General features: G+C 64.6%; 40 protein-coding genes, 2 tRNA genes and 1 pseudogene. 20 read left to right on the top strand and 23 right to left on the bottom strand.

Annotated features, from left to right (window positions below):
- Window positions 1-175: 175 nt before the first annotated feature.
- Window positions 176-1,729, bottom strand: coding sequence for a site-specific integrase (locus DM995_RS17000; protein ID WP_116970183.1), 1,554 nt, complete (start codon window positions 1,727-1,729; stop codon window positions 176-178).
- A gap of 90 nt (window positions 1,730-1,819) precedes the next feature.
- Window positions 1,820-1,906, bottom strand: a tRNA-Leu gene (locus tag DM995_RS16995).
- A 234-nt stretch (window positions 1,907-2,140) separates the two neighbouring features.
- Here DM995_RS16995 and DM995_RS16990 point away from each other — a divergent pair.
- Window positions 2,141-3,085, top strand: a complete 945-nt coding sequence (locus DM995_RS16990; protein ID WP_116970182.1) for a complex I NDUFA9 subunit family protein — start codon at window positions 2,141-2,143, stop codon at window positions 3,083-3,085.
- A 19-nt stretch (window positions 3,086-3,104) separates the two neighbouring features.
- On the opposite strand, the gene DM995_RS16985 is transcribed toward DM995_RS16990, so the two are convergent.
- The gene (locus tag DM995_RS16985; RefSeq protein ID WP_023836522.1) at window positions 3,105-3,701 is read right to left on the bottom strand and encodes a TetR/AcrR family transcriptional regulator; all 597 of its coding nucleotides are present in this window, start codon (window positions 3,699-3,701) and stop codon (window positions 3,105-3,107) included.
- A gap of 60 nt (window positions 3,702-3,761) precedes the next feature.
- Here DM995_RS16985 and DM995_RS16980 point away from each other — a divergent pair, with 60 nt between their 5' ends.
- On the top strand, window positions 3,762-4,685 hold the full coding sequence (locus DM995_RS16980; protein ID WP_116970530.1) for a metal-dependent hydrolase: 924 nt from the start codon (window positions 3,762-3,764) through the stop codon (window positions 4,683-4,685).
- Between the two features lie 126 nt (window positions 4,686-4,811).
- Here the strand turns inward: DM995_RS16980 and recR are convergent, their stop codons facing one another.
- On the bottom strand, window positions 4,812-5,408 hold the full coding sequence (recR, locus tag DM995_RS16975) for a recombination mediator RecR (protein WP_023836520.1): 597 nt from the start codon (window positions 5,406-5,408) through the stop codon (window positions 4,812-4,814).
- Window positions 5,409-5,458: 50 nt separating this feature from the next.
- Here recR and fmt point away from each other — a divergent pair, with 50 nt between their 5' ends.
- Both fmt and truA read left to right on the top strand, forming a co-directional pair.
- Window positions 5,459-6,454 carry a methionyl-tRNA formyltransferase gene (fmt, locus tag DM995_RS16970; RefSeq protein ID WP_116970181.1) on the top strand — a complete coding sequence of 332 codons (996 nt, stop codon included), beginning with the start codon at window positions 5,459-5,461 and terminating at the stop codon, window positions 6,452-6,454.
- The gene (gene truA / locus DM995_RS16965; RefSeq protein WP_116970180.1) at window positions 6,451-7,191 is read left to right on the top strand and encodes a tRNA pseudouridine(38-40) synthase TruA; all 741 of its coding nucleotides are present in this window, start codon (window positions 6,451-6,453) and stop codon (window positions 7,189-7,191) included. Before fmt ends, truA begins: the two co-directional genes overlap by 4 nt.
- Here truA and DM995_RS16960 read toward each other — a convergent pair.
- The 5 genes from DM995_RS16960 to DM995_RS16940 form a co-directional block, all read right to left on the bottom strand.
- Window positions 7,188-8,507 carry a sensor histidine kinase gene (locus DM995_RS16960; RefSeq protein WP_116970179.1) on the bottom strand — a complete coding sequence of 440 codons (1,320 nt, stop codon included), beginning with the start codon at window positions 8,505-8,507 and terminating at the stop codon, window positions 7,188-7,190. The genes truA and DM995_RS16960 overlap by 4 nt on opposite strands.
- Window positions 8,508-8,583: 76 nt before the next feature.
- A complete protein-coding gene (locus DM995_RS16955; protein ID WP_023836516.1) occupies window positions 8,584-9,261 on the bottom strand; it encodes a response regulator transcription factor in 678 nt (225 codons plus the stop codon).
- A 117-nt stretch (window positions 9,262-9,378) separates the two neighbouring features.
- Window positions 9,379-9,699 (bottom strand): PepSY domain-containing protein, encoded by a 321-nt coding sequence (locus DM995_RS16950; protein ID WP_116970178.1) that lies wholly within the window; start codon window positions 9,697-9,699, stop codon window positions 9,379-9,381.
- 209 nt (window positions 9,700-9,908) lie between these two features.
- A complete protein-coding gene (locus tag DM995_RS16945) occupies window positions 9,909-10,640 on the bottom strand; it encodes an SIMPL domain-containing protein (RefSeq protein ID WP_116970177.1) in 732 nt (243 codons plus the stop codon).
- Between the two features lie 243 nt (window positions 10,641-10,883).
- Window positions 10,884-11,735: a D-amino-acid transaminase gene (locus DM995_RS16940; RefSeq protein ID WP_116970176.1), complete on the bottom strand. Its 852-nt coding sequence runs from the start codon at window positions 11,733-11,735 to the stop codon at window positions 10,884-10,886.
- 121 nt (window positions 11,736-11,856) lie between these two features.
- On the opposite strand from DM995_RS16940, the gene DM995_RS16935 reads away from it, so the two are divergent.
- Window positions 11,857-13,683: an ABC-F family ATP-binding cassette domain-containing protein gene (locus DM995_RS16935; protein ID WP_116970175.1), complete on the top strand. Its 1,827-nt coding sequence runs from the start codon at window positions 11,857-11,859 to the stop codon at window positions 13,681-13,683.
- 18 nt (window positions 13,684-13,701) lie between these two features.
- On the opposite strand, the gene DM995_RS16930 is transcribed toward DM995_RS16935, so the two are convergent.
- On the bottom strand, window positions 13,702-14,013 hold the full coding sequence (locus tag DM995_RS16930) for a chorismate mutase (protein ID WP_116970529.1): 312 nt from the start codon (window positions 14,011-14,013) through the stop codon (window positions 13,702-13,704).
- A 223-nt stretch (window positions 14,014-14,236) separates the two neighbouring features.
- Between DM995_RS16930 and rpsD the strand changes: the two genes are divergently transcribed.
- The gene (rpsD, locus tag DM995_RS16925) at window positions 14,237-14,851 is read left to right on the top strand and encodes a 30S ribosomal protein S4 (RefSeq protein WP_023836510.1); all 615 of its coding nucleotides are present in this window, start codon (window positions 14,237-14,239) and stop codon (window positions 14,849-14,851) included.
- Between the two features lie 78 nt (window positions 14,852-14,929).
- On the opposite strand, the gene DM995_RS16920 is transcribed toward rpsD, so the two are convergent.
- Window positions 14,930-16,846, bottom strand: a complete 1,917-nt coding sequence (locus DM995_RS16920; RefSeq protein WP_232824459.1) for an alpha/beta hydrolase family protein — start codon at window positions 16,844-16,846, stop codon at window positions 14,930-14,932.
- A gap of 260 nt (window positions 16,847-17,106) precedes the next feature.
- Window positions 17,107-17,919 carry a response regulator gene (locus tag DM995_RS16915; RefSeq protein WP_116970173.1) on the bottom strand — a complete coding sequence of 271 codons (813 nt, stop codon included), beginning with the start codon at window positions 17,917-17,919 and terminating at the stop codon, window positions 17,107-17,109.
- A gap of 250 nt (window positions 17,920-18,169) precedes the next feature.
- On the opposite strand from DM995_RS16915, the gene DM995_RS16910 reads away from it, so the two are divergent.
- Complete coding sequence (locus DM995_RS16910) at window positions 18,170-18,415, top strand: NepR family anti-sigma factor (protein ID WP_031317612.1); 246 nt, start codon at window positions 18,170-18,172, stop codon at window positions 18,413-18,415.
- Complete coding sequence (locus tag DM995_RS16905) at window positions 18,415-20,010, top strand: sensor histidine kinase (protein WP_031317611.1); 1,596 nt, start codon at window positions 18,415-18,417, stop codon at window positions 20,008-20,010. The genes DM995_RS16910 and DM995_RS16905 overlap by 1 nt, the downstream gene beginning before the upstream one ends.
- Window positions 20,011-20,111: 101 nt before the next feature.
- Here DM995_RS16905 and tgt read toward each other — a convergent pair whose 3' ends face one another.
- The gene (gene tgt / locus DM995_RS16900; protein WP_116970528.1) at window positions 20,112-21,239 is read right to left on the bottom strand and encodes a tRNA guanosine(34) transglycosylase Tgt; all 1,128 of its coding nucleotides are present in this window, start codon (window positions 21,237-21,239) and stop codon (window positions 20,112-20,114) included.
- A pseudogene (locus DM995_RS22930) lies at window positions 21,213-21,677 on the bottom strand (DUF6456 domain-containing protein); the annotation flags it as partial. The pseudogene DM995_RS22930 and the gene tgt, both read right to left, overlap by 27 nt.
- 115 nt (window positions 21,678-21,792) lie before the next feature.
- On the opposite strand from DM995_RS22930, the gene DM995_RS16895 reads away from it, so the two are divergent.
- Together DM995_RS16895 and DM995_RS16890 are read left to right on the top strand one after the other, a co-directional pair.
- Window positions 21,793-22,356 carry a helix-turn-helix domain-containing protein gene (locus tag DM995_RS16895; protein ID WP_116970172.1) on the top strand — a complete coding sequence of 188 codons (564 nt, stop codon included), beginning with the start codon at window positions 21,793-21,795 and terminating at the stop codon, window positions 22,354-22,356.
- Window positions 22,357-22,369: 13 nt separating this feature from the next.
- Window positions 22,370-23,533 (top strand): glycosyltransferase, encoded by a 1,164-nt coding sequence (locus DM995_RS16890; RefSeq protein WP_116970171.1) that lies wholly within the window; start codon window positions 22,370-22,372, stop codon window positions 23,531-23,533.
- On the opposite strand, the gene DM995_RS16885 is transcribed toward DM995_RS16890, so the two are convergent.
- Both DM995_RS16885 and DM995_RS16880 read right to left on the bottom strand, forming a co-directional pair.
- Window positions 23,530-23,922 carry a PilZ domain-containing protein gene (locus DM995_RS16885; protein WP_198669406.1) on the bottom strand — a complete coding sequence of 131 codons (393 nt, stop codon included), beginning with the start codon at window positions 23,920-23,922 and terminating at the stop codon, window positions 23,530-23,532. The genes DM995_RS16890 and DM995_RS16885 overlap by 4 nt on opposite strands.
- 195 nt (window positions 23,923-24,117) lie before the next feature.
- Window positions 24,118-24,408: a hypothetical protein gene (locus DM995_RS16880; protein ID WP_023837953.1), complete on the bottom strand. Its 291-nt coding sequence runs from the start codon at window positions 24,406-24,408 to the stop codon at window positions 24,118-24,120.
- A 529-nt stretch (window positions 24,409-24,937) separates the two neighbouring features.
- Between DM995_RS16880 and DM995_RS16875 the strand changes: the two genes are divergently transcribed.
- Complete coding sequence (locus tag DM995_RS16875; RefSeq protein WP_116970170.1) at window positions 24,938-25,927, top strand: aldo/keto reductase; 990 nt, start codon at window positions 24,938-24,940, stop codon at window positions 25,925-25,927.
- Between the two features lie 30 nt (window positions 25,928-25,957).
- Here DM995_RS16875 and DM995_RS16870 read toward each other — a convergent pair.
- A tRNA-Pro gene (locus tag DM995_RS16870) sits at window positions 25,958-26,034 on the bottom strand.
- A 210-nt stretch (window positions 26,035-26,244) separates the two neighbouring features.
- Here DM995_RS16870 and yajC point away from each other — a divergent pair.
- The 4 genes from yajC to DM995_RS16850 all read left to right on the top strand — a co-directional run bounded on the left by yajC (window position 26,245) and on the right by DM995_RS16850 (window position 29,719).
- Complete coding sequence (yajC, locus tag DM995_RS16865; RefSeq protein ID WP_116970169.1) at window positions 26,245-26,571, top strand: preprotein translocase subunit YajC; 327 nt, start codon at window positions 26,245-26,247, stop codon at window positions 26,569-26,571.
- 133 nt (window positions 26,572-26,704) lie between these two features.
- Entirely contained in the window at window positions 26,705-28,309 is a 1,605-nt protein-coding gene (gene secD / locus DM995_RS16860; protein ID WP_023837956.1) for a protein translocase subunit SecD, read from the top strand.
- Between the two features lie 15 nt (window positions 28,310-28,324).
- Window positions 28,325-29,299, top strand: coding sequence for a protein translocase subunit SecF (gene secF / locus DM995_RS16855; protein WP_116970168.1), 975 nt, complete (start codon window positions 28,325-28,327; stop codon window positions 29,297-29,299).
- Between the two features lie 27 nt (window positions 29,300-29,326).
- Complete coding sequence (locus tag DM995_RS16850) at window positions 29,327-29,719, top strand: Mth938-like domain-containing protein (RefSeq protein WP_116970167.1); 393 nt, start codon at window positions 29,327-29,329, stop codon at window positions 29,717-29,719.
- Between the two features lie 89 nt (window positions 29,720-29,808).
- Here the strand turns inward: DM995_RS16850 and DM995_RS16845 are convergent, their stop codons facing one another.
- Entirely contained in the window at window positions 29,809-30,759 is a 951-nt protein-coding gene (locus DM995_RS16845; protein WP_116970166.1) for a DUF3137 domain-containing protein, read from the bottom strand.
- A gap of 53 nt (window positions 30,760-30,812) precedes the next feature.
- Between DM995_RS16845 and DM995_RS16840 the strand changes: the two genes are divergently transcribed.
- The 4 genes from DM995_RS16840 (at window position 30,813) to DM995_RS16825 (ending at window position 33,593) form a co-directional block, all read left to right on the top strand.
- The gene (locus DM995_RS16840; RefSeq protein ID WP_198669404.1) at window positions 30,813-31,370 is read left to right on the top strand and encodes a LemA family protein; all 558 of its coding nucleotides are present in this window, start codon (window positions 30,813-30,815) and stop codon (window positions 31,368-31,370) included.
- 250 nt (window positions 31,371-31,620) lie between these two features.
- On the top strand, window positions 31,621-32,421 hold the full coding sequence (locus DM995_RS16835; protein WP_198669403.1) for a hypothetical protein: 801 nt from the start codon (window positions 31,621-31,623) through the stop codon (window positions 32,419-32,421).
- Window positions 32,422-32,437: 16 nt separating this feature from the next.
- Entirely contained in the window at window positions 32,438-32,722 is a 285-nt protein-coding gene (locus tag DM995_RS16830; protein WP_116970163.1) for a hypothetical protein, read from the top strand.
- Between the two features lie 34 nt (window positions 32,723-32,756).
- Window positions 32,757-33,593, top strand: coding sequence for a formate/nitrite transporter family protein (locus DM995_RS16825; RefSeq protein WP_198669402.1), 837 nt, complete (start codon window positions 32,757-32,759; stop codon window positions 33,591-33,593).
- A 12-nt stretch (window positions 33,594-33,605) separates the two neighbouring features.
- Here DM995_RS16825 and DM995_RS16820 read toward each other — a convergent pair whose 3' ends face one another.
- From DM995_RS16820 to DM995_RS16810, 3 genes are all read right to left on the bottom strand, one after another.
- Complete coding sequence (locus DM995_RS16820; protein WP_116970161.1) at window positions 33,606-34,376, bottom strand: sulfite exporter TauE/SafE family protein; 771 nt, start codon at window positions 34,374-34,376, stop codon at window positions 33,606-33,608.
- A gap of 37 nt (window positions 34,377-34,413) precedes the next feature.
- Entirely contained in the window at window positions 34,414-36,903 is a 2,490-nt protein-coding gene (locus tag DM995_RS16815; protein ID WP_198669401.1) for a TonB-dependent receptor, read from the bottom strand.
- A gap of 142 nt (window positions 36,904-37,045) precedes the next feature.
- On the bottom strand, window positions 37,046-37,207 hold the full coding sequence (locus DM995_RS16810; protein ID WP_116970526.1) for a YezD family protein: 162 nt from the start codon (window positions 37,205-37,207) through the stop codon (window positions 37,046-37,048).
- A 255-nt stretch (window positions 37,208-37,462) separates the two neighbouring features.
- Between DM995_RS16810 and DM995_RS16805 the strand changes: the two genes are divergently transcribed.
- A complete protein-coding gene (locus tag DM995_RS16805) occupies window positions 37,463-38,479 on the top strand; it encodes a sensor histidine kinase (protein WP_232824458.1) in 1,017 nt (338 codons plus the stop codon).
- Between the two features lie 21 nt (window positions 38,480-38,500).
- Here the strand turns inward: DM995_RS16805 and DM995_RS16800 are convergent, their stop codons facing one another.
- Both DM995_RS16800 and DM995_RS16795 read right to left on the bottom strand, forming a co-directional pair.
- Window positions 38,501-38,944, bottom strand: coding sequence for an RrF2 family transcriptional regulator (locus tag DM995_RS16800; RefSeq protein WP_023837968.1), 444 nt, complete (start codon window positions 38,942-38,944; stop codon window positions 38,501-38,503).
- An 88-nt stretch (window positions 38,945-39,032) separates the two neighbouring features.
- Window positions 39,033-41,516, bottom strand: coding sequence for a penicillin-binding protein 1A (locus DM995_RS16795; RefSeq protein WP_232824512.1), 2,484 nt, complete (start codon window positions 41,514-41,516; stop codon window positions 39,033-39,035).
- Window positions 41,517-41,521: the final 5 nt, after the last annotated feature.

The following is a 41,521-nucleotide window of genomic DNA, read 5'->3' as shown; positions in this document are numbered from 1 at the left end:
TTTCTATTATTTACCCACATCGCAATGATAATTGCGAAAATAATACCAGCCTGAAACTCAGATACACTTTTTGCCTACATCATAATCAGGACAAGCCCAACGAGCCACTTTGTATCGACAATCGTCCAACGGTCATAAGGCACTGACGCATCTCCGTTAATGACAAATAACATGTTCATTTTATTTTATCTATTGACAACAGATCATTAATATTTAACCCCGGGATTCGAAACGACTCAATAGCTGAAACAAGAACACGCAAAGATGGTGCAACTCCATACTTGTCTGCAGCATCCTTCCCTTCATGCCCTTGGAATTGTCGGCACACCCGCTCAGGGATACCGGCATCAACGGCATGGGTTTTCCAAGTATGGCGGAATGAGTGAAAGACCTTGGCCTTATCCCCTATCCCGCACTGCTGCTTATAACGGCTGAACCACTGCCCTACCTTGTCGGTTAGCTTGTTGCCAATCCCAACCGGCTTCAAACCGGGGAACACCCTCCCCGACTGATCCGGTAGGCCCTTAACGTAGTCGATAAAGCCAAGTTCAATCAGTTTGGGATGTAGCGGCACTAGCCGATTGCTCGCTTCATTTTTGATCTGATTGGGCAAAGCGTCATCGTCCGGGGTATCTGTAATGTCGATACACCACGCCATCTGTCGTTTGTCAGCATCGTCTATGTAGGCCTCTCGCCTAACATCTTGGACGCGAAGCTGACCGATTTCCTCCCGCCGCGCACCCATAAACAGGGCTATCAGCGGAAGCCAGTACACCGCTTCCCCAAAGCCGCCCTTGGGCCGTTCGCCCTTGGCATGGACAGGCCCAGCAAACAGCGCGTTAAGGTCATCGGTGCTAAAATCCTTGCGCCGTTCTCGCCGCTCATTGATAGCCATCTTTACGTCGCGGGCAACATTGACGGGGATAATATCCTCTTGCGCCGCCCATTCGAGCAAGGTCCGCAGATAGGCGAGACGGTCCCTAACATTGATCTGCGAACGCTTCGGGTCGGCGATCAGTAGCCGCTTGTAAGCCATCACATCGGCCTTGGTGATTAGCTCGACGGACTTACGACCAATCATCGTGTTGAACAGCTTGGCATCACGCCAATAGGCATCTTTGCCACGGGGAGACGGCTTACGCTCAGCAGCCCAGCCATCGACAATATCTGTATCGAGATAGATGCCTTTGCCCGGGCCGCATTCGACGGCCTGATTTTTGGTTTCCGTTGGCCGGGCATCGTTGCCATAGCGAGCTTGCATAGACGCGATCAGCGCCCCTGCATTTTCCCGCTCGTTAGCGACGATCAGCTTGACCGCCTTGGCAATATCAGCCGGTGGAGCATCGACCTGGCCCCCTGCTGCCAGCGCATCCATGACCGGCTCCAGCCGCTCAATTTCCATATCGTTGGCAAACAGGTCATCCGCCACAAGGTCAGCCTGTAGCTGGTCATGCTCCCACCGCGTCCGTTCCCGCTCGATCTGCATTGCGGATTTTGTGGCAGGGACCGGGGCAGGTTTAGAAGCCGCCTGATCCCGCTTCGCTTGGCTGAGCAGAGCATAACCAGCTTTGGTCATATCGGGAATCAGAGCTTTGGCCGCTTCCCGATCCTTTAGACCCAGCGACCGCTTGATTTCCCGCCTGCCACCCATGAACGGGCGCAGGTCCGCAGGTATGCCCATGCGGAAATAGTAGACCCCATTGGGCGCTTTATGGAGATAGGAACACATAGGCTTTCGTCCTCGTACCTTTGTACTAGACGCTTGTAAAAAGCCATTGTTTTTCAATTATATCTAAGGCCTTCAAGACCTTAGTACAAATGGTGCCCAGAAGAGGACTCGAACCTCCACGCCCTTGCGAGCGCCAGCACCTGAAGCTGGTGCGTCTACCAATTCCGCCATCTGGGCACGGGGTAGGAGCGCGCCTCTAGCCGGAGTGCTGGAAGGCGTCAACTGCCTCTTGCCACATTCGCCAAAGATTTTTGCGTCCTCGCCGCCATCGCCCCGCAAAAGCGCAACTGGGGCGTTGCGCGGCGCGTTTGGCTGATGCAAAGGCGGACGTGGAGACGCATCGGCCGTCGGCCCCGCGCGCCCCTTCGGGGCTGTGCGGCGCCGGGCCGAAGAGAATCACGGGACGGACACATGCGCGACAAACTGATCACGATTTTCGGCGGCGGCGGTTTTCTGGGTCGGCACATCACCCAGCATCTGGCGGCCACCGGCGCGCGCGTGCGCATCGCCCAGCGCAACATCCGGATCGCGCAGGATGTGCGGCCGCTGGTCAATCTGGGTCAGATGCAGCTCGTCGCGGCCGACATCCGCAAGCCCGACACCGTCGCGCGCGCCGTCCATGGTGCCGACGCGGTCATCAACCTGGTCGGGATCCTCAAGGGCGACTTCGACGCGTTCCACCACGAAGGCGCGGCCAATGTCGCGCGCGCGGCGGCGGCCGCAGGCGCTCAGGCGCTGGTGCATGTCTCGGCCATCGGTGCCGATGCGGCATCGAAAAGCGCCTATGGCCGCAGCAAGGCCGAGGGCGAGGCCGCCGCGCGCGCCGCCTTCCCGAGCGCGACGATCCTGCGCCCGTCGATCGTGTTCGGGCGCGAGGACCAGTTCATCAACCGCTTTGCCGGGCTCATCTCGGGCCTGCCGATCGTTCCGATCATCGGCGGCAAGGCCCGCTTCCAGCCGGTCTATGTCGATGACGTCGCCGAAGCAGTGAAGCTCAGCCTGATCGACCCCGCGCGCTTCGGCGGCCGGACCTTCGAGCTCGGCGGTCCCGAGACGATCAGCATGGCCGAGCTGAACAAGCGCATCGCCAAGGAAATCGGCGAGGACCCGAGCTTTGTCGACATGCCCGATTCGCTGTCCGGGCTGATGGCGGGCCTTACCGGCTGGCTGCCCGGCGCGCCGATCACGCGCGACCAATGGGCGATGCTGCAGAGCGACAATGTCGTGGCCCAGGGTGCGGAAGGCCTCGAGGCGTTCGGCATCACCCCGACGCCGATGGCAGCGGTGATCGGCGATTATCTGGTGCGCTTCCGCAAGCACGGCCGGTTCGGCGCGCGCGCCAAGCGCGTCGGCTGATCGGCGCCGGCGGCGCGGTTCAGACCGGCTGCCCCTGCTGCCAGCTCAGCAGCGACGCGGTCAGCTGCTTTTCCGCGATCGCGCGGCCCGTGTCGCGATCGAGCCCCAGCGCGCCCGCCAGTTGCGCCCCCATCAGCGCGTCGCCCAGCGCCATGGTGCACAGCGACAGCGTGTCCTCGTGCAGCGTGCGCCCCTCGGGCGCGTGCTCGGCGAGCTCGTCGACCAGCTGGTGGATCGCCTCGACGATAGGATCGAGCGCATCCTCATTGCCAGACAGCAGCATCCAGCAGGCGAGCGCCCCTGCCCCTTCGCGATCGAACGCGTCGAACGCCATGTCGACGATATCGCGCGGGCTGCCATCGCCATTGCGCAGCCGGATGACCGCCGCGCCGATCATCTGGCAGATCGATTGCGCGAGATATTCGGCCAGCGCCTTTTGCAGACCCGAGGCCGATCCGAAATGATGCAGGAGATTGGCATGCGTCCGCCCGATCCGCCCGCTCACCGCCTTCAGCGTCACCGCCTGCGGTCCGGTCTCGATCAGCAGCTCGCGTGCGGCGGCGAGCGCGGCGGTGCGGCTCTGCTCGGGGCTCAGCCGTCTTTTCGCTATTGACATCTATGTAAGTAACCTTATTGTCATCAATGTAAGCAACACCCCTGCATTATGGACCCCGCCATGAACGCTCCGCAATCCTTTTCGCCGCAATCCCTTGCGAATGCCGATTCCATTGATCGCAAGCACACGCCTGCCGATCTGGAGCTGATCGTCCGCGACCGCCGCTTCGGACGCGAAAGCAAGATGCGCCGCTGGTGGATGGGTGGCGATCCGATCGGCACCGCTTTCTACAATGCGCTTTCGGTCACCTTCCCCAAGGGCGAGGCGTTCTTTATCGAGAGCGTCAAGGAATTCCGCGAGGGCACGTCCGAGCGGCTCGCGAACGAGATTCGCGCGTTCGTGAAGCAGGAGATCAACCACACGCGCGAGCATGTCGCGTTCAACCGCCGCGTCGTCGATGCCGGTTACGACGTGAAGCGGCTCGAGGAAGATGTCGACAAGGCGTTGGCGCTGACCAAGGGCCGCCCGAAGATCGCCAATCTCGCCTCGACCATGGCGCTCGAGCATTTCACCGCGATCCTGGCGCAGCAGCTGCTCGCCAATCCGAAGCATCTCGAGACCGCCGATGCCGATTCGCGCGATCTGTGGCGCTGGCATGCGATGGAAGAGATCGAGCACAAGGGCGTCGCGTTCGACACCTGGATGCACGCGACCAAGGACTGGAGCCGCTGGCGGCGCTGGAAGGTCAAGTCGCTGGTGATGCTGATCGTCACCAAGAACTTCCTGCACCATCGCGCGGTCGGCATGCTCGAACTGCTGCGGCAGGATGGGCTGACCGGGCCGAAGGTCTGGGCGCAGCTGTTCTGGTACGCGTTCGGCAACCCCGGCATGGCGCGCAAGATCATCCTGCCGTGGATGACCTATTTCCTGCCCGGCTTCCACCCGTGGAAGCATGACGACCGCCACCTGATCCAGCTTGCCGAGAGCGACTATCAGGACGCGGTGATGGCCAAGGCAGAGCCCGCGCTGGTTCCGGCGGAGTAAGGCTTTAGCCCCTCCGTTTGTCCCGAGCGTGTCGAGGGACCTTACTCAACCGATCGAGATTACGTCCCTCGACTTCGCTCGGGACAAGCGGGACTTGGGTCCATCAGGCCACGGTGGCAGCCCCCCCTAGACCACCGGCTTCCTCGCCCTGAGCGCCTGGGCCAGCGTCCCCTCGTCGAGATAATCGAGCTCGCCGCCCATCGGCAGGCCCTGCGCGAGCTGGGTGAGGCGCACGGGATAGCCTTCGAGCCGCTCGGCGAGATAATGCGCCGTCGTCTGCCCCTCGAGCGTCGCGTTCATGGCCAGCACCACCTCGTCGATGCCGCCCTCGGCCACGCGCGCGATCAGCGAGGCGACGCCCAGATCTTCCGGCCCGATGCCGTCGAGCGCGGACAATCGTCCGCCCAGCACATGATAGCGCCCGACGAACAGCCGGGAGCGATCGAGCGCCCAGAGGTCCGACACCTCCTCGACCACGCACAGGCTGCGCGGATCGCGGCGCGGATCGGTGCAGATGCCGCAGGGGTTCTGAGTGTCGACATTGCCGCAGATGTCGCAGGTGGAAAGGTTCGCGCGCACCCGCTCCATCGCCTCGACCAGCGGGGTGAAGGCGCTCTCCCGCTTCTTGAGCAGGTACAGGACCGCGCGGCGCGCCGAGCGCGGCCCCAGCCCCGGCAGACGGGCGAGCGCGGCGGCCAGGTCCTCAATCTCTTGCGATGCCATGGCCTGAGCTTTACGGAGCCGCATCGCCCCAAGCAAAAGAAAAGTCCGTCATGCGCCTCTCCTTCATGGGAACCCCCGATTTTGCCGTGCCGACGCTGCGCGCGCTGGTGGAGGCCGGGCACGACATCGCGGCGGTCTACAGCCAGCCGCCGCGCCCGGCGCATCGCGGCAAGAAACTCACCCCCTCCCCCGTGCACCAGCTGGCCGAGGAACTGGGGCTGGAGGTGCGCACGCCGGTCTCGCTCAAGGGCGATGAGCAGAAAGCCGCGTTCGCCGCGCTGAACCTCGATGCGTGCGTCGTTGCCGCCTATGGCCTGATCCTGCCGCGCGCCGTGCTCGATGCGCCGCGCCATGGCTGCCTCAACGTCCACGGATCGCTGCTGCCGCGCTGGCGCGGCGCCGCGCCAGTGCAGCGCGCGATCCTCGCCGGGGATGAAACCACGGGCGTGACGATCATGCAGATGGAAGCCGGGCTCGATACCGGGCCGATGCTGCTCAAGGGCGAGACGCCAGTGGCAGGCAAGACGGCGGGCGAACTCACCCAGGAGATTGCCGAGCTGGGCGCGCGGCTGATGGTGCAGGTGCTGAGCGATCTTGCCGCCTATCCGCCGGTAGTGCAGCCGGACGAGGGCGTGACCTATGCCGCGAAGATCGACAAGGCCGAGGCGCGGCTCGATTTCTCGCAAAGCGCCGAGCAGGTCGAACGCCAGGTGCGCGCCTTCAACCCGATGCCCGGCGCATTTTTCGAGCTCAATGGCGAGCGATTGAGGGTGCACAGCGCCGAAGTCATTTCGCCGATCCCCTGCGCAGGCAGGGGCCCATCTCCCGACGGTAGCGTCCAGCACGGCGGGCAGGAGATGGGTCCCCGCCCCCGCGGGGAACCGGGAGGGGTACCGCCCGGCACAATCCTCGACGACCATCTCACCATCGCCTGCGCCGACGGCGCGATCCGTCCGACGATCATCCAGCGCGCCGGTCGCCCCGCCATGCCGATCGAAGACTTCCTGCGCGGCTTTGCCGTTGAACCGGGCACGGTCATCGCATGACGCGCTTTGCCCTGACGCTGGAGTTTGACGGCGGCCCGTTCATGGGGTTGCAGCGCCAGGCGCATGGCCCCAGCGTGCAGCAGCATGTCGAGGAGGCGGTGCAGGCGATCACCGGCGAGGCGTCGATCCTCCACGCCGCGGGGCGCACCGATGCCGGCGTCCATGCCCTCGCGATGCGCGCGCATGTCGATATCGAAAAGCGCATCGATCCGTTCCGGCTGATGGAGGCGCTAAACGCGAAACTGAGGCCTGAGCCGATCGCGGTGCTGGCCTGCGAGATCGTGCCCGATGACTGGCACGCACGCTTCTCCTGCACGGGCCGGTCCTATATCTACCGCATCACCAACCGCCGCGCGCCGTTGACGCTCGAGCGCGGCAAGGCGTGGCAGGTGTCCGCGCCGCTTGACGTGCCCGCGATGCACGCCGCCGCGCAGCATCTGGTCGGGCACCACGATTTCACCACCTTCCGCTCGGTCCACTGCCAGGCGGCGAGCCCGGTCAAGACGCTCGACCGGCTTGACGTGATCCGCGACGGCGACGAGATCGACATCCACGCCGCCGCTCGATCCTTCCTGCACCATCAGGTGCGATCGATGGTCGGCTGTCTGGTGCTGGTCGGGCGCGGCAAATGGTCCGGCGAGGATCTCAAGGCCGCGCTCGACGCGCGCGACCGCGCCGCGCTCGGCTTCAACGCACCACCCGATGGGCTATATTTTGCAAGCGCGACCTATAGCTAGAGCGCGCGGGGCAGCCGAAGCCGCACCAGCAGCCCGCCCAGATCCTCGCTCTCGTCGAGCTCCACCTTGCCGCCGTAGATCTCCGCGACATCGCGCACGATCGCGAGCCCGAGCCCCGTGCCCGGCTTGCCGGTATCGAGCCGCGCACCGCGATCGAAGATGCGCTCGCGTTCCTTCTCGGGAATGCCGGTGCCGTCGTCCTCGATCCAGATATCGACCAGCTTCGGGTCCGCCGCACCCTTCGGATCGATGGTGACGAAGACGCTGCCGCCGCCATATTTGCCGGCGTTTTCAACCAGGTTACCGAGCATTTCCTCGAGATCCTGGCGCTCGATCGCGACCTCGGCGCTCTTGCTGCCGTCGAGGTCGCAACGGACATGCGGGTAGAGCCGCACCACCGCGCGCTCGACCGCCTGCGCGCTTTCCCACACATTCGCGCGCGCCAGCGCCTGCCCGCGCCGTCCGACGGCGCGCGCGCGGGCGAGATGATGGTCGACCTGCCGCCGCATTACCGCCGCCTCGCGGATCACGGTATCGGCAAGGTCATCGGCGCGCGCGGTGGCGCTGTTCATCACCACGGTGAGCGGGGTCTTGAGCGCATGCGCCAGATTGCCCGCATGCCGCCGCGCCTCTTCGGCCTGTTTCTCGTTATGCTCGAGCAGCGCATTGAGCTCCTCGACCATCGGCATCACCTCGATCGGCATCGGGTCGCGCACCCGGTCCATGCGGCCCGTGCGCATCGCCTGGATCGCCTCCCTCACCTTGCGCAGCGGCCAGAGGCCGTAGAGCGTCTGCAAGCCCGCCATGATGATGAGACCGAGCGCGAGCAACGCGAAGCTGTAGCCCAGGGTCTCGCGCAGCTGGCGCAGCTGCAGGTCCATCTCCGCACGCGACTGCGCCACCATGAAGCGCCAGCGCACCTTGGAACCGGGCAGATAAATCGACTGCTCGATGATGCGCAGCTCGTGATCGGGAAACTGGTCGCTGTCATAGATATGCGGCTGCGCATCGCTGTGCGCGGTCTCGATCTTGAGCGCGCGGTCCCACAAGGAACGCGAAGTAAAATCGGCATGGCCCTGGCCGCTGATCTGCCAGTAGAGCCCGCTATTGGGCTCCAGAAAGCGCTGGTCGCCGAGGGGGCGGTTGAAGAACACCTCGCCATCGGGCCCGATCTCGGCCGAGGAGATCATCGCGGTCAGCACATATTCGAGCTGATCGTCGAAGCTTGTGGTGATGGTGTTGGTGAGGATGCGGTCAAGCGCGAGGCCGCCGCTCAGCAGCAGCACGAAGATCCATGCCGCCGCGATGCCGATCATGCGGCGGCTCAAGGACCCGGTATTGGGCAGCGGCGCAGGCGGGGGGCTCTGGGCTTCCGCGCCCGGCTGCAGGGTGTCAGCTGCCGACACGCTCGGCAGGGTCTTCAAGGCTGTAGCCCAGGCCGCGGATGGTGGTGATCACATCGGGGCCCAGCTTCTTGCGGATGCGCGTGACGAACACCTCGATGGTGTTGGAATCGCGGTCGAAATCCTGGTCGTAGATATGCTCGATCAGCTCGGTACGGCTGATGACCTTGCCCTTGTGGTGGAGCAGGTACGACAGCAGCTTGTATTCCTGGGCGGTCAGCTTCACCGGCTCGCCGTTCAATGACACCTTGCCCGAGCGCGTATCGAGCCGGACATCGCCCGCGGTCAGTTCGCTCGAGGCATTGCCCGAGGCGCGGCGGATCAGCGCGCGCAGCCGGGCGATCAGCTCTTCGGTCTGGAAAGGCTTGGCGAGATAGTCGTCCGCGCCCGCATCGAGGCCCGCCACCTTGTCCGACCAGCTGTCGCGCGCGGTCAGCACCAGCACCGGGAAGGTGCGGCCTTCCTTGCGCCACATGCCGAGCACGGTCAGGCCGTCGATCTCGGGCAGGCCGAGGTCGAGGATCACCGCGTCATAATCCTCGGTCGATCCCATGAAATGGCCGTCCTCGCCATCGGTGGACAGGTCGACAGCATAGCCGGTCGCCTCGAGCGTGGACTTGAGCTGCTTGCCAAGGGTCGGTTCATCCTCGACGATCAGAATGCGCATGGGCAACTCCTGGAATTCGGGTGCAATACCGGGCGGCGGACGCCGCCCTTATGGAAAGCTCCCCATATCGGGGAAATGAACAGGTGTTACAAGGTAAGAAGCCGCGCCCGGACAGGCTCAGCCGGCCTGGCGCAGGATAGCCCCGGTACGCGCATCGACATCGACAAAGATGACCCTGCCATTGTCGAGGAATTTCAGCCGATAGACCTGAGTATCGGCGTCATATTCCGGACCCAAATACTGCATGCCCCGCATCCGGGGGAGGATGCGGCCCTCGATCTCGCGCAGCGACTTGACCTGTCCCGCCATGAACTGCTCGCGCGCCTCGCTCTGCTCGCCACGACGCTTGCCGTCGAGCGCATCGGCCTGGGGCGCGCCGGAGACCAGCACGGCCGAGGCCAGGACGAGCGCAGACAGGGTGGAGAAAACGAGGTTCATGATGCGTATCTAGCCCGGTTTCATTGAATAACCGCTGAATACCCCGCTAACGCCTTGTGCAGCCTTTGGCCAGTGCTTCGCGACCGATCGCCGCCCTCCCCCGTCATTCCCGCGAACGCGGGAATCCCGCTCCTCAGCCAAGGTCAGCGACGAAGCGGGACCCCCGCGTGCGCGGGGGTGACGAGATTGGTTTGGCTGACGGGTGCGGCTCAGCGCGACATCTGATAGGTGACGTTGACGGTGACCGACGTGCCCACCTGACCGCCTTCGATCGGAGGGGCGGCTTCGGCGACGACCCCGCGCGGGGCCATCATCTTCATCGCGCCGCCGAGCGGCGAGGCATTATAGGTCGCTTCCGAAACCGCGAGCACCTGCACCCCGGTGAAGCCCACGCGCCTGGCATAATCCATCGCCTGCATCTGCGCGCGCTTCATCGCCTTGTCGCGCGCCTCGGCCTGCGCGGCGCTGTCATCGTCGATGCTGAAGAACGGGCCGGAAATGTTGTTCGCACCCTGCGACACCACCGAATCCAGGATCGCGCCCAGCCGGTCGACCTGGCGCACCTTGACCGTCACCGTATTGGTCACCTGATAGCCGATGAAGCGCGGCGCGCGGCCATCGGTGCCATAGTCATAATCCATGTTCAGGTTGATGCCCGAGGTCTGGATGTCCTCGCGCTTGATACCCAGGGCGACGATCTGCTTGATCACCTTGTCCATGTCCGCCGAATTCTGGCGCAGCGCGGCGGACGCGGTCGGGGCCTTGCTGGTCACGCCCGTGCTGAAGGTCGCGGTATCGGGCGCGCCGAGCACCGTTTCGGTGACGCTGAGTTCGACGACTGGCGCACCGGCGCTCGGGGTGATCTCGACAGCCGCCATCGCGGGGGTCGCCGCAGCGGCCAGGATTGCAAGGGGAAGCGCGCGGACGAGCGGGGTGGTCATGGGGTATTTCTCCACAAATCAAAAACGGTTTGGCCGCTCCTGTTTCATCCCCTTCTCGTCACCTCCACGAAGGCGGGGATCCCGGTTATCCCTCCAATGGTGGAGAGGAAGCGGGATTCCCGCCTTCGCGGGAATGACGGAAGGGCCTGTTCGAGAGAACGGCCATCCGTCTACGCCTGTGCACGGTTCAGCGTTGCGCGCGGCTGAACGACCGGATCAGCCGCCCGACAGGAATGAAAGTGCTCAACCCTGCGCGCGGGCGTGCTCGATATAGGCCTTGCGCAGCGCCATGGTCTCAAAGCCCGGACGGCCATCGCCGACGCTGAGCCCGTCGATCTCGACCACCGGCATCACGAACAGCGAGGCGGAGGTGACGAAGGCTTCCGCCGCACCCTGCGCCTCGGCGATCGTGAACGGCCTCTCCTCGACCGTGATGCCGCTTGCCCGCGCGATGTCGATCAGGCTCAGTCGGGTGACGCCGGGCAGGATGTGATGCCCCAGGTCGCGCGTCACGAGATGGCCGTTCGGGGTGATGATGCACGCGTTCTGCGAGGTGCCTTCGGTGATGACGTCGCCCTCGACCAGCCAGCAATCGTCGACGCCCGCCGCCTTGGCCTCCATCTTCATCATGCTGGCATAGAGCAGCTGCACCGTCTTGATGTCGCGCCGTCCCCAGCGCCGGTCGGGCCGCGTGATGATGCGCATGCCGCGCTCGGCCATCGGGTTGAAGACCAGCGCGCGCGCTTGCGTGAAGGCGAACACGGTCGCCGGCGTCCCCGCCTTCGGAAACAGGAAATCGCGATCCGCCGCGCCCCGGCTGATCTGGAGGTAGATGGTGCCCTCGGTCAGCGCATTGCGCTCGATCAGCGTCGCGAGAATTCCGGGCCAGTCGGTCGCGCTGCAATCATGATCGATCGTCATCTCCGCCAGCGAGCGTTCGAGCCGCATCATGTGCGCGGCATAATCGATGATCCGCCCGTCGAGCACCGAGAAGACCTCGTATACTGCATCGGCGAACAGCAGGCCGCGATCGAAGATCGAGACATGCGCCGCGTCCTCCGCGACGAACTGGCCGTTGATGAAAACCGTGCGCATGCGCGACCCTTTCTGGCTGTTTTGCCCAGCGTCTTGCGCCCGGCGCGGCCCATGGGTCAAGCCGGATAAGATGCCCGGGGCGGGGATTGCGCCCTGCGCCTGCCCCGCCTAAGTGGCGCACATGTCCACTCCCCCCGTCTTATCCTATGAAGACCTTGGCCTCGTCCAGGGCACCGGCTGGCTGTTCCGCGATATCAACCTGCATATCGGCCCGCGCGACCGGCTGGCGCTGATCGGGCGCAACGGCGCGGGCAAGACGACGATGCTGCGGCTGATCGCGGGCGAGATCGAGGCCGATCGCGGACGCCGCACCGTGCAGCCCGGCATCCGCGTGGTGATGCTGGCGCAGGACCCGGACTTCAAGGGCTTTGCGACGCTGAACGACTGGGCGCTCGCCGGAGACGACGCCCCGCCCGCGCACGAGGTCGCCGCGATCGCCGACCAGATCGGCATCGACCTGTCGCGCGATGCCAGCACCGCCAGCGGCGGCGAGCGCCGCCGCGCCGCAATCTGCCGCGCGCTCGCCAGCGAGCCCGATGTGCTGCTGCTCGACGAGCCGACCAACCATCTCGACCTGGCCGCGATCGACTGGCTCGAAAGCTGGCTGGGGCGGTTCAACGGCGCGTTCGTCGTCATCAGCCATGATCGCACCTTTCTCGAGCGGTTGACCCGCCAGACCCTGTGGCTCGACCGCGGCAATCTGCGCCGTCAGGAGATCGGGTTCGGCGGCTACGAGGCCTGGATGGAGCAGGTCTATGCCGAAGAGGCGCGCGCCGCCGACAAGCTCGATGCCAAGCTGAAGATCGAGGCGCACTGGCTCGAACGCGGGGTCACGGCGCGACGCAAGCGCAACCAGGGCCGGCTCGCCAAGCTGTGGGAGATGCGCGCGCAGCGCGCCTCGATGCTGGGGCCGCAGGGCACCGCCAAGCTGGAGGCGGTGAGCGACAACAGCAAGACCAAGTCGGTCATCGTCGCCGACCGTGTGTTCAAGAGCTTCGGCGAAGGCGAGGGCAAGCGCACGATCATCAAGGACTTCTCGTTGCGCGTGCAGCGCGGTGACCGCATCGGCATCGTGGGTTCCAACGGCGCGGGCAAGACCACGCTGATCCGCCTGCTCACCGGCGAGCTGGAGCCCGACAGCGGCACGATCACCCTCGCCAAGACGCTCGACGGCGTCATCATCGACCAGCAACGCAAGCTGATGCAGCCCGACAAGCGCGTGCGCGACGTGCTGGCCGAGGGTGGCGACTGGATCGACGTGCGCGGGGTGCGCAAGCATATCCAGGGCTATCTCAAGGAATTCCTGTTCGACCCCGGGCTGGTCGAGGCGCGGATCGGCACATTGTCGGGCGGCGAGCGATCGCGGCTGCTGCTGGCGCGCGAATTTGCCCGCGCCTCCAACCTGCTGGTGCTTGACGAGCCGACCAACGATCTCGATCTGGAAACGCTCGACCTGCTGCAGGAGGTCATCTCCGATTATGACGGCACCGTGCTCATCGTCAGCCACGACCGCGACTTTCTCGACCGCACGGTCACGGTTACCCTGGGGCTCGACGGGTCGGGCACGGTCGATGTCGTCGCGGGCGGCTATGCCGACTGGGAAAAGCAGCGCAAGCAGCGCATGGCCAACTGGGTGAAGTCCGGCGCATCGAAAGCCGCCGCAGCAGCAGCAGCAGCCGCTGCCGCGCCCCCTCCCCCGCCTAGGCCGCAGCGCGCCAAGCTCAGCTACAAGGACCAGCGCGATTACGACACGTTGCCCGAGCGGATCGAGGCGATCGAAGCCGCGATCGCGCGCGACGAGGCGGCTTTGTCGGACCCCGATCTCTACACGCGCGATCCCGCCAAATTCGCCGCGCTGACCAAGGCGATCGAAAAAGCGCGCGACGAAAAGGACGCGGCGGAGATGCGCTGGCTCGAGCTCGCGGAAATGGTCGAGGCGATGGGCTGAACGCTCACGCCCGCCGATTCAGCGGCGCAGCAAGTCCCAATGCTCGCCTTCATAGGCGATCGAGGCCTCGACCAGTCGGTCCCAGAAATCGCCGATCAGCCCGACGGGCACGCCGAGCTCGAACGCGGCCTCCTTCGCCTGGGCGATCACCTGCGCCTTGCGCGCCTCGTCTCGGACCATCGCGCGGTCGGGCTTGATCCGCGCGGCGGCGCGCATATAGCCGAAGCGCCGAGCGAACAGTTCGATCAGCTCGCGGTCGAGCGCATCGACGCCCGCGCGCACCTCGGCCATGGTCGTGCAATCTTCGGGCGCTTTGACGGTGTCTGACATGGGCTCGGGATAGCGAGGCCCGCCGCGCCTGTCGAGCGCGCGGCACGACTTGACTCTGGCGCGACGCTTCGCCATAGGCCGCGCTTCGCAATTGGCCCTGCACCCCGGTGAAGCAGCGGCCGCATGGCGCACACTCGGCACCATGGCGCGATCCCGGGACATCTGGCCGCAGCATTGGGCAGCGGCCTCGCCTGGCAACAGGCAGCAAATTGGAGAATGACGCGTGTCCAAACGCAACAGTGCAAAGTACAAGCTCGACCGCCGCATGGGCGAGAACATCTGGGGTCGCCCCAAGTCGCCCGTCAACAAGCGCGAATACGGCCCCGGCCAGCACGGCCAGCGCCGCAAGGGCAAGATGTCCGACTTCGGCCTGCAGCTCCGCGCCAAGCAGAAGCTCAAGGGCTATTACGGCGAAATCACCGAAAAGCAGTTCAAGAAGAACTATACCGAAGCCAGCCGCATGAAGGGCGACACCAGCCAGAACCTCATTGGTCTGCTGGAACAGCGCCTCGACATGGTCGTCTATCGCGCCAAGTTCGCGCCGACCATCTTCGCTGCGCGCCAGATCGTCAGCCATGGCCATATCCGCGTCAACGGCGTGAAGTGCAACATCGCCTCGCGCAAGGTGAAGCCGGGTGACGTCGTGTCGCTGGGCAAGAAGGCGCAGGAAATGGCGCTGGTCATCGAAGCCCAGGGCCTGGCCGAGCGCGACATTCCCGACTATGTCGCCCCCGACGGCACCGACAAGGTCACCTTCACCCGCATCCCGACGCTGGACGAAGTGCCCTATCCGGTGAAGATGGAGCCCAATCTGGTCGTCGAATTCTATTCGCGCTGATCCGGTCCATCGCCGAAACAGATACGAAAAAGGCGGGCCGCAAAGCCCGCCTTTTTTGTTGCGCCCCGTTCGCCCGGCTCACTGGCCCGCGAAGGCTTTTTCCATGAAGGCGGCGCTGGTGCGCAGCAGTTCGGCGCGGATGGCGCCATCTTCGAGATAATGGTCGCGATTCTTGTAGATGTGCAACTCTGAGCTGCGTCCGGCATCCTTCAGCTTCGCGTCCATGAGCTTGGCATGCCCCACATCGACATTGCGGTCGATATCGCCATGGAACATCAGCACCGGCGCCTTGAACGCGGCGGCATTCTGCGCGGGTGAGCCTTCCTTGATATGCTTACCCTCGCCAAGAAAATCGCGGACATACGCATAGTCGCCCCAGCCATAGCTGTCGCTGCGCAGCAGGGCGAGATCGGTCACCGGCGCGACCGCGACGACCGCCTTGAAGAGGTCCGGTTCCAGCACGTTGGACTGCAGGGCCGCATAGCCGCCATAGGACCAGCCAAAAATGGCCATGCGTTTGGCGTCCGCGCCCTGCTTGGCCAGCCAGTGCGCGCCATCGTTGATATCGGCGATCGCGATCTGCCAGTCCTGAAACGCATTGCGCTTGAGCCAGCTCTGGCCATAGCCCGCCGACCCTCGGAAATTGGGCTGCAGCACCGCATAGCCGCGCTGCGCAAAGAACTGGGGCAGCCAGTCGAAGCCCCAGCTGTCGCGGGACTGCGGACCGCCATGCGGCATGACGACGACGGGCAGCCCGGCAGCACTGGTCTTGCCGGGCGGTAGCGTCAGATAGGCGGGGATCTGGGTTCCGTCGCGGGCCGGGTAGGTGATCGACTCCATCTTGCCGAGCGCCACCTGCTCCAGCCCCGGCCGCATCGCGAGCAGATTGGCCAGCGTCTTGGCATCCCGGTCGAACAGGAAGAAACGACCCGCGTTCGTGTCGCTTCCCGCCCATATCAGCATCTTGCGCTCGTCCTCGCTCGATTCGACCACTTCAACGATCGGCAGATGCGGAATCGCCTTGGCCAGTTGATCGACCATCTTCTGCACATCGGGATCGATATAGTGAATCTCTCCAGCATCGGTCGTATAGCGCACACCGATCACCCGACCGCGTCGGCCGATCCGGGCAAAGCCGCTGACATCGACCTGCGGATGCGCGAACACCAGGGTTTCGGAATCGCTGCCATCGAGCGACCGGCGGAATGCCGCCAGTCGTCCATCGACACGGTTCAGGCCGTAGACAATGTTGAGCTTGGGATCGACCGCATAGGGATCGAAGCCCTGCCGGTCCTTGTCCACCGTGCTCAGCGGCAGCCAGTCCTTGCTGTCGGGCTTGCGATAATAATAACGACGCAAGCCCAGTTCAGCATTCTCACGCGACGACATCGTTCCCTTGATCCGCACCCTCCCATAACCGTCGGAGATAAACTCCATCGCCTCGATATCGGGTTGCTCGACAACCTTGCTGCGCAGGGTGCGCGTATCGACCAGATCGACCCCGGTGCCGGATTTCTTCTGCGCGATCAGCGTGCCAGAGCCGGACGAACTGACCGCTTCCTGCGGGATATATTCACGCACCATCAGGATGTTGCCATCTTCGGACGGGTTCCAGTCGATGACATTGCCGCCGCTCAGCGCCACGCCCAGGCGCATGCCCGTCCCGCCCTTGCGGACATTGATCACCTTGACCTCGCCGCCCGCCGCATCCACCGCGATCAGCCGCGAGGCATAAAGTGGCCTGCCCTCGACCATCACCGATGCAATGAGCATGCACACGAGGCGATCATTGCCCGACCAATGGCACGATTCGATGCGCTCGGGCTCGCCATCGACCCGGAACACGCCACGCGGTGTCTGGGGAGTCGGCACCAGGTCGGCCACCATCACGGCCACCCCCTGTCCGCGGGTCGGCGAAAGATAGACCAATTTGGTACCGTCGGGCGAAAGACTGGCATTGGTCACCATTTCCCGGGCACCGAACTGCTCCGCCATATCGACCGGCTGCGCTGTTTCTCCGCTCTGAGCCAACAAATTCGTCGACATCGGTGCCGCCATCAGGCCTGCAAGGATGCCTGCCACCCGAACAGAAAAACGCATCGCAGATTCACTCCCCTAACTCCAGTGGGACAGGAATGCCGCGACGGCCAACAACAGGCAAGAGCGATGCGACGACACGCAAAGAAAAAGGCGGACCATCGGCCCGCCTTTTAACACCGCATCAAAATACATCCAAAATGGATTTAAATTCTTGATTACACGGTTTCGGGATCGAAAAAGAACAGGGCGTGGCTGATCGCCGCGCGCACTGTGTTGCGGTGGAACGGCTTGGTGATCAGAAAGGCTGGTTCCGGGCGCTCGCCGGTGAGCAGGCGCTCGGGGAAGGCGGTGATGAAGATGACCGGCACGTCGATCTCGCGCAGGATGTCGGCCACCGCGTCGATGCCCGAGCTGTCGTCGGCGAGCTGGATGTCGGCGAGCACCAGACCGGGCTTGTCGCGGCGGGCCTGCTCGACCGCCTCGTCGCGGGTCACCGCGATGCCGGTCACGTCATGGCCCAGATCGCGCACGATCGTCTCGATATCCATCGCGATGATCGGCTCGTCCTCGATGATCAGCACCTTGGCCTTGATCTGGCTGTCGATCTCGCTCAGCGCCTCGGCGACCAGGCTGGAGACGGTGCGGTCGTCCAGGCCCATCAGATAGGCGGTATCGGCATTGGAAAAGCCTTCCATCGCCGTCAGCAGCAGCGCCTGGCGCGACAGCGGCGGAATGCGGCGCAGCCGCTGTTCGGCGAGCAGGCGGCGCGAGTCGTCATCGGCGTCGGGATAGGCGTCGAAGCTGTCGGCTTCCTGGCGATCATCGTGGGTCGAACCCCAGATCACCTGGAACACGCGGTACAGGCCCAGCCGGGCATCGACATCGCTGGGGAACTGGTCGGGCGCGGCGATGATCGCCTGCAGCGTCGCCTTCACATAGGCATCACCATGGTGCTGATCGCCGGCAAGCGCCCGGCTGTATCGCCGCAACAGGGGTAGATGGGGAGCGAGCGTCTGGCCCAGGGACATGCAATGAAACTCCTTTTTCGGCTGGTGCCGTGTCTATGGCCTTCCGCCCCCCGTGTCAAAACCGGGGGCGCAAAGGGATGCCGGATGTGAAAGCAGACAAACCGAACCTCGGCTAAGGAACAATCCGCGCCGCAGTTTGTTTCCTTGTCCGAGACGTTTATGCACAATCCCGCACGATTTTGCGGGCTTGGCAGGGTTGGGACGGCTTGCTAAGCCCATTTCGGGACGGAATTTCAACAGGCGGGATGGGATGCTCGTGCATCGTGACAATGACGATCAGTCCGGCGGCGACAAGCCTGTGAAAGGCCGCACCGGCACCAAGCCGCATCTGGTCAGCGAAAATCCCGAGCCCGGTGGTTCGCTCTCTGCCGACCAGCAGGGCGGAGACGACGGCAAGTCGCATCTGATCGGCGATGCCCTCAAGTCCGTGTACCAGCGCACGCTGGAAGAGGAGATCCCAGACGACTTTCTGGATTTGCTCAAGCAGTTGAAATAATGCGCAGGACAGACCGGGCACAGCTCCCGTTTCTGGCGCCGATGGCGCGCCTGTCGATCGGCACCCGCCTGTTCCTCATCCTGGCATTCGCCCTGCTGCCGCTCGCGCTAGGCGCGGTCATTGCCAATCGCAGCCTGGCCGATACCGCCAACGAGGAGCGCAACCGACTGCTCCAGAAGAATGTCGACGATGCCGCGCTGCGCCTGAACACGGCCATCGACAATGATCTGGCGATCCTCAGCGCCGCCGCCTCGCAAATTGCCCTGGGCGAGGACCCTGCCAAGATCTGCCTCAACCTGCGCGAACAACTGGGCAGCCAGCAGACGCGCTTTGCGGCATTGCTTTTCGCCGACAATACCGGCCCGCCGGCATGCCAGATCGGCGCAGTGCCGCGGACGCTGCGCGACGTGGGTGCCAATCCCTCGGCACCGGCCGTGACCCTCTCGCCCCCGGCCAAGGGCGCGATCTTCATCACCCGCGGCCGCGTTTCGGTCGCGCGCGCGGTCGCCTATTATTCGGCCGACAGCCTGTTCACGCTGGCCGATCCGGTCGACGATGTTCCGCTCTCGCAATTCGAGCTCCGCTCGACCGCCGATGTGCTGCCGCTGACCGAGATCCCGCCCAACTGGCAGCGCAGTCTCAATGCGCTGATGACGGCGCAGTCCACCGTGTCCGGCGTCAATCTGGACCTGCGCTATGTGCGGCCGAAACAGTCCCCGCCCGAATTCCTCGCCCAGATCATTCCGTTCATCACGCTGCTTGCGGCCGCGATCATCGGATGGCTGGTCGTGAACATCATGCTCATCCGCCCGCTGACGCTGCTGCAGCGCAAGGTGCGCCAGTATGAAATCGGCGAGCAGCTGGCGCCGATGGAGAAGACCGCGTTCAACGCGAGCGAGATCGAAGAGCTCGACCAGGGATTTGTCGCCCTGGCGCGCAAGGTTTCGATCGACCGCGAGGCGCTGGACGAGGGCCTCAAGCAGCAGGTGATGCTGACGCGCGAGGTGCACCACCGGGTCAAGAACAACCTCCAGATCATCGCCAGCCTGATCAACCTGCATGCGCGTACCGCCGATTCCGATCCGGCCAAGCTCGCTTATGGCAAGATCCAGCGCCGCGTCGATGCGCTCGCGGTGGTCCATCGCAACCATTTTGCCGGCAACGAGCGCAACGAGGGCATCAACCTGCGCGCTCTGGTGGGCGAGCTGGCGGGAAGCTTCGAACATGCCGACAACCCGCACGGCGGCGATGGCCCGGACATCATGATCGATATCGACAATGTCCATGTCAGCCAGGATGTCGGCGTGCCGATTGCGTTTCTGCTCACCGAGATACTCGAGCTGATCCATTTGACGCGCCCCGATGCGCCGATCCGCATCTCTGCCGTGCGCAAGAGCGACGATCCGGCGAAGATCGTGCTGCGCGTCGCCTCGCCTGCGCTGGGTCCCAATCCGGCGCTCGAAGCGATGCTCGCCGATGGCATCGACCGCGTGATGACCGGCCTCGCGCGCCAGTTGCGTGCGCCGCTGGAGCGCGACGCCGCGTTCGAATGTATCGCGATTGCGGTACCGGTTTTCGTGCCTGCACGGGCTTGAGCCAGTAATGGCTAGCTCGTCACCCTCATGGAGGTGGGGGTCCCGCTTTTCATCCGGCTCTGGTGCAGAAGCGGGATTGCCGCGTTCGCGGGAATGACGATTCAGCTGCCCTTTGCATAATAGCGCGCGCGGAAATCCTCGCCGAACTGCGCCATGCGACCCTCGCCGATCGCCGCGCGCATCGCAGCCATCAGGTCCTGGTAGAAGCGCAGATTGTGCTCGGTCATCAGCATCGCACCGAGCATTTCGCCCGATTTCACCAGATGGTGCAGATAGGCCCGGCTGAAGCGGGTGCAGGCGGTGCAGCCGCACGCTTCATCGAGCGGCCCCTGATCCTCGGCATGCCTCGCATTGCGGATGTTGATCGGCCCGTCCCAGCTGAACGCCTGGCCGTTGCGCCCCGATCGCGTCGGCAGCACGCAATCGAACATGTCGACGCCGCGCTCGACCGCGCCGACCAGATCGTCGGGTTTGCCCACGCCCATCAGATAGCGCGGGCGATCGTCGGGCAGCTGGCCGGGCGCATAGTCGAGCACGCCGAACATCGCCTCCTGCCCCTCGCCCACCGCAAGCCCGCCGATGGCATAGCCATCGAAACCGATATCGCGCAGCGCATCGGCGGACTGCTGGCGCAACTGTTCGTCCAGCGAGCCCTGCTGGATGCCGAACAGCGCCGCACGCTCGGCATGCGCGCCGCCGCTGTCGAAGCCCTCGCGCGAGCGCCGCGCCCAGCGCATCGATCGCTCCATCGCCGCGGCCTGGACATCGCGCCTCGCCGTCGCGGGTACCAGCTCGTCGAACGCCATGACGATGTCGGAGCCTAGCAGCCGCTGGATTTCCATCGAGCGTTCGGGGCTGAGCATGTGCCTGGAACCGTCGAGATGGCTGCGGAACGCAACCCCCTCCTCGGTCACCTTGGTCAGCGCCGAAAGGCTCATCACCTGATAGCCGCCGCTGTCGGTGAGGATCGGGCGCGGCCAGTCCATGAACTTGTGCAGCCCGCCCAGCCGCGCGACGCGCTCGGCTCCGGGGCGCAGCATCAGGTGATAGGTATTGCCCAGGATGATGTCCGCGCCGAGTTCGCGCACCTCGGCGGGCTTCATGCCCTTGACCGTCGCGGCGGTGCCGACCGGCATGAACGCAGGCGTGCGGATCGTGCCCCGCTTCATCGCGAGCTCGCCGAGCCGCGCGTCGAGCGCCAGCCGCAGTACCAGACGACCCGAGCGCACCGGCCAGCCCAGTGCCTTTTCCGCGACTGGCATCGTCTCGCCCGAGCAGATCACCCGCCAGGCGATGTCGTTGAGGTCGCGCCCCAGCGCCGCCATCGCCGCATCGAAGCGCTGGCGTGCCGCCGTCTGACGCTCGGTCGGCTCGAGATGATCGTCGCTGCCCCGGCGCGCGCCGGAGCGCGGCGCCGCGTCCCAGCGCATGGTAAGCGAGGGCGACAGGTTTGCGCGCTCCCAGTCGCTGCGCAGCTTCTCGCCCGCATCGAATTGCCGCTCGCCGATCAGCCCGCGCGCGAGCAGCCAGCCGAGCGGCGATTCGGCGAGGTTCACCGTCACCGAACGCGCCGGCCGCCGCGCGCCATCGACCCTGCGCCCGACTGTCTCGCCCTCGATCACCTTTTCCGCAAGCAGCCTGCCAGCCTCTGCCCGCACGCCACGCATCGCCTGCTTTTGGGCCATGTTCAGCTCCCCTGATGGTTCGTGATGGAAGAAGCACTTGCCACAATGGTTGGATTGTAGGAAAGAGAATTATCCATATTGGTTAGGACATGCTCCCATGATCAACCGCATTCGCGATGTACGCCGTGCCCGCAATCTGACGCTCGAAGAGGTGGCGCAGCGCTGTGATCCGCCGACCACCGCGCAGACCATCGGGCGGCTCGAGACCGGTACGCGCACGCTCTCGCTCGACTGGCTGAACCGTATCGCGGCGGCGCTCGAGGTCGAATCGAGCGCGCTGGTCAGCAGTTCGGCGGCATCCGATCTTCCGCTTGTCGCGCTGCTGTCTGCCGACGGCGCGCGCGCACCGACCCGCACCGAACGCGCATTGCCCCCCATTGCGGCGGACAATCTGATGGCGCTGCGCGTCAGCGGCAGCATCGGCGACTATCGCAGCGGCGACATGCTCTGGCTGCGCAGGGTCGAGCAGGCCGACCTTGCCAGCGCGCTCAACCGCGACGTGCTGGTCCCGCGCCCGGCGGGACGCTTCGTCTTCGGCCGGTTGATCGCGCGCGAAGGCGGGCGGATGCAGATCCTGCCCCCCGGCCCCGGCTCGCGCCAGCAGGTGGTCAACGATCCACCCTGGCTGGCAGTGGCAGAAACGTTAATCCGCACGCTGTAAGGCTGGGGCGGTGATGCGCATCCTCACCCTTGCCACGCTGTTTCCCAACGCAGCCCGCCCCAATTTCGGCATCTTCGTCGAACGCCAGACGGCGACCCTGGCGTCCCGCGAGGATGTCGAGATCACCGTGATCAGCCCCCAGGCGGTTCCGCCCTGGCCGCTGTCACGCCACCCGCGCTATCACGCGATTGCACAATTGCCGTTTCGCGAACGCTGGCGCGGGCTCGATGTCTATCGCCCGGCATTCCTCCACCTGCCCGGCCTCGGCAACGCCCTTCAGCCGCAGCTGATGATCCGTGCGATCTGGCCGCTGGTCGAGCGATTGCATCGCGCCGTCCCTTTCGATCTGATCGATGCAGAATTCTTCTTTCCCGACGGACCCGCAGCGCGCGAACTCGCGCGGCGGCTGGCCATCCCCTATTCGGTCAAGGCCCGCGGCGCGGACATCCACCATTGGGGCAACGACGCGAAGACGCGCGAACAGGTGCTCCGCGCCGGGCAGGACGCGGCCGGGCTGCTGGCGGTCTCGGCAGCGATGAAGGGCGACATGGTCGCGCTCGGCATGGCCGAAGCGAAGATCACCGTGCATTATACCGGCTGCGACCAACAGCGCTTTGCGCCCCGCCCCGATGACGGCCTGCGTAGAGAGCTCGGCATCGAAGGTCCGATGCTGATCACGGTGGGTGCGCTGATCGCGCGCAAGCGACAGGATCTGGTGATCGAGGCGCTGCCCGCATTGCCCGAGGCCACGCTGGTGCTGGCGGGCGCCGGCGAGCAGGAAGGCCGCTATCGCGCTCTGGCGCAGCGGCTGGGGGTAGAGACCCGCGTGATCTTTGCAGGCGCGCTGCCGCACGAAGACCTTCCCCGCTGGCTGGCCGCAGCCGACGTGATGGTCCTGCCATCTAAGTCCGAGGGTCTGGCCAATGCCTGGGTCGAGGCGCTGGCCTGCGGCACGCCGATCGTGATCAGCGATGCAGGCGGCGCGGGCGAACTGCTGACCGATGCGGTTGCTGGCCGTATCGTGCAGCCGACACCCCAGGCCCTGGCGTCCGCGATCAGCGAGCTGCTGGCGCTGACGCCCGACCGCGAACGCGTGCGCGCCGCCGTTGCCGATTTCACCTGGGACCGTAACGCCGATGAGCTGCACCGGCATTTTTCCCGCCTGCTGTCGACCTAGCGACGTTCCTGGCGCTCACGCAACGTGCGGATGATGCGGTTGCAGATCGTCGGGCTGAGCGCCTCGACGAAGTGGCAGCCGAAAAGATGGCCTTCGGCCCAGACGATCTCGCCGTGAATGGGGGCAACACCGTCGATGGTGAGTGTCACCGGCGCGTGCATCCGTAACGGGTGGTCGGTTTCGAACCGGCATCCGGTGATCGAGAGGTTGGTGAGCATCACCGTGCAATGGCGACGCCCCTGGTCGACCAGTTCAGCCTCGATATTGACATTGATGCGGATGGCGAAGCGGCGATCCGCCGCTGGCTTGCCCTGGGGGCCCTGCCTTCCTGTCAACGCTGCCATAACGGCCTCCAGCAACCCTTGTTCTTTGCGCCGTGCGGTCTGCAAGCAGACAGCTTGGTGCAATCGCTCAAGGCTTTAGCGCGCAGAGCCTAATCGAGCGTAAACGGAAGTGAAGAAATGATGACAGTCGCATATTGCGGCGAAGGCGAAGGCGCAGGCGCGGGCAAATAAAAACGCCCGGCAGCAAGGCTGCCGGGCGTCCTTATGGCTTTGCCCTTTCGAGCGAAGTGAGCGTGAAGCTTACTTCTTTTCTTCAGCCGGAGCGGCCGGAGCAGCGGCGTCAGCAGCCGGAGCGGCTTCTGCACCAGCAGCGGCGCCAGCTTCGGCACCGGCTTCGGCGCCAGCTTCAGCACCGGCTTCCATGCCAGCTTCGGCGCCTTCAGCGGCCGGAGCTTCCATGGCTTCTTCAGCGGGAGCTTCGGTGGTGGCTTCTTCGGCGGGAGCTTCTTCAGCCTTTTCCGGCGAGCAAGCGGCGAGAGCCAGAACGCCAGCGACGGCGAAAACCGGGCTCAGCTTGAGAATGGACTTCATGGTACTTTTCCCCTTCGTTGCGGAAACAAGAGCCCGCGTTGTATCGACACCCTAGGGACTCTGGCAAGATGTATTTCTTGCACTGGCGCAGGAAGGACACGCCGCATTTGGCCCGACCCCTTTCCCCCGCACCCTTGGGAACCGTGCATATAGCCGGTTTGTGAGGGGCGGAAAAGAGGATAAAATATTGGCACTGTTGGTGTCTTTTTGTCGATCCAAAGCCCTGCTGACGAATGTCCAACAGGGCGTCGATACGGCTTCAGGCCGATTGCCGCCCGGCCCCGCGACCGAATTAAAACCGTTTCGTATCAATGGCTTGATTGAAGCCATCAAGCACCTGCTTATTCGGCCGGCCGTCGCTCGGGCCCTGCCCCGCCTGGCTATCTCGCCCCGCGCCGAGCCGCGACCGCCCGCTCGGGCCGAGGCATGGCAGGCCATGCCGAATCAGCGGCTTGACCCGGGCGTTCCATCTGTGCGAGCGCGGCGAAGAAGGCGGCACCAGCCGCGCCCAGAGCAGGAAATTGCAACCGTGACCGCACGCACCATCAACAACCGTCCCGTCCAGCCGATCGGCCTGGGCTGCATGTCGCTGAGCTGGGGTTATGGCACGCTGCCGCCGCGCGAGACGGCGGCCGCATTGCTCCACCGCGCGCTCGACCTGGGCTATGACCATCTCGACACCGCCAATATCTATGGCCTCGGGCATAACGAGACGCTGATCGGCGAGGCGCTGAAGGGGCGGCGGCAGCAATTCTTCCTGGCGACCAAGATGGGCATCGTGATCGAGGGCGAAAGGCGCGGAATCAACTGTCGCCCCGAAGCGATCCGCCGCTGCATCGATGAGTCGCTCACCCGGCTGCAGACCGACCATGTCGATCTCTATTACATGCACCGCCGCGACCGCGATGTGCCGATCGAGGAATCGGTGGGCGCGATGGCGGACCTGATCAAGGAAGGAAAGATCGGCAGCATCGGGCTGTCCGAAATGTCGGCAGAAACGCTGCGGCGCGCGGCGGCCGAGCACCCGATCGCGGCCATGCAGACCGAATATTCGCCCTGGACGCGCGAGCCTGAAATCGCGGTGCTCGAAGCATGCGCCGAACTCGGCACGACCTTTGTCGCCTTCTCGCCGGTCGCGCGCGGGGTACTCGCCAATGGCGTGCAGGATGCCGACGCGCTGACCGAAAAGGACCTGCGGCGCGGCATGCCCCGCTTCAATGCGGAGAACTGGCCTAAGAACCGCGCGCTCGCCGAAGCGTTCAACGCCATCGCGGCGGAGCTCGAGGTCACCCCTGCCCAGCTGTCGCTTGCCTGGGTGCTCTCGCGCGGCGAGCATGTCGTCGCCATCCCGGGCACCGCGTCGATCGCGCATATGGAAGAGAATTTCGCGCGGGCAGACTGGACCATCCCGGCAAACGCCGCTGCGCGCATCGACGAACTGATCAACGAACGCACCGTCAGCGGCCCGCGCTACGGCGAGGCGATGCAGCGCACGATCGATACGGAGCAATTCGGGTAAAATCTTCGCACGGCGATTGCGGCAATAAATTGGTCGGGACGAGAGGATTCGAACCTCCGACCCCCACACCCCCAGTGTGATGCGCTACCAGGCTGCGCTACGTCCCGACCTTGGGCTTCCGCCGCGCCTGCGGCAAAAGCGAAGCGCGCCTATATGGCGATGCGGCGCGCTTGGCAACCCCGTGATGCACAAGTTCGCATGCCTCATCGCCAATTGCCTTGCGTGGCCGATAATGATAGGCGCGCCCATCGCTGCGACCGGCTGATTGTCGGCCAATCGCTCCCTTTTTCCTTTCTACGCTTCGGATGACATTGCCCATGGACTCGACCCTTTTGCTTGCACTGGCCGCCGCCGCCCCTGGCGCTGCACCGGCCTGGACCCAGCTTCTGATGTTCGTGCCGCTGCTGGCGATCTTCTATTTCCTGATCATCCGCCCGCAGCAGCGCCAGATGAAGGCGCACAAGGCCAAGATCGAGGCGGTCAAGCGCGGCGACCAGGTGATTACCGGCGGCGGTCTGGTCGGCAAGGTGACCAAGGTGGACGAGGCCTATGTCGAGATCGATCTTGGCGGCGCGAAGGTGCGCGCGGTCAAGTCGACGCTGAGCGATGTGATCCAGCCCGGCGGCGCGCCCGCCAACGACTGAGCGACGAGCGGGAACGACCTGCCGCCTTGCCGCCTGTAGCGCGCGTGAATATATGGCGCGCACATCCGGCCCGCGCGGGCCAGACCCGGCAAGCCGCCGCGTCTGAGCCGGCACTGCCAAGGAAGCGAGAAGAATGCTAGATTTTCCGCGCTGGAAAACGATCTCCATCAGCCTGATCCTCGCCTTTGGCGTCCTGATGGCGATCCCCAGCCTGCTGCCTGCGGGCGCGGCCAAATATTATCCCTCCTTCCTGCCGCAGGAAACGATCAACCTGGGTCTCGACCTGTCGGGGGGAAGCCATATCCTGCTGGAGGGCGACCCCAGAGACGTTGCCGCGCAGCGTCTGCAGAACATGGAAGAAACGGTGCGCGCCGCGATGCGCAGCGCCAAGCCGCGCATCGGCATCGGCGATATCTCGCGCGAGGGTGGCAAGCTTTCCTTCCTGGTGCGCGACGTCTCGCAGGTCGATGCCGCGCGCGAACTGATCCTGCCGCTGACCAGCGGCGCGGGACTGACCGGACAGCGCGACTGGGATATCGAGGTGCGCGACACCAGCCGCATCGTGCTGACCCCGACCGAGGCGGGGCTGACCCAGGCGCTCGACCAGGCCATGGAAACCGCGACCGAGGTCGTGCGCAAGCGCATCGACGAAATGGGCACGCGCGAGCCGACGATCATCCGCCAGGGCGACAACCGCATCGTCGTGCAGGTGCCCGGCCTTGACGATCCCCAGGCGCTGAAGGACCTGCTCGGCCAGACCGCCGAGCTCGAGTTCAAGCTGGTCGATCAGACCGCCAGCCCCGAGGATATTGCGGCGGGCCGCGCGCCCGTGGGCAGCGAGATCGTACCCTATCCGACCAACCCCGCGGGCGGCACGCCGATCGCGGTGCGCCGGCTGGGCGGTATCCGCGGCGACAAGCTGACCAATGCGCAGGCGAGCTTCGACCCGCAGACCAACGAGCCCGTCGTATCGATCACCTTCGACCGCGACGGCGGCGCGCGCTTTGCCCGGCTGACACAGGAAAATGTCAACAAGCCGTTCGCGATCATCCTCGATGGCGAGGTGCTCTCCGCACCCAATATCAACGAGCCGATCCTGGGCGGTTCTGCCCAGATCTCGGGCAGCTTCACCACCGAAAGCGCCAACCAGCTCGCCATCGCGCTGCGCTCCGGCGCCCTTCCGGTGGAACTGAAGGTGGTCGAGGAACGCTCGGTCGGACCTGATCTCGGCGCGGAATCGATCCAGCTCGGCCTCATCGCGGGCGCCGTCGGCACGATCGCGGTTCTGGTGTTCATGGTGCTTACCTATGGCCGCTTCGGCGTTTATGCCGATATCGCGCTGGTGCTCAACATCCTCCTGATTCTCGGCGTGATGGCGCTGATGAACGCCACGCTGACGCTGCCGGGCATCGCCGGTTTCGTGCTCACCATCGGTGCGGCAGTGGACGCCAACGTGCTGATCAACGAGCGCATCCGCGAAGAGCGCAAGAACGGCAGGCGCATCATCCAGGCGATCGAGGTCGGCTATACCGAAGCCTCGCGCGCGATCTTCGACGCCAACATCACCAATGTCATCGCGGCGGTGCTGCTGTTCCTGTTCGGATCGGGCCCGGTGCGCGGCTTTGCCGTGGTGCTGATGATCGGCATCGTCACCTCGGTCTGGACCGCGGTGTACGTCACCCGCATGTTCGTCGCGCTGTGGCTCAAGCGCGATCGTCCGCGCGAACTGAACATTTAAGGAAGGCTTGATCCCATGAAGCTCCTCAAGCTCGTTCCAGACAACACCAATTTCCGCTTCCTGCGCTGGCGGCACATCGCCATGGGCATCAGCATCCTGTCGATCATCGCCTCGCTGGTGCTGGTCGGCGTGCGCGGCCTGAACCTTGGCGTCGATTTCGTCGGCGGCCAGATGATCCAGGTGACGTTCGACAAGGTCGCGGAAGCCCCGGTGGCCGAATTGCGCGAAGATATCGAGGCGCTGAACCTCGGCGAATCGACCATCCAGCGGTTCGGCCAGCCCAACCAGGTTTCGGTCCGCATGCGGCTTGCGGGCGACAATACCGACGAGGTCAACGCCGTCACCCAGCGCGTGACGAGCATGATCACCAAGGAATATGCAGCGCAGGGCGCACGCATCGACGGCGTCGATTCGGTGTCGGGCAAGGTGTCCGAAGAGCTGCTGACCACCGGCGTCTATTCGCTCGTCTTCGCGATGATCGCGATCGCGGTCTATATCTGGTTCCGATTCGAATGGCAGTTCGGCGTCGCGGCGCTGTTCGCGCTGTTTCACGACGTGGCGATCACCTTCGGCTTTTTCGCGCTCACCCAGCTCGAGTTCAACCTGAACATCATCGCCGCGCTGCTGACGATCATCGGCTATTCGCTCAACGACACCATCGTGGTGTTCGACCGCGTGCGCGAAAACCTGCGAAAGTACCGCAAGATGGACATGATCTCGCTGCTCGACCTGTCGACCAACGAGACGCTCGCGCGTACGGTGATGACCTCGCTCACCATGCTGATCGCGCTGCTGGCGCTGCTGCTGATCGGTCCGGGTGTAATCTTCGGCTTTACCGCCGCGATGACGCTGGGTCTGTTCGTCGGCTGCTATTCGTCGATCTACATGGCCAACCCGATCCTGGTCTGGCTCGGCGTGGGTCCGCACAGCTTCGTTCCGCAGCAGACCGAGGCGGACAAGGCCGAGGCCAAGCTCAAGGAAGGCCTGTGATCGCCCGGTTCGCTGGTCGCCTCACCCATGGCTGAATTCACGCAGGATCCGCGCGCATCCGGCCCGGTCATTACCGGCTTTACCGCGCGCGGGTTCAAGCTCGATGGCGACAATCTGGGCCAGCGCCGCGTCGATGGCAGCCTGGTGCTGACCCCGGTTTCGGCCATGCCCTGGGACGCACCGGCGGTCGAGGCGCTGGATATCGAGGCGATGGATCAGGTGCTGGCGCTCGACCCGGCGCCCGAGTTCATGCTGCTCGGCACCGGCGGCTCCATGACCCACCCTCCCCGCGCCTTCATCCGGGCGATGGAGGAGCGCGGCATCGGCGTTGAAGTGATGGACAGCCGCGCCGCCGCCCGCGCCTGGGGGATATTGCGCTCCGAGGAACGCTGGATCGCCGCCGCGATCATGGGGCTTTAGAGCCTTTGCCGTTCTCCGGCGAAAGCCGGAGCCCAGAGCGAGGTTGCGATGATCTGACTCCTGGGCTCCGGCTTTCGCCGGAGAACAGGTCAGGTTGAAGCCTCTGCCCTTCTGCGTTCGTTCAGGCTGGTCATCATCTCCGCCAGTGCGCGGAACTGCTCGATCGTCCGCCCCAGCAGATCGCGGTCGCGGTCGGGATTGAGCGAGGCGCTCTCGAACAGGTCCTCGCTGTCCACGACCACCACGACATCGCCCTTGTGGAACAGCGCCTTGAGGCTCTTGCCCTGGAACCGCTCCTCCAGTGCGACCAGCCGCTCGCAATAGGCCGGATGCACCAGATAGCGCGCCTCGACCGGATCGCTGCCATAGACGTCGAAGGACTTCTCGAAGCGCGGATCGACCATCTTCACCCGATCGAGCTTCATGCCGTTCTTGGTCTGGCTGTCGCCGAACAGCGTCAGCCGCAATCGCTGCCGCTCGACCAGCGTCACGCCATGGAAATCGCGCGCAAAGCGCAGGGTGAGGATCACGCCCTTGAAGACGGTGACGTCGCGCCGGTCCTTGCCCGATCCCCGCCGCTCGATCATCGTCGCCTCGTACAGGCGGAACCGCGTGCCGCCGAGCTCGCCCTGCCAGCAATCCTCGCAAATCTTGCGGGTATAGCCCGGCAGCAGGTCATAGGCATAGGCGAGGTTGAACTCGTCGCCGAACGTGGCTTCGGGGCTGTATTCGACCCCCAGGCTGCGCGCGAGCGCGCTGTTCATCTCGCGCTTGAGGCTGCTGACCATGTTCTGGCGGATGATGCCGCCCATGGTGAAGCCGATGGCAATGATGCCCAGTCCCGCATAGCCCAAGGCCTGCCACACGAAGCCCTCCCCGCCGAAACACAGCAGCAGTGGTCCGCCGAGCACCAGCCCGGCAATCCAGCGCTGCCACGCCTTGCGCTTGGCCTCCGCACGCGCCTCGGTCTGGCCTTGCAGCCACTGGCCCAGTTCGCCCGCCAGCAGCGTATCGACATCGGCTATTGTGATCACCGGCATTCCCCCGCCTGTAGCGCCATGGTAATGCTAGGCGGTCAATTGGGGGACTGTCTATGGAATGGATCATACTCGGCATTGTCGTCATCGTCCTGCTGGCGGTGATCGTGATCTATAACCGGCTGGTGGCGCTGCGCGCCAATTGCCGCCAGGGCTGGGCCGATATCGATGCCGGCCTTCGCCAGCGACACGACCTTATCCCCAATCTGGTGAGCACCGTGCAGGGCTATGCCGCGCACGAGAAGAGCGCGCTGGAGGCGGTGATCGCGGCGCGCGGCCGTGCGCTGGCCGCACATGGCCCGGCCGAGGCGCAGGGCGCGGAGATGGCGCTGGGCGGCGCGCTCAAGAACCTGTTCGCGCTGGCCGAGGCCTATCCCGACCTCAAGGCCAATACCAATTTCCAGACGCTGCAGCACGAGCTGGCCGATGTCGAGGACAAGCTTGCCGCCGCCCGCCGCGCGTACAACGCCGCCAGCGCCGACTATAATGCGGGGATCGAATCCTTCCCGGCCGTATTGTTCGCCGGAGCGCTGGGCTTCAAGCCGCAGGGCTTCTGGGAACTGGGTGCCGACGAGCGCGCGACCGTGGGGGCTGCGCCGAAGGTGTCGTTCTGAATTCAGTCTGGGCCGATCCGCGAGCGCAAATAACACACGAAGACGACGGGTGCTGATCGGCGCGGCTCTGGCAATATGAACAGAGTTTAATTTGCCTGTACCATAAGCGCATGAAATGAACGTCCCTCAACCGGGATGAGATGACGTGCGAACCTTGGCTCTTGTTTCAGCACTTCTGGCGACGATGGTTCCGCTCAGCAGATGCGCCACCCTGCGGTCGGCTCAGCGCCCTGTGCTGTCGGCCGAGGACATGAAGGCCGCGCTCGCCGATTACAAATGGCCGGACATTCAGCGCAAGTTCTACAGCAGCAACGACGACGACCGGCACGGCCTGACCCGGCGGCAGTATCGCGATGAGGTGATCTGGCTGTACATGCGGGCGATCGACTCGAACTATGCCCAGTTTCGCAGCAGCGTCGAATCCGAAAGCCGTGGCAGCGATTTCGCATTCGATCTGGTGATGGCCGCCCTTGCCGGCATCACCTCCGTTGCCGAAGCCGACGAGGTCGGGCCTTTCGCTGCAGCCATAGCGACCATGACCGGGGCGAAGGGCAGCTTCGACAAGAACCTGTTCTTCGACAAGACCTTGTCGGCTGTTCTCACCGCGATGGACGAAGAGCGCGCCAAGCGCAGGCTGGTGATCGACCAGGGCATGCAGAACGATGAGAAAAACTATTCGATTGTCCGCGCCATGGCCGATCTCACCGCCTACCAGGAAGCCGGCAACCTGTCCGACGCGATATCGAACCTGACCACCGAGGCGGTCATCAACAAGCGGGACGCGGTCGCCAGACTCGAGAACGCAGCCGCGACCTGCGATTCGGTGGAAGACATGCAGCAGGTAACCGCGGACCTGCGCCAGCTGCTCGATGCCACCGATGGCGCAGACAATACGAAGCGCGATATCTTTGCCGCAGCTTTCGGCCTCCCCGCTGGCCTCGACAAGACCCAGCTCGTCCAGCTCGTCGGGCGCGAGCTCAACAAGGATTACTGCAAAGCCAGCCTGCGAGCGACCAAGGCTGCAGAGATCCGTGCCGCCCTCACACCCTGAAACCGGAGTAGCTGCCATGCCCGATGAACTCAAATACCATAGCCGTCATTCGCTGGGTGAGCTCGAAATAGGGCTGCGCAACGATGAACAATGGTGGGGCGCCTTGACGGCGGTCGAGGTGCTGGAAAACTACACCCTGGCAACGATGGGTGGCCCGAGGCCGGCGCTCAATTCGCTGCTGCTGCTGCCGATGATCGCGGATCAGGCGCCTCCCGCGCCCTCCGGGGCCGAGCTGATCTGCAAGGGCAAAGCCTATGTTTCCGGATCGGCGATCGGTGTTGCCGCCTTCCGGCTGGGCTAGGCCTGCCCGTCGCAACGAACCCCTGCCCCGCGCGTTGCCTGCCGATACGCAGTCGCAACGGGGGGCATATGCCACGCAGCAAACGGCGCAGGGCAGTCGAGCGCTCGAGGATCTAGCCGACGTCACCACCGCGCTGATCTATCGCGCGATCAGCAGGTCGGGTCGTCACGAACTCGCCCGCCCCTTCTCGGCCCTGTGGTGGTCGGGCGTGGGTCTGGCGATCAGCCTGTCGATCCTGTGCAAGGGCATTCTCACGGCGCTGCTCCCCGATACCGCATGGGCGCCCGCGGTCACCAACCTGGGTTATTCGGTCGGCTTTCTGGTGGTGATCATGGGCCGGATGCAGCTGTTCACCGAGAACACGGTGACGCCCATCCTGCCGCTGCTCGCCTATCCCTCGATCTCGCGGCTTGGCCGGACCGCGCGGCTATGGGCCATCGTCTTTGCTGCGAACATGACCGGATGCCTGATCGCGGCGATCCTGATGGTGCATGCGGGCATCATCCCTCCGTTGCAGATGTCGGGCGTCGTCAGCGTCTCGCGCCATTATGCCGAGGTCGCGCCGCTCGACCATCTGCTCTGGGGCATGCCCGCCGGGTTCATGATCGCCGCGCTGGTATGGATGCTGCCGCGTATCGAAAGCGCGGGCGAGGTGCTGATGATCATGCTGGTCACATACATGATAGGCCTGGGCGGCTTCTCGCACGTCGTGGCGGGATCGACCGAGCTGTTCATCGTGATGCTGTTGGGCGAGGTCGACCCGTTTCGCGCGGTGTTCGGCGGCATCCTCCCTGCCCTTGTCGGAAATGTCATCGGCGGAACCGTGATCTTCGCGGCGCTGGCCTATGCGCAGGTCCGCGAGGAGATATGACCGCGTCTCGCGTCAGCTGAGCGCCTTGTAGATGCTGTAGACGCTGGTGATCGTCAGCACGGTGCCGACCATGAACAGCAGCGTGCGCGGGCGCACATTCTTGGCCAGGATCGCGCCGAACGGCGCGGCGATCACGCCGCCGATCAGCAGGCCGATGGTCGCGGTGGTGAACGCCTCGAACCCGAGCGTCAGGATGAAGGTGACCGAGATCGAGACGGTGAGGAAGAACTCCGACGTGCTCACCGTGCCGATCGTCTTGCGCGGTTCGCCGCCCTGGATCAGCAGGTTGGAGGTTACCACCGGCCCCCATCCGCCACCACCGGCAGCGTCGAGAAATCCGCCCGCTGCCCCCAGCGGCGCGACGATCCGGGGGTCCTCGAACTTCGGCGTGGGGAAGCGCCACGCGCGATAGAGCAGCACCAGGCCGATGCCGGTCAGATAGGCCATGACCAGCGGGCGGGCGATGCTGGCATCGACATTGGCCAGCACATAGGCGCCCAGGATGCCACCCCCGACGCCGGGCAGCACCAGCTTGGCGAACAGCCCCCAGTCGATATTGCGGTGCCAGGCATGGCTGAGCCCCGATGCCCCGGTCGTGAACACTTCGGCAAAATGTACCCCGGCCGAGGCTTGCGCCGGGGGCACGCCCAGCACGGAGACCAGCAGCGTGCTGGAAATCACGCCAAAGGCCATGCCCAGCGCCCCGTCGACCATCTGCGCGGCGATGCCCACCAGAATATAGGGCCAGATTTCGGCTGGATTCAGTATTCCAAGGTCCGGCACGTGCGGTCCCTTCTGCTGGAGGAAGCTTCAATCACCCTCAGAACCGCGCCGAGACCGTAAGGCCGGCGGTGCGGGGATCGGGCATTTGAGCGGAGATGAGGCCGGTGTTACCGGGGGTGACGGCGAGCGATTCAAGATAGTCCTCGTCGAAGGCGTTGCGAATCCAGACGAAGAAATCATAGCGGTCGGTGCGAAAACCGGCGCGGAAATTGTGCAGCGAATAGCCATCGATATCGGTGTAGATTGATCGCGAGGCGTTGGACGAGAATTTCGAGCGATAGTTCGCATCGTAACCCGCATAGGTATTGCCCTCGAGCCCGAAGACCGTTGCCGGAACGTTATATTCCGCGCCCCAGGAAAAGGCCCATCTGGACACGCCCGGCAACCACTGGCCGGAGACGTCGCAGTTCGCGGGGCTGAGCGCACCCGGCGTGGCAGCGGGTCCGGGCACCTGCGTCCCCGTCACCGTGGTGCCGCCTGCCCGTTCGGGCGGACACGGCGCATCGACGAAGCGCACGAACCTGGCATCGGTATAGGCTCCGCTGACATAGGCGGTGACACGATCGGACGGCTGGACGCGGAAATCCGCCTCTACGCCGCGGCTGCGCACCTTGTCGGCATTGGCGAGATAGCCGCGCAGCACGTTGCTGCCGCTGATATTGCTGATGACGCTGGCCTGGAAATCCTGGATGTCGGTCCAGAAGGCAGCAAGGTTGAGCGTCGCCTTGCGGTCCCAGAACTTGGTCTTCAGCCCGATCTCAAAATGGTCGACCTTCTCGGGCTCGATCACCGCCACTTCGAGCGCGGGCGAACCGTCGGTGCGGCTGGGCACGCCGTTGAGGTTGACCCCGCCGGTCTTGAACGAGCGCGCATAGGTCGCATAGGCGTTCACGGTATCGCTGATCTCGTATCCCAGGTTGAGATCGTACGAGAGATTCCAGTCGCTGAAATCGACCTCGAAGAATTGCGAGGCCTGCACCCCGCGCTGCGCGGCGATCCAGGGATCGTTGAAGAACGGGCTAGTCGGCACGTTGCTGACGATCTGGCGCGTTCCGTTCGAGGCATTGCCGGTGACGACCGAGTCATACTGGCCGTTCTTCTTGTCGTAATTGATGCGGATGCCCGGCGAGACGGTGAGGGCATCGGTGACCTTCCAGTTGAGCTTCGCGAAACCGGCCAGGCTGACATTGTCGAGCCGGATGTCGTTGTTCGCCACCACACCGTTCAGCACCGCCGGATTGTTCGACAGCGCGCTGGTCGGGTTGAGCAGCCAGGCGCTCGCCGCCGGGCCCTGTTCCTGGATGCCCTGGGTGCGGATTTCCTGATAGAAGGCGAACGCGCCGGCCACGAAGTTCAGCCGCTCCGCCTCATAGTTCAGGCGGAATTCCTGCGTGTACTGCTTCTGCTGGGTGGGGTTGTTGACCTTGAGGAAGATCGGCAGGCCGGTAAAGTCTCGGTCGTTGGCCGGGGTCCAGTCCCAGTAGCGATAGGCACTGACCGAGGTCAGCGAGACCTTGCCCAGCTCCCACTCGACCAGCGCCGACACGCCGCCATGTTCGTTGCGCGCGCGGATATTCGCGTCGAGATCGGTCAAGCGGTCAAACGGATCGGTGCTGGGGACGCGATAGCCGGGGAAGCGCGCGATCAGCGCGGCATATTGCCGGTTGGCCGCGCGCTGGGTGGTGCCGACGCGCGCATAGATCTGGACGCAGCAGATCGGGTCCTGAATATTGTAGTCGCCCGACAATGTCACCTTGAAGCGGTCGCTGGGCTGCCACAGCAGCGCGCCGCGAATGCCGAGATTGTCGAGGCTGTTGACGTTCTGCCCGGTCTTCACGTTCAGGATCGTGCCGCGCCGATCGGTCGACGACAGGCTGATCCGCGCCGCGATGGTGTTCGAGATCGGACCGGAAATCGTCGCCTTGGCCTGTTTGAAATCGTAATTGCCGACGCTGAGTTCGCCGCGGCCCTCGAACGTGAAGCTGGGCGCGCGCGTGCGGATGTTGATCGCACCTGCGGTGGTGTTCTTGCCATAGAGCGTGCCCTGCGGCCCGCGCAGCACCTCCACCTGCTCGACATCGACAAAGTCCAGCGTCGCCGAAGCGATGCGGTTGTAATAGACCTGGTCGATATAGATGCCGACGCCCTGTTCGAACCCGTCATTGGTGAGCCCGAACGGCGCACCGATGCCGCGGATGTTGATGAACGTGTTGCGCGGATTAGTCGAATAGAATTGCAGCGCCGGCTGGATCTGCGTGAGCCGGTTGATGTTGAACAGGCCCTGCGAATCGACCTGCGCCGCATCGATGACGGATAGCGCGATCGGCACGTCCTGGATGTCTTCGTCGCGGCGGCGGGCGGTCACGATGATCACGGTGTCGCCTTGATCATCGGCAGCCTCAGCCTGCGCGGCGGCATCGGTTTGCGCCGCGTCGACATCGGTTGCGGCCGCCTGCGCCTGGAAGGGTGTTGCGAGCGCAATAGCCAGCGCCGCGAGCGACGCGTACGCGGGAAAGGACATGGACATTGGGAAAGACCCCCTGGTTGGGAGGTGCTTCCGGATGTCCGGTCGGCACGCTGTTTGGGTTGCAGCATCGGAAAAGGGCTCGAAAAATGCCGGTCCGGTCGTACCGGTCCCGGCAGTCGGAGGGATAGGTGGCTATGCTCGCTCAGCTGAAGCGCTGGCGTTCGGTCACGTCCATCTGCACCAGCTTGCCGTCGTGCACGGTCAGCACGATGGCACCATAGCGCAGCCGGGATATGGCATCGGAGATGGTCGAGAGGGGAAGCGACGCGCGGAGCGCGGCGTTCTCGGGCTTGGCAGGAGGCATCGGCATACTCCTCGAGGAAATCTGGTGCGGACCGGCTGCATGCAGCATGGCCCGCGAAAGAAAGGCTATTCTCTACCGTATTGGTTGGCAAGATAGTTTTTCTTGTACCCCAACGGTCGGAGACCAACCGCCCCTGGCTCGCGCCAGCCTGCCCGAAAGCGCCAGATCTGGGAGTTTTCAGCCGATACGCGGCCTTGCAGCGCCGAACCGGGCTATTTACAAGGGCATTGCGGACGATTGCAGCCGCCAGCCTGTATGACGAGAGTGACGATGGACCGGTTCGTAAGGGCAGGCATGATGTTTCGCCGCGACTGGCGACTGGGCTATGGACTGGCGCTGGCGAGCTTTGCCCTGGCGCTGTTCAGCCGCTTCCACCTGCAGGGCACGTTGCCCCCGGGCTTTCCCTATCTCACCTTTTTCCCCGCGGTGATCGTCACCACCTTCCTCGCCGGATTGTGGCCCGGAATCCTGTGCGCGGCGCTGTGCGGGGTGGCCGCGCTCTATTTCTTCATCCCCCCGGTCAACAGCTTCGCGATGGACGGCGCGAGCACGATCGCGATCGGCTTCTACATCTTCATCGTGACGGTCGACATTGCGCTGATCCATTTCATGCACCGCGCCGCCGACCGGCTGGAAGCGAAGAAGCGCGTGACCGAGGAACTCTACGACCAGCAGCGCACGATGTTTCAGGAATTGCAGCACCGCGTCGCCAACAACATGACCTTCGTCTCGGCGTTGCTGCAGCTGCAGAAGCGCAAGGTGGCGACCGACCCCGGATCGGCCAGCTTTGCGCTCGACGAGGCGCAGAGCCGCATCGAGACGATGTCGCGCATCCACCGGCGGCTTTACGATCCCGCCTCGGTCGACCTGCCGGTCGCCGAATATTTCCAGGAAATCTGCGCCGATCTGTTGCAGGCGACCGGCGCGCGCAACATCGTGTGCCTGGTCGACATGCCGGCGGTGAAGCTCGATATCGCGCGGCTGACCACATTGTCGCTGCTGGTCACCGAGCTGGTCACCAACAGCCTGAAGCACGCCTTTGCTGACGATGGCGGTACGATCACGCTCAAGCTCGAGCGGCTCGATCCGCAGCGGCTCACGCTGACGGTGAGCGACAACGGCCGCGGCGTGCCCGCTGAGGTCGACATGGCTGCGAGCAAGGGGCTAGGCACCCGGATCGTGCAGTCGCTCGCCGCGCAGCTGGGTGGCGAGGTCAGGGCGCTGACGAATCTGGGTAGGGGCGCTGCGTGGCAGGTGGTGTTCGCCGCATGACCGCTGCGGGCGGCGGATCGCTCAGTCCGCCATCGCCTCGTCGAACGCCCCCACCGGCGCGATCGGATCGGCGAGCGTCATCTGATCGAGAATCACCGCAGTCTCGTCGCGCACCTTGAGCATCAGCGCGCGCAAGCGGCACTCGTCCTCGGCCAGGCAGTTCTTGCACTTTTCATATGCATAGCGGCTGGCACAGGGCACCAGCGCGAGCGATCCGCTGGTGATGCGCACGATGTCGCCATAGCGGATATCGACCGGGGCGAGGCCGAGCTCATAGCCGCCATCCTTGCCGCGCTGCGAATGCACCAGCCCTGCCCTTGCCATTTCGGACAGGATGACGGTGAGAAACTTGGGCGGGATGTTCTGCGCCGTGGCGATCTCGTCCAGATGCACCAGGCCCTGGCCATAGCGATCGGCCAGGTGCTGCAGGGCGCGGATGGTGTAGCGGACTTTCTGGCTGAGCATGGTCCCACGCCCGATACGCCTGCCTGTCCGATTTTTCAACCCGAACGGTAGAGTGAATGCCTCCACCGCACCACGATCATGCGCCGCCCTAGTAGATGCCGCCCTGCTGCTGCAGGAATTCGCTGTCGCTGCGCGCTCGTGTCGCGGGGCCGGTGCGCTTCTGCACCGCCTTGACCGCCGCCGCCATCTCCTCGGGGCGAATCGACCGGCGCGGTTCGGTCTCGGGCTTGAACGCCTCCCAGATCACCGCCGCCTTGGCTTCGTCGCCCGGCCAGGCGCCGTAGACGCGGCGGCCCGAACGGCGATCGATGCGCACCATGCGCGTGCCCGGCGGCGCGAGGAACTCGCTGACCGGCAGGCTGGGGAAGATTTCCTTTGCGAATTGCTTGAACACCGGCGCGGCGAGCCGGCCGCCCTGCGCATAGCCGCCCATGCTGCGCGGCTGATCGAAGCCGAGATAGACGCCCGCCACGACATCGGGCGTGCCGCCGACGAACCAGACATTGGTGGGGCCGCTGGAAGTACCGGTCTTGCCGAACATCGGGCGCTTGAGGTCGGCCAATGTCACCGCGGTGCCACGGGTGATCACGCCTTCGAGCATGTGCACGACCTGATAGCTGGTGATCGGATCGAGGATCTGACGACCGCGCTGCGCGAAGCGCGGCATCGGCTTGCCATCCCATTTGGGCATGTTGCAGCGCTCGCAGGTGCGCGGATCGGAGCGGAAGATCACCTTGCCGCGCCGGTCCTGCACATAATCGATCAGCGTCGGCTTCAGTTCGCGGCCATGGTTGACCAGCATCGAATAGGCGTTGGTGATCTTCATGACCGTGGTGTCGCCCGCGCCCAGCGCGATCGAGAGATACGGCTTGTAGTCGCCGATCCCGACCGCCTTGATCGTCTTGACGACATTGGTCATGCCCGCATCGTTGGCGGCGCGCACGGTCATCAGGTTGCGCGACTGCTCGAGGCCCCAGCGCATCGTCTGCGGCCCCGCACCCGCCGAACCGCCGAAATTGCGGAAGCACTTGTTGCCCAGGCTTGCCGACTGATAGACGCAGAAGGTGCCGTCGACGATCTGCGTCGCGGGAGTCATGCCGTTGTCGAGCGCGGTCGCATAGACGAACGGCTTGATCGTCGATCCCGGCTGACGATCCGCCTGGGTGGCGCGGTTGAACGGGCTGATCTGCGAATCGAACCCGCCCTGCATCGCATAGACCCGGCCCGAGCGCGGATTCTGCACCACCATGCCGCCCGAAATCTCGGGCACGTTGCGCATCGCGTAGGTGTCGCCGGACATCGGCGCGACTGCGATGATGTCGCCCGGACGCATCGAATCGAAGGCCGTGCCGCCAACACGCTTGCGCGGCATCGTCGCGGTCGAACGCGGCAGCACGCCCTTGTCGCCATTGGCAAAGCCGATTTCCGCGGCGCTCGCCGACTTGTCGATCACCACCGCGACGCGCCAGTTCTCGTAATCGATATCGATATAGGTCGATGCGAGCCGCGAGGCCCATTGATCGTCCATCTCGATCTTGTTGAGCGGGCCGCTCCAGCCGCTGCCGCGATCGTAGCGCAGCAGCGCGTCGCGCAGTGCCTCGGTGGTCGCGCGCTGCATCGCGGGGTCGAGCGAGGTGCGCACCCAGAGGCCGCCGGCATAGACGCTGTTCGGACCGTCCTCGCGCTTCTCGCCGAACTTCTCGACGAGCTGGCGGCGCACTTCCTCGACAAAATAACCGCCAACCTTCTCGAAATTGTCGCCGGTGCGCGGGATGGTGCCGAGCGGCTCGGCCTGCGCGGCGAGCATTTGTTCGCGCGTGATCCAGCCGTTCGACTGCATCGCGCCCAGCGCCCAGTTGCGACGATCGAGCGCGCGTTGCATGTGCACTTCGGGCCTGTAATTGGACGGGGCCTTGGGCAGGATCGCCAGATACGCCGCCTCGTGCAACTTGAGATCGGCGACATCCTTGCCGAAATAGGCGCGCGCCGCCGCCTGCACGCCATAGGCGTTGCGGCCGAGATAGATCTCGTTGAGATACAGCTCGAGGATTTCCTGCTTGGTCAGCACGTCCTCGATGCGATAGGCGAGGATGGCCTCGCGGATCTTGCGGGTGATCGAATATTCGTCGCCGAGCAGCAGGTTCTTGGCGACCTGCTGGGTGATGGTGGAGCCGCCGCGCGCGCGCTGGCCCGAGCCCAGCTTGGTGACGTAATCGAACACCGCCGACGCCAGGCCCGGATAATCGAGGCCATTGTGCGAGAAGAAATTCTTGTCTTCGGCCGAGAGGAACGCGCGGATCAGCGGCAGCGGATAATCCTTGTACTGCAACTGCACGCGGCGCTCGCGCGCATAGCTGTTGACGATCTCGCCATCGACGCCGCGCACCATGGTGGGAAGGTCGGGTTCGTAATCGACCAGCGTCTCGGCCGAAGGCAGATCGCGCGCGAAGATCACCCAGATCAGGAACACGCCCAGCAGCGCCAGTCCCAGCAGATACGCTGCCCAGCGCACCCAGCGCTTCTGCCACGCGTCGCGCAGGGCCGCCATCGCCCCGTCACCGCCGCGTTTCATGCTAT

The sequence above is a fragment of the Blastomonas sp. UPD001 genome (assembly GCF_003426715.1).
Taxonomy (GTDB): Bacteria; Pseudomonadota; Alphaproteobacteria; order Sphingomonadales; family Sphingomonadaceae; genus Blastomonas.
The sequence above is the reverse complement of the archived record's forward strand: the minus strand, read 5'-3'. Positions and strand labels throughout refer to the sequence as shown.

Coding starts and splice junctions, on each gene's coding strand:
- DM995_RS16840 (WP_198669404.1), top strand. CDS start 30,813: ATGGAATGGATCATACTCGGCATTGTCGTCATCGTCCTGCTGGCGGTG.
- DM995_RS16935 (WP_116970175.1), top strand. CDS start 11,857: ATGTCCACTCCCCCCGTCTTATCCTATGAAGACCTTGGCCTCGTCCAG.
- DM995_RS16795 (WP_232824512.1), bottom strand. CDS start 41,516: ATGAAACGCGGCGGTGACGGGGCGATGGCGGCCCTGCGCGACGCGTGG.
- DM995_RS17000 (WP_116970183.1), bottom strand. CDS start 1,729: ATGTGTTCCTATCTCCATAAAGCGCCCAATGGGGTCTACTATTTCCGC.
- secD (WP_023837956.1), top strand. CDS start 26,705: ATGCTAGATTTTCCGCGCTGGAAAACGATCTCCATCAGCCTGATCCTC.
- DM995_RS16810 (WP_116970526.1), bottom strand. CDS start 37,207: ATGCCTCCTGCCAAGCCCGAGAACGCCGCGCTCCGCGCGTCGCTTCCC.
- DM995_RS16890 (WP_116970171.1), top strand. CDS start 22,370: ATGCGCATCCTCACCCTTGCCACGCTGTTTCCCAACGCAGCCCGCCCC.
- DM995_RS16915 (WP_116970173.1), bottom strand. CDS start 17,919: ATGTCCCTGGGCCAGACGCTCGCTCCCCATCTACCCCTGTTGCGGCGA.
- DM995_RS16960 (WP_116970179.1), bottom strand. CDS start 8,507: ATGATCGGCATCGCGGCGGCATGGATCTTCGTGCTGCTGCTGAGCGGC.
- DM995_RS16990 (WP_116970182.1), top strand. CDS start 2,141: ATGCGCGACAAACTGATCACGATTTTCGGCGGCGGCGGTTTTCTGGGT.
- DM995_RS16980 (WP_116970530.1), top strand. CDS start 3,762: ATGAACGCTCCGCAATCCTTTTCGCCGCAATCCCTTGCGAATGCCGAT.
- DM995_RS16895 (WP_116970172.1), top strand. CDS start 21,793: ATGATCAACCGCATTCGCGATGTACGCCGTGCCCGCAATCTGACGCTC.
- DM995_RS16905 (WP_031317611.1), top strand. CDS start 18,415: ATGCGCAGGACAGACCGGGCACAGCTCCCGTTTCTGGCGCCGATGGCG.
- DM995_RS16880 (WP_023837953.1), bottom strand. CDS start 24,408: ATGAAGTCCATTCTCAAGCTGAGCCCGGTTTTCGCCGTCGCTGGCGTT.
- DM995_RS16955 (WP_023836516.1), bottom strand. CDS start 9,261: ATGCGCATTCTGATCGTCGAGGATGAACCGACCCTTGGCAAGCAGCTC.
- DM995_RS16830 (WP_116970163.1), top strand. CDS start 32,438: ATGCCCGATGAACTCAAATACCATAGCCGTCATTCGCTGGGTGAGCTC.
- truA (WP_116970180.1), top strand. CDS start 6,451: ATGACGCGCTTTGCCCTGACGCTGGAGTTTGACGGCGGCCCGTTCATG.
- DM995_RS16800 (WP_023837968.1), bottom strand. CDS start 38,944: ATGCTCAGCCAGAAAGTCCGCTACACCATCCGCGCCCTGCAGCACCTG.
- DM995_RS16910 (WP_031317612.1), top strand. CDS start 18,170: ATGCTCGTGCATCGTGACAATGACGATCAGTCCGGCGGCGACAAGCCT.
- DM995_RS16930 (WP_116970529.1), bottom strand. CDS start 14,013: ATGTCAGACACCGTCAAAGCGCCCGAAGATTGCACGACCATGGCCGAG.
- DM995_RS16985 (WP_023836522.1), bottom strand. CDS start 3,701: ATGTCAATAGCGAAAAGACGGCTGAGCCCCGAGCAGAGCCGCACCGCC.
- DM995_RS16920 (WP_232824459.1), bottom strand. CDS start 16,846: ATGGCGGAGCAGTTCGGTGCCCGGGAAATGGTGACCAATGCCAGTCTT.
- DM995_RS16835 (WP_198669403.1), top strand. CDS start 31,621: ATGAAGGCCGCGCTCGCCGATTACAAATGGCCGGACATTCAGCGCAAG.
- DM995_RS16845 (WP_116970166.1), bottom strand. CDS start 30,759: ATGCCGGTGATCACAATAGCCGATGTCGATACGCTGCTGGCGGGCGAA.
- DM995_RS16850 (WP_116970167.1), top strand. CDS start 29,327: ATGGCTGAATTCACGCAGGATCCGCGCGCATCCGGCCCGGTCATTACC.
- DM995_RS16945 (WP_116970177.1), bottom strand. CDS start 10,640: ATGACCACCCCGCTCGTCCGCGCGCTTCCCCTTGCAATCCTGGCCGCT.
- DM995_RS16815 (WP_198669401.1), bottom strand. CDS start 36,903: ATGTCCATGTCCTTTCCCGCGTACGCGTCGCTCGCGGCGCTGGCTATT.
- fmt (WP_116970181.1), top strand. CDS start 5,459: ATGCGCCTCTCCTTCATGGGAACCCCCGATTTTGCCGTGCCGACGCTG.
- recR (WP_023836520.1), bottom strand. CDS start 5,408: ATGGCATCGCAAGAGATTGAGGACCTGGCCGCCGCGCTCGCCCGTCTG.
- secF (WP_116970168.1), top strand. CDS start 28,325: ATGAAGCTCCTCAAGCTCGTTCCAGACAACACCAATTTCCGCTTCCTG.
- DM995_RS16950 (WP_116970178.1), bottom strand. CDS start 9,699: ATGAACCTCGTTTTCTCCACCCTGTCTGCGCTCGTCCTGGCCTCGGCC.
- DM995_RS16940 (WP_116970176.1), bottom strand. CDS start 11,735: ATGCGCACGGTTTTCATCAACGGCCAGTTCGTCGCGGAGGACGCGGCG.
- DM995_RS16805 (WP_232824458.1), top strand. CDS start 37,463: ATGACGAGAGTGACGATGGACCGGTTCGTAAGGGCAGGCATGATGTTT.
- yajC (WP_116970169.1), top strand. CDS start 26,245: ATGGACTCGACCCTTTTGCTTGCACTGGCCGCCGCCGCCCCTGGCGCT.